Source organism: Roseobacter sp., from assembly GCF_039970775.1.
Classification (GTDB): domain Bacteria; phylum Pseudomonadota; class Alphaproteobacteria; order Rhodobacterales; family Rhodobacteraceae; genus Roseobacter.
In genome coordinates this window covers 55,320-111,645 of record NZ_JBDVLG010000041.1, presented here as the reverse complement: position 1 = coordinate 111,645, position 56,326 = coordinate 55,320, and the positions used below count along the sequence as shown (strand labels likewise).

General features: G+C 58.5%; 57 protein-coding genes (2 of these 57 only partly in view). 29 read left to right on the top strand and 28 right to left on the bottom strand.

Annotation, left to right across the window (positions count from 1 at the left end):
- Positions 1-314: the 5' portion of a response regulator gene (locus tag ABJH13_RS10030; protein ID WP_348406073.1), read on the bottom strand. 124 nt of this gene lie to the left of the window's left edge; only the first 314 of its 438 coding nucleotides appear in the window; its start codon is at positions 312-314; the stop codon falls past the left edge of the window.
- Positions 315-345: 31 nt separating this feature from the next.
- Complete coding sequence (locus ABJH13_RS10025; protein WP_348406072.1) at positions 346-2,322, bottom strand: ATP-binding protein; 1,977 nt, start codon at positions 2,320-2,322, stop codon at positions 346-348.
- Between the two features lie 411 nt (positions 2,323-2,733).
- Between ABJH13_RS10025 and ABJH13_RS10020 the strand changes: the two genes are divergently transcribed.
- The 4 genes from ABJH13_RS10020 (at position 2,734) to ABJH13_RS10005 (ending at position 6,276) form a co-directional block, all read left to right on the top strand.
- The gene (locus ABJH13_RS10020; RefSeq protein ID WP_348406071.1) at positions 2,734-2,955 is read left to right on the top strand and encodes a hypothetical protein; all 222 of its coding nucleotides are present in this window, start codon (positions 2,734-2,736) and stop codon (positions 2,953-2,955) included.
- A 265-nt stretch (positions 2,956-3,220) separates the two neighbouring features.
- Positions 3,221-3,934 carry a hypothetical protein gene (locus ABJH13_RS10015; protein ID WP_348406070.1) on the top strand — a complete coding sequence of 238 codons (714 nt, stop codon included), beginning with the start codon at positions 3,221-3,223 and terminating at the stop codon, positions 3,932-3,934.
- Positions 3,934-4,671, top strand: coding sequence for a HAMP domain-containing sensor histidine kinase (locus ABJH13_RS10010; RefSeq protein ID WP_348406069.1), 738 nt, complete (start codon positions 3,934-3,936; stop codon positions 4,669-4,671). The genes ABJH13_RS10015 and ABJH13_RS10010 overlap by 1 nt, the downstream gene beginning before the upstream one ends.
- Positions 4,672-5,421: 750 nt before the next feature.
- Positions 5,422-6,276 carry a DMT family transporter gene (locus tag ABJH13_RS10005; protein ID WP_348406068.1) on the top strand — a complete coding sequence of 285 codons (855 nt, stop codon included), beginning with the start codon at positions 5,422-5,424 and terminating at the stop codon, positions 6,274-6,276.
- Here ABJH13_RS10005 and ABJH13_RS10000 read toward each other — a convergent pair.
- On the bottom strand, positions 6,242-6,697 hold the full coding sequence (locus ABJH13_RS10000; RefSeq protein WP_348406067.1) for an NUDIX domain-containing protein: 456 nt from the start codon (positions 6,695-6,697) through the stop codon (positions 6,242-6,244). The genes ABJH13_RS10005 and ABJH13_RS10000 overlap by 35 nt on opposite strands.
- Before the next feature lie 72 nt (positions 6,698-6,769).
- Between ABJH13_RS10000 and ABJH13_RS09995 the strand changes: the two genes are divergently transcribed.
- Positions 6,770-7,561: an alpha/beta fold hydrolase gene (locus ABJH13_RS09995; protein ID WP_348406101.1), complete on the top strand. Its 792-nt coding sequence runs from the start codon at positions 6,770-6,772 to the stop codon at positions 7,559-7,561.
- Positions 7,548-8,693: an alpha-D-ribose 1-methylphosphonate 5-triphosphate diphosphatase gene (locus tag ABJH13_RS09990; RefSeq protein ID WP_348406066.1), complete on the top strand. Its 1,146-nt coding sequence runs from the start codon at positions 7,548-7,550 to the stop codon at positions 8,691-8,693. Before ABJH13_RS09995 ends, ABJH13_RS09990 begins: the two co-directional genes overlap by 14 nt.
- Here the strand turns inward: ABJH13_RS09990 and ABJH13_RS09985 are convergent.
- The 3 genes from ABJH13_RS09985 to ABJH13_RS09975 form a co-directional block, all read right to left on the bottom strand.
- Positions 8,690-9,769, bottom strand: coding sequence for a 5-(carboxyamino)imidazole ribonucleotide synthase (locus tag ABJH13_RS09985; protein ID WP_348406065.1), 1,080 nt, complete (start codon positions 9,767-9,769; stop codon positions 8,690-8,692). The genes ABJH13_RS09990 and ABJH13_RS09985 overlap by 4 nt on opposite strands.
- Positions 9,762-10,250, bottom strand: coding sequence for a 5-(carboxyamino)imidazole ribonucleotide mutase (gene purE / locus ABJH13_RS09980; protein WP_348406064.1), 489 nt, complete (start codon positions 10,248-10,250; stop codon positions 9,762-9,764). Before purE ends, ABJH13_RS09985 begins: the two co-directional genes overlap by 8 nt.
- Positions 10,251-10,333: 83 nt before the next feature.
- Positions 10,334-10,558: a DUF465 domain-containing protein gene (locus tag ABJH13_RS09975; protein ID WP_348406063.1), complete on the bottom strand. Its 225-nt coding sequence runs from the start codon at positions 10,556-10,558 to the stop codon at positions 10,334-10,336.
- Positions 10,559-10,717: 159 nt separating this feature from the next.
- On the opposite strand from ABJH13_RS09975, the gene ABJH13_RS09970 reads away from it, so the two are divergent.
- Genes ABJH13_RS09970 through ABJH13_RS09960 form a run of 3 tightly spaced genes read left to right on the top strand, consistent with a single transcriptional unit; the run spans position 10,718 to position 12,278 of the window.
- Entirely contained in the window at positions 10,718-11,131 is a 414-nt protein-coding gene (locus ABJH13_RS09970) for an Hsp20 family protein (RefSeq protein WP_348406062.1), read from the top strand.
- Positions 11,132-11,135: 4 nt separating this feature from the next.
- Positions 11,136-11,360: a DUF1150 family protein gene (locus tag ABJH13_RS09965; protein ID WP_348406061.1), complete on the top strand. Its 225-nt coding sequence runs from the start codon at positions 11,136-11,138 to the stop codon at positions 11,358-11,360.
- 36 nt (positions 11,361-11,396) lie between these two features.
- A complete protein-coding gene (locus ABJH13_RS09960; RefSeq protein WP_348406060.1) occupies positions 11,397-12,278 on the top strand; it encodes a PhzF family phenazine biosynthesis protein in 882 nt (293 codons plus the stop codon).
- Positions 12,279-12,341: 63 nt separating this feature from the next.
- Here ABJH13_RS09960 and ABJH13_RS09955 read toward each other — a convergent pair whose 3' ends face one another.
- The 3 genes from ABJH13_RS09955 to trxB form a co-directional block, all read right to left on the bottom strand.
- A complete protein-coding gene (locus tag ABJH13_RS09955; protein WP_348406059.1) occupies positions 12,342-14,054 on the bottom strand; it encodes a bifunctional sulfate adenylyltransferase/adenylylsulfate kinase in 1,713 nt (570 codons plus the stop codon).
- 152 nt (positions 14,055-14,206) lie between these two features.
- The gene (locus ABJH13_RS09950) at positions 14,207-15,526 is read right to left on the bottom strand and encodes a cytochrome P450 (protein ID WP_348406058.1); all 1,320 of its coding nucleotides are present in this window, start codon (positions 15,524-15,526) and stop codon (positions 14,207-14,209) included.
- Positions 15,527-15,683: 157 nt separating this feature from the next.
- Positions 15,684-16,628 (bottom strand): thioredoxin-disulfide reductase, encoded by a 945-nt coding sequence (gene trxB / locus ABJH13_RS09945; protein ID WP_348406057.1) that lies wholly within the window; start codon positions 16,626-16,628, stop codon positions 15,684-15,686.
- A gap of 205 nt (positions 16,629-16,833) precedes the next feature.
- Between trxB and ABJH13_RS09940 the strand changes: the two genes are divergently transcribed.
- A complete protein-coding gene (locus ABJH13_RS09940; RefSeq protein ID WP_348406056.1) occupies positions 16,834-17,328 on the top strand; it encodes an Lrp/AsnC family transcriptional regulator in 495 nt (164 codons plus the stop codon).
- A gap of 5 nt (positions 17,329-17,333) precedes the next feature.
- On the opposite strand, the gene pgeF is transcribed toward ABJH13_RS09940, so the two are convergent.
- From pgeF to lgt, 3 genes are read right to left on the bottom strand one after another with little or no spacing between them, the layout of a single operon-like run.
- Positions 17,334-18,089 carry a peptidoglycan editing factor PgeF gene (pgeF, locus tag ABJH13_RS09935; RefSeq protein ID WP_348406055.1) on the bottom strand — a complete coding sequence of 252 codons (756 nt, stop codon included), beginning with the start codon at positions 18,087-18,089 and terminating at the stop codon, positions 17,334-17,336.
- Positions 18,086-19,144, bottom strand: a complete 1,059-nt coding sequence (locus ABJH13_RS09930) for an SAM-dependent methyltransferase (protein WP_348406054.1) — start codon at positions 19,142-19,144, stop codon at positions 18,086-18,088. The genes pgeF and ABJH13_RS09930 overlap by 4 nt, the downstream gene beginning before the upstream one ends.
- A complete protein-coding gene (gene lgt / locus ABJH13_RS09925) occupies positions 19,141-20,025 on the bottom strand; it encodes a prolipoprotein diacylglyceryl transferase (protein WP_348406053.1) in 885 nt (294 codons plus the stop codon). Before lgt ends, ABJH13_RS09930 begins: the two co-directional genes overlap by 4 nt.
- A gap of 94 nt (positions 20,026-20,119) precedes the next feature.
- Between lgt and ABJH13_RS09920 the strand changes: the two genes are divergently transcribed.
- The 5 genes from ABJH13_RS09920 to ABJH13_RS09900 all read left to right on the top strand — a co-directional run bounded on the left by ABJH13_RS09920 (position 20,120) and on the right by ABJH13_RS09900 (position 23,289).
- Complete coding sequence (locus ABJH13_RS09920) at positions 20,120-20,362, top strand: accessory factor UbiK family protein (protein WP_348406052.1); 243 nt, start codon at positions 20,120-20,122, stop codon at positions 20,360-20,362.
- Between the two features lie 295 nt (positions 20,363-20,657).
- Positions 20,658-21,158: a YbjN domain-containing protein gene (locus ABJH13_RS09915; protein WP_348406051.1), complete on the top strand. Its 501-nt coding sequence runs from the start codon at positions 20,658-20,660 to the stop codon at positions 21,156-21,158.
- Positions 21,159-21,195: 37 nt separating this feature from the next.
- Complete coding sequence (gene proC, locus ABJH13_RS09910; RefSeq protein WP_348406050.1) at positions 21,196-22,011, top strand: pyrroline-5-carboxylate reductase; 816 nt, start codon at positions 21,196-21,198, stop codon at positions 22,009-22,011.
- Positions 22,004-22,342 (top strand): tRNA-binding protein, encoded by a 339-nt coding sequence (locus tag ABJH13_RS09905; RefSeq protein WP_348406049.1) that lies wholly within the window; start codon positions 22,004-22,006, stop codon positions 22,340-22,342. The genes proC and ABJH13_RS09905 overlap by 8 nt, the downstream gene beginning before the upstream one ends.
- A complete protein-coding gene (locus ABJH13_RS09900) occupies positions 22,339-23,289 on the top strand; it encodes a D-glycerate dehydrogenase (RefSeq protein WP_348406048.1) in 951 nt (316 codons plus the stop codon). The genes ABJH13_RS09905 and ABJH13_RS09900 overlap by 4 nt, the downstream gene beginning before the upstream one ends.
- 3 nt (positions 23,290-23,292) lie before the next feature.
- On the opposite strand, the gene ABJH13_RS09895 is transcribed toward ABJH13_RS09900, so the two are convergent.
- Positions 23,293-23,874, bottom strand: a complete 582-nt coding sequence (locus ABJH13_RS09895) for a thymidine kinase (RefSeq protein ID WP_348406047.1) — start codon at positions 23,872-23,874, stop codon at positions 23,293-23,295.
- A 325-nt stretch (positions 23,875-24,199) separates the two neighbouring features.
- On the opposite strand from ABJH13_RS09895, the gene ABJH13_RS09890 reads away from it, so the two are divergent.
- A complete protein-coding gene (locus tag ABJH13_RS09890; protein ID WP_348406046.1) occupies positions 24,200-24,664 on the top strand; it encodes a hypothetical protein in 465 nt (154 codons plus the stop codon).
- A 1-nt stretch (position 24,665) separates the two neighbouring features.
- Here ABJH13_RS09890 and ABJH13_RS09885 read toward each other — a convergent pair whose 3' ends face one another.
- From ABJH13_RS09885 to ABJH13_RS09875, 3 genes are all read right to left on the bottom strand, one after another.
- Complete coding sequence (locus ABJH13_RS09885; protein WP_348406045.1) at positions 24,666-25,790, bottom strand: beta-ketoacyl-ACP synthase III; 1,125 nt, start codon at positions 25,788-25,790, stop codon at positions 24,666-24,668.
- A 164-nt stretch (positions 25,791-25,954) separates the two neighbouring features.
- Entirely contained in the window at positions 25,955-29,314 is a 3,360-nt protein-coding gene (gene carB / locus ABJH13_RS09880; protein WP_348406044.1) for a carbamoyl-phosphate synthase large subunit, read from the bottom strand.
- A 108-nt stretch (positions 29,315-29,422) separates the two neighbouring features.
- Positions 29,423-30,178 (bottom strand): alpha/beta fold hydrolase, encoded by a 756-nt coding sequence (locus ABJH13_RS09875; protein ID WP_348406043.1) that lies wholly within the window; start codon positions 30,176-30,178, stop codon positions 29,423-29,425.
- A 75-nt stretch (positions 30,179-30,253) separates the two neighbouring features.
- Here ABJH13_RS09875 and ABJH13_RS09870 point away from each other — a divergent pair, with 75 nt between their 5' ends.
- On the top strand, positions 30,254-30,619 hold the full coding sequence (locus ABJH13_RS09870) for a hypothetical protein (protein ID WP_348406042.1): 366 nt from the start codon (positions 30,254-30,256) through the stop codon (positions 30,617-30,619).
- An 81-nt stretch (positions 30,620-30,700) separates the two neighbouring features.
- Here the strand turns inward: ABJH13_RS09870 and glyA are convergent, their stop codons facing one another.
- Positions 30,701-31,996, bottom strand: a complete 1,296-nt coding sequence (gene glyA, locus ABJH13_RS09865) for a serine hydroxymethyltransferase (RefSeq protein WP_348406041.1) — start codon at positions 31,994-31,996, stop codon at positions 30,701-30,703.
- Between the two features lie 220 nt (positions 31,997-32,216).
- Between glyA and ABJH13_RS09860 the strand changes: the two genes are divergently transcribed.
- The 3 genes from ABJH13_RS09860 to ABJH13_RS09850 all read left to right on the top strand — a co-directional run bounded on the left by ABJH13_RS09860 (position 32,217) and on the right by ABJH13_RS09850 (position 34,669).
- Positions 32,217-32,978 (top strand): NAD kinase, encoded by a 762-nt coding sequence (locus ABJH13_RS09860; RefSeq protein ID WP_348406040.1) that lies wholly within the window; start codon positions 32,217-32,219, stop codon positions 32,976-32,978.
- A gap of 65 nt (positions 32,979-33,043) precedes the next feature.
- Complete coding sequence (locus ABJH13_RS09855; RefSeq protein ID WP_348406039.1) at positions 33,044-34,216, top strand: Coenzyme F420 hydrogenase/dehydrogenase, beta subunit C-terminal domain; 1,173 nt, start codon at positions 33,044-33,046, stop codon at positions 34,214-34,216.
- A gap of 243 nt (positions 34,217-34,459) precedes the next feature.
- Complete coding sequence (locus ABJH13_RS09850) at positions 34,460-34,669, top strand: CsbD family protein (protein ID WP_348406038.1); 210 nt, start codon at positions 34,460-34,462, stop codon at positions 34,667-34,669.
- Between the two features lie 267 nt (positions 34,670-34,936).
- Here ABJH13_RS09850 and ABJH13_RS09845 read toward each other — a convergent pair whose 3' ends face one another.
- Positions 34,937-35,203: a hypothetical protein gene (locus ABJH13_RS09845; protein WP_348406037.1), complete on the bottom strand. Its 267-nt coding sequence runs from the start codon at positions 35,201-35,203 to the stop codon at positions 34,937-34,939.
- Positions 35,204-35,334: 131 nt separating this feature from the next.
- Positions 35,335-37,608, bottom strand: a complete 2,274-nt coding sequence (locus ABJH13_RS09840; protein ID WP_348406036.1) for an NADP-dependent malic enzyme — start codon at positions 37,606-37,608, stop codon at positions 35,335-35,337.
- Between the two features lie 176 nt (positions 37,609-37,784).
- On the opposite strand from ABJH13_RS09840, the gene ABJH13_RS09835 reads away from it, so the two are divergent.
- The 6 genes from ABJH13_RS09835 (at position 37,785) to ABJH13_RS09810 (ending at position 43,341) form a co-directional block, all read left to right on the top strand.
- Positions 37,785-38,903 (top strand): cupin domain-containing protein, encoded by a 1,119-nt coding sequence (locus ABJH13_RS09835; protein WP_348406035.1) that lies wholly within the window; start codon positions 37,785-37,787, stop codon positions 38,901-38,903.
- Positions 38,904-38,960: 57 nt separating this feature from the next.
- On the top strand, positions 38,961-39,374 hold the full coding sequence (locus ABJH13_RS09830; protein ID WP_348406100.1) for a cytidine deaminase: 414 nt from the start codon (positions 38,961-38,963) through the stop codon (positions 39,372-39,374).
- Positions 39,371-40,690: a thymidine phosphorylase gene (locus ABJH13_RS09825; protein ID WP_348406034.1), complete on the top strand. Its 1,320-nt coding sequence runs from the start codon at positions 39,371-39,373 to the stop codon at positions 40,688-40,690. The genes ABJH13_RS09830 and ABJH13_RS09825 overlap by 4 nt, the downstream gene beginning before the upstream one ends.
- A complete protein-coding gene (locus tag ABJH13_RS09820; RefSeq protein ID WP_348406033.1) occupies positions 40,690-41,892 on the top strand; it encodes a phosphopentomutase in 1,203 nt (400 codons plus the stop codon). Before ABJH13_RS09825 ends, ABJH13_RS09820 begins: the two co-directional genes overlap by 1 nt.
- A gap of 99 nt (positions 41,893-41,991) precedes the next feature.
- The gene (gene upp, locus ABJH13_RS09815) at positions 41,992-42,624 is read left to right on the top strand and encodes a uracil phosphoribosyltransferase (RefSeq protein ID WP_348406099.1); all 633 of its coding nucleotides are present in this window, start codon (positions 41,992-41,994) and stop codon (positions 42,622-42,624) included.
- 69 nt (positions 42,625-42,693) lie between these two features.
- A complete protein-coding gene (locus ABJH13_RS09810) occupies positions 42,694-43,341 on the top strand; it encodes a hypothetical protein (protein WP_348406032.1) in 648 nt (215 codons plus the stop codon).
- Here ABJH13_RS09810 and ABJH13_RS09805 read toward each other — a convergent pair.
- A complete protein-coding gene (locus ABJH13_RS09805; protein WP_348406031.1) occupies positions 43,338-44,351 on the bottom strand; it encodes a hypothetical protein in 1,014 nt (337 codons plus the stop codon). The two genes, ABJH13_RS09810 and ABJH13_RS09805, sit on opposite strands and share 4 nt — an antisense overlap.
- Before the next feature lie 87 nt (positions 44,352-44,438).
- Positions 44,439-46,070, bottom strand: coding sequence for an AMP-binding protein (locus tag ABJH13_RS09800; RefSeq protein WP_348406030.1), 1,632 nt, complete (start codon positions 46,068-46,070; stop codon positions 44,439-44,441).
- Between the two features lie 140 nt (positions 46,071-46,210).
- On the opposite strand from ABJH13_RS09800, the gene ABJH13_RS09795 reads away from it, so the two are divergent.
- Together ABJH13_RS09795 and ABJH13_RS09790 are read left to right on the top strand one after the other, a co-directional pair.
- Positions 46,211-46,867, top strand: coding sequence for a sulfotransferase family 2 domain-containing protein (locus ABJH13_RS09795; RefSeq protein WP_348406029.1), 657 nt, complete (start codon positions 46,211-46,213; stop codon positions 46,865-46,867).
- A 293-nt stretch (positions 46,868-47,160) separates the two neighbouring features.
- Entirely contained in the window at positions 47,161-47,736 is a 576-nt protein-coding gene (locus ABJH13_RS09790) for a Hint domain-containing protein (RefSeq protein WP_348406028.1), read from the top strand.
- Between the two features lie 46 nt (positions 47,737-47,782).
- Here ABJH13_RS09790 and ABJH13_RS09785 read toward each other — a convergent pair whose 3' ends face one another.
- The 7 genes from ABJH13_RS09785 to ABJH13_RS09755 all read right to left on the bottom strand — a co-directional run bounded on the left by ABJH13_RS09785 (position 47,783) and on the right by ABJH13_RS09755 (position 56,095).
- On the bottom strand, positions 47,783-49,984 hold the full coding sequence (locus ABJH13_RS09785) for a 3-hydroxyacyl-CoA dehydrogenase NAD-binding domain-containing protein (protein ID WP_348406027.1): 2,202 nt from the start codon (positions 49,982-49,984) through the stop codon (positions 47,783-47,785).
- Positions 49,959-50,930: a hypothetical protein gene (locus ABJH13_RS09780; RefSeq protein WP_348406026.1), complete on the bottom strand. Its 972-nt coding sequence runs from the start codon at positions 50,928-50,930 to the stop codon at positions 49,959-49,961. The genes ABJH13_RS09785 and ABJH13_RS09780 overlap by 26 nt, the downstream gene beginning before the upstream one ends.
- Positions 50,931-50,935: 5 nt before the next feature.
- Positions 50,936-52,147 carry an acetyl-CoA C-acetyltransferase gene (locus tag ABJH13_RS09775; protein ID WP_348406025.1) on the bottom strand — a complete coding sequence of 404 codons (1,212 nt, stop codon included), beginning with the start codon at positions 52,145-52,147 and terminating at the stop codon, positions 50,936-50,938.
- 37 nt (positions 52,148-52,184) lie between these two features.
- On the bottom strand, positions 52,185-52,823 hold the full coding sequence (locus ABJH13_RS09770) for a glutathione S-transferase family protein (protein WP_348406024.1): 639 nt from the start codon (positions 52,821-52,823) through the stop codon (positions 52,185-52,187).
- Positions 52,824-53,304: 481 nt separating this feature from the next.
- Positions 53,305-55,086, bottom strand: a complete 1,782-nt coding sequence (locus tag ABJH13_RS09765) for an acyl-CoA dehydrogenase C-terminal domain-containing protein (RefSeq protein WP_348406023.1) — start codon at positions 55,084-55,086, stop codon at positions 53,305-53,307.
- 36 nt (positions 55,087-55,122) lie between these two features.
- Entirely contained in the window at positions 55,123-55,524 is a 402-nt protein-coding gene (locus ABJH13_RS09760; protein ID WP_348406022.1) for a MerR family DNA-binding transcriptional regulator, read from the bottom strand.
- A gap of 196 nt (positions 55,525-55,720) precedes the next feature.
- A complete protein-coding gene (locus tag ABJH13_RS09755; protein WP_348406021.1) occupies positions 55,721-56,095 on the bottom strand; it encodes a MerR family DNA-binding transcriptional regulator in 375 nt (124 codons plus the stop codon).
- Between the two features lie 132 nt (positions 56,096-56,227).
- Between ABJH13_RS09755 and ABJH13_RS09750 the strand changes: the two genes are divergently transcribed.
- Positions 56,228-56,326: the 5' portion of a PaaI family thioesterase gene (locus ABJH13_RS09750; protein WP_348406020.1), read on the top strand. Its footprint extends 324 nt past the window's final position; 99 of the gene's 423 nt are visible here — the first part of the coding sequence; the start codon lies at positions 56,228-56,230; its stop codon lies off the right edge, out of view.

The window sequence follows — 56,326 nt, the reverse complement described above, 5'->3', positions numbered from 1 at the left end:
TCATGGGGCATGTCGGATGTCGTGAAGACGAAGACGACCAGTCGATGCAGACGTGGATCCGCTCTAACGGCTTCTAGAAATTCCAGGCCATTCATACGCGGCATGTTCAGGTCCAAGGTTACAATGAATGGAGGCAGTTTGCCTGCCGCTTCGTCCGCGGCCGCGCAGAGGATCTCCAACGCCTGTTGACCATCCTTCGCGACCACCGTGTTGTTCACGATTTTTAGCTTTTTTAACGCGCGTTTCATGGACATGATGCTGATCGCATCATCATCGACGAGCAGAAAGGTTGCGGCTTTGGTCGTATCTTCCATTGCGATCTCTTTCTCTGAGGTCTTGCGCGTTTCATGCTGCTTTGGTGGCGGGAAGGGGGGACGTGACTGCTATGAGTTCAGCCGGAAAATCAAAGTTAAAACACGTTCCACGCGTGATCTCAGGATCGGATTTTAGAGTAAGTGTAGATCTATATCGGTCGATTATTTTCCGAATAATTGCCAACCCCAAACCGCTGCCTTCAACTTCATCACGTGGTCGTAAGGTTTGAAAAAGCTCAAAAACCCGTTCTTGGTAGGCGAGAGGAATCCCAGGGCCGTCATCCGTTACATTCACGACCAAACGATCAGCCACGAAAGACGCCGAGATCGTAACATTTCCGGCGTGTTGATCGTGATGTTTAATCGCATTGCCAATCAGATTTATCAAAACCTGTGTGAGTGGCGTTGGATATGTTTTGACCGTGAGGTCATCCCCAACCATTCGAATAGAGAAATCCGCAGGTGGGTTTAGTAAATTCGTAACCTGATCTATCAGTTTACTGAGCGTGAGGGTGGCGAGATCTTGTTCGTCCTGCCCGGCACACGCGTAATCTAAAAGATCCGTGAGCAGACGGTCTAGTCGTTTTGTTCGGTTTTGCATCATATCCAGATATTCACGACTTTCATGCGACAGCACATTCTCTTCATCTTCGATCGTCCATTCGACGAGATCATGCACCGCGCGCAGTGGAGATCGCAGATCGTGGGCAGCAACATACGCAAACCGTTCCAGATCCACATTGGATCGTCCCAATTCTTCTGCGTTTTCTTTAAAGACATGCAGCGCGCGGGCAATGTCGCCAAGCTCGTCCTGTCCATCCACATCGATAGGATGGTCTAGGTCCCCACCGGCGATGGCGCGCACGGCCTCGTCAAGGCGGCCCATCCGGCGGTTCACCTGCTTTTCAACGATGATCGAGTTTCCGATCAACGTGCAAGTGGCGGCTAAAAAGAGACATACCATCAATATGATTGATAGCTGCCTTGTGGCTTCGTCAAGTGCCGCGGCTCTTTCGGTGACCGATGTTTGGGCGGTATTAACAATGGTCTCTATGAAAACGGAAACGTCACGCGTCATGTTAGAGCGCGTTTGTTGAAGGATTAACATCTTTTCTTGATGTGTTAGTCTTGTCACTCCAAGGGCCAGCAGTCCTTTTTCGCCGAGAATATAAGCGTTCAACTGCAACGTCAGGTCTGCAAGTTCTGTGCGTTGAGCGCTGGGGCGAAGTTGCGGCAGCAATGCCGCCACTCGCCCCAGCTTATCTTCCAAATTTGTACGCATTTGTTCAATGCTATTCTGACCGCCCGAGATTTGATCAAATAGGCTGGTGTCGATCACAGCGTCCAAATCTATGGCTAAGCTATTCAAATTTAAGGCCCCTAGGAATAAATCAGAAAACAACTGGTCAATTGATTTCGCTTCGGGGGTCGCACCTAACCGAGCATCATCCAGCAACGTGTCAATGCGTATGGTTAGATCATATCGTAGGGTTCGCAATGCATCACTGGCTTGTGAACCGGTCTCGTTTATTGTCTCTTCCAGCCGCGCAATCTTAAGGTCTGTTTCGAACAAAATCGCTTGTTGGGTGAAAAGCTGATCAATGGATGCTTCCAGTTCAGTCAACAAGCGGGCCATACGCACCGATAGACCGCTGCCGCCACTTGCTTGGGTTACGTTCAAAACGTTGTCTTTGAAACGATCTATGCGACGGCTAAGGTCCAACTTGGCGGATATTAGGTGTTCTGTATCTCCAAGATGCCCCGCATTTTGGAGCGCTAGAAATATTTCACCAAGCTCTTGTTCCACCACCCGCGTTTGGGTGAGCACTGGCAACGCATCGCGTATAAGCGCCTGATGCGTGGAGGATATTTCCCTCAACTGTGTGAAACTGGCAAAACATGCAGCGGCAGTCACCCCGCCCAAGATGAGTAAAAGCAGCCTTAGTCGCGCTACAATTCCGGAGAAAAACTTGCGGTGTACCGGCATGGAGATGTTGGTTTCATTCACGGGCCCGGCATACCATTCAAGGATTAAGTCGATCTTAAATGCGCGTGGGTAATCTCGATCCTAAACCGAGGATAGTAACCAAGATGTCAGATCGAACCTCACACCGTGATACGACCTTCACGCGCCGCCATGTGATACAATCTGGCATAGCTGCCGGGGCCGCGACGATGTTGCCACAGGCGTCTTTAGGCCAGTCTAGCAGGCCCTTGCATGAAAAAGTCGCGCAATGGGTCCGCGAAAACAGTGGGTAGACCGATCAAACGCTTGTTGTGCTTTGTCCGAATGGATCGCAACATTATCTACACCCGATTGCGGCTGCATTTACCAATATGACTGGTGTTAAAATTGCATTGCGCAGTTTTGTTTCAAAAGCGTTAACAGCCCAGATTACGTTGGAAGATATTGCAGCTGATGGTCGTTTTGACGTCGCTTTGCCACGCAACATTCGGTTTGGTTGATCTTGTGGCATCAAATGTGCTGCGCCCGCTTGATGATCTCGCAAAGATCCATGAACCGGCGGGGTTCCGCGATGGTATGATTTACAGTCTTGGCGACAGTTTTGATCGGCAAACGTATGGGTTCCAGGCGGATGGCGACGCCTATTTACTGTTTTACCGCAAAGATATGCTTTGAAATACAGATGAAGCCGGCCGTTACGCCGATACCTTTGGGAATGCGTTGGACATACCCAAAACGTGGGCCGAACTTGATCTCCAGATTGCTTGGTTCCACCGGCGTGCCGAGAATATGTGGGGGCTTTTATTCAGTGCATCCGGGTATTTGGGGTGGGGATACTGGGTGTTGTTGCATAGCTATGGGATCTGACCTTTTTCGCCAGATATGACGCGCCAGCTTGATACCCCAGAAGGGTTGGCGGTGCTTGAAGACATGATCAACGTTGGCCCCTACCTTCACCTCGGCGTTGATTCTCAGAAGTTCGTTGAATACTGGGATGCCTAAAGGCGCGACAGCGTTTATTGTGATACCGGTTGGGCTGGCGCGCAAAAATCTTATCACGCGCCGGGGTCGCCATTGCGTGATAGTCTTTGTTTCGGACCAACGCCAGGCGGTGCTATTGGCCAGGATGGAGCTATGTGGTCAATCGCGTATTCCGCCAACCGCGGCTAGGGAATCTGTTTGCGCTTTTCGCATCGAGCCCGGATCTGTCGGCCAGATCGGTCCGGCAGGCAGGTGGTTTTTTGATCCAAACCGCCCGGAGCATTACGACGACGCGACTATTCAGAAGGTGTGTTCCCAACCTTTTTTGGACGTTCGCAAGGTCAGTCTCGAAGAGGCCACTCCTGACCTCTGCCTAAAGGGTCAGTCGGAATATTTCAGGGTGCTGAACGAGGCATTGGTAGAGGCGATTCAAGGGGATGATGCGACCGCGCGCGTCTTGAAACGTGTCGCGCAGTTATGGGATATGATCACCAGCAGGTGGGGCCGTCGAGAGCAAATTCCACGCTGGCAACAATTGTGCGGGCGGTATCCCGCGGCGGTGAGGCCGTACCTGAAAGATCCAATGGATGCCCGAAGCTTTGCTTTGTTAACTGTGTCTTCAATGCTCCGCGCTATCGTAGGCTTATCACGTAGTTTCAGGAATATCATCTGATGACCGCCAACGCATTGCCCACGGGTGTGACTTCTTCCATCGAACCTGAGATGCCCCCAACCGCATCAAGTGATTTCGAAGATTTCATCTATTTAATCAGCCACGATGTCCGCAATTCGGTGCGCGCACTCATTGAGTTGCCGCAGTGGATTGTTGAAGACTTGGCTGAGGCTGGCGTGAAAATTGACGGTTCGGTTGCCGACAGTATAGACCTAATGAACCGTCATACGGGACGTTTAGACCGTATGTTGGTAGATTTATTGGCCTTTTCGCGTGTCGGGCGCATGCAAGCAGTCGTAGAGGTGAACCTCAATGAAGCGCTTGATGATGTCTTAGAAGAAATGCCGGTTCCAACCGGGTTTTCCGTCCTTAGGGATCTTGAGTGTGATACCATCACGATGGGTGAACAGGACAGTTTGACACTGCTAACAGCCTTGATTTCGAACGCAATAAAGCATCACGATGGCAACGCAGGAACCGTGGTGGTCAGGTGCAAGAAATCTGGGTCTGATGCTGTGCTGTCTGTTAGCGATGACGGGCCGGGTATCCCCGAGACATTCCATGATCGTATTTTTGCTGCGATGACCACGCTGCGACCACGTGATGAAGTTGAAGGCAGTGGTATGGGCTTGGCGATCACGCGAAAAATTGCCCAACTCTATGGCGGAGATGCACGCATCTTGAAAAACGACGCCGATGGTCGAGGTAGTCAGTTTGAGGTGCGCTTGCGCGGCTGAGATCTCATCAACATCTGAGCGTAATATCTACAAGCCGACAATGCGCGGTGTGGCATTTTGGCGTACAGCGGCGTCTCGGGTGACACTTAATCTGTGATACGTACGCCTCCACCTTTACGCCTTGCTCATACTTTTGCCGTTAATGTCGACAGGTTAATACGGGCCACCTTGGTTTTCTTAAATGTAACTTAAGGCCAAAAAGTACTTATTTTGGATTTTCCGCTTGCGGAGAGCGAACACCACAGGTCTTACGGATTTATGAAACGTCAACGACCCTGCGACCCACTAACAACGCATCGAATACAGACCCGACTTTGGGGGCCAGGGTGCCTACACATCCCGTGACCATGGAGGAGTTTAGGTGAATATTCTGACTGTCGCAATTCTAAGCCCAGCGATACCTTGTGCGCTAGGGCGTGCAACGGGCTGACACCTCGCAGTGTGTCACGACCGTACGGCAGCTCCACGAAAGATCCACAAAACAGGCGCTATCAGTTGCGATCTGAGATCGTTCAGACATTCGCATGCTCCTTCAGCGGCAAAAAGAACACAGCGTACACGTTTGTGGGCGGTGAAACCGGCACTACACCTAAGGACCCGCACAGACACCAGACTCGCAATATTTCACCGAATTTGGGCGTCGCATATGTTTGCCGTAAATCGAAAATCGTGCAGAATATCGCGGACTTTTGTGAGCCGTCCCACCGCCTGCCCCTTGGCCCGCTTCGGCGGACAGGGTATGCACGCCAAATGCAGCTTTTGATCCTCTCCGTTTTCACCATGACGGCCTTTGCCGCCAATTCAATCTTAACGCGGATGGCGGTAGATAGTGGTCATATTGATCCCACCGGCTTTGCCATACTTCGTGTTCTGGCGGGGGCCGTGGTGCTGGGTGCGATCATCGTGGCCAAAAAGAACCACCTGCAACTCTTTCATCGCCGCCGCGCAGTCGGGGCATTAAGCCTTGCGGTGTATATGGTCGGATTTTCATTGGCATATCTGACGCTTGACGCGGGTTTGGGCGCGCTTGTCATGTTTGGCGTGGTGCAGATTTTCATGTTCGCCTTTACAACGGCGACGGGCACACGGCCAACGGGCCGCCAACTGATGGGCGCGACTATCGCGTTTTCTGGCCTCACTTTGGCGCTGTGGCCGGGGGCACATAGCACGTCAGATCCAACGGGGGCCGCCCTTATGGTGGCCGCAGGGATTGGCTGGGCCATTTACACGCTTTCAGGGCGCGCAGAACCTGACCCTTTGGCGGCCACGACTGCTAACTTTATTTTATGTCTGCCCATCGTCACCGCGACGCTAATCTGGTTCAGCGCGATCGCCGATGCCACTGTGATAGGGTGGGGGCTTGCGGTGATGTGCGGCGGGGTCACGTCGGGGTGGGGCTATGCGTTGTGGTACCGGGTGTTGCCGCAATTACCGCAAAACCTTGCTCCCATCGTGCAGTTGAGCGTGCCGATCATCGCATTGTTGGGGGGCGCCGTCCTATTGGGCGAAGCGGTAAGCTTGGCCGTCGCGATTGCCGCCATTTTAGTGGTCTGCGGGATCGCTTTGGCTGTCACATCACGATCTCTTCCAAAGGATCGTAGGTAATCTGACCCTCTGGCCGAAACGCAATACCTGCAAGACTGTCGGGCTTGACCAAAAGGTCAGGCATCTCGTTTTCTTTGGCCCAAATGTGATCGGTGACGACCCGCTCGGGGTCTTGCCAGTCGGCGGCAATCTGGGTGTCGCCCTTTATCGCACAGCGAAAAAACACCTCGACCTGATGAAAACCGGTACGCGGATCGTGGAATTCATTCACCAAACAGACGGCCCCAACCGTCACATGCAGGCCGGTTTCCTCATGGATTTCGCGCGTTAAATTATCTGGTAACGACGCGCCTGGTTCAACACCGCCGCCCGGCGCACACAGCAACCGGCTTTGCCCATTTGCCCAAGCGTTGACCAACAGGATCCTATCATCATGCACGATCACGGCACGTGCGGCCAATCGAACGGGTTTTGGAGACATAACGGATCTTTTTTCCAATTTGATGCGACGTTCTTCTTTTGTGAACCCAACAATGGCACTATCTGAATGCGTATGACCAGAGCATACAAAACAGTCTTGGCATCGTTTGTGTTTGCAATCGCGGCCTCCAGTGTGGATGCGCGATGCGTGGTGCTGTTGCACGGGCTGGCGCGGACGGAGTTCTCGTTCGCCCTGATGGAAGCCGCGCTGAGCGCTGAAAACTACACGGTTGTGCGTCCGGGCTACCCTTCGACAGAGGCGCCGGTTGCGGATCTGGTTGAACAGACCTTGCCGCGCGCCGTCGCGCAATGTGGCCCGCGCGAGAGAATAGATTTTGTGACCCACTCGATGGGGGGGATTTTGCTGCGGCAATGGGTCAGCAGTTCGGCACCTGACCGGGTTGGGCGTGTTGTGATGTTGGCGCCGCCAAATCAGGGCAGCGAAGTGGTTGATGCGCTTGATGGTATCGAAGCCTTCGATTGGATCAACGGGCCTGCGGGCGCGCAGCTTGGCACCGACCCAGAAGACCTGCCGCGCCGTCTGCCGGCCGTTTCCTTTGAGCTGGGGGTGATCGCGGGAAACCAGTCGCTCAACCCTTATTTTTCGTCGCTGCTGCCGGGCCCGGACGACGGCAAAGTGTCTGTCGAAGCGACCCGCGTCGAGGGCATGAAGGACCACATCGAATTACCGGTGACGCACACGTTTATGATGAACAACCCGCGCGTGATCGCGCAAACCATGGCGTTTTTGAACACCGGTCAATTTGATCGATCAATCAGTTGGTTCGATGCGGTTTTGTCTCAATTGGGCTGCCCGGATGCCACCTGTGTGCCCGATGTAGGAGCACTCATTGGCCGACCTTAAATTTCAAGGCGCGCAGGTGTTGCAGCCACATGGGCTGGTGCAGGCCGATTTATCTATCGCAGGGGGTCAGATTGCCACGCAATGCACCGGCCCGTGCGTGCGTTTGCAGGGTTATCTGGTGTTGCCGGGGATCGTGGATGCCCATGGCGATGGGTTTGAACGGCATCTGGCACCGCGGCGCGGCGCGATGAAACAGATGGCGGAAGGGCTTGTCGCCGCCGAAGCAGAATTGGCCGCCAACGGTATCACGACCGGTGTTTTGGCTCAGTTTGTCAGTTGGGAAGGCGGGCTGCGCGGGTTGGAGTTCGCAGATCAGGTCTTCGCCGCGATCCGCGACACTGCCCCGACGTTGGTAACGGATCTGCGGGCGCAACTGCGGTTTGAAACCCATCTGTTGGATCTTTACAACCGGCTGCCTGATCTGATGTCCGACTGGCAGGCGGGGTATGTGGTGTTCAACGACCACCTACCGCATCAGCGTTTGGCCGAAGGGCGCAAGCCGCCGCGCATGGTGGGGCAGGCGCTCAAGGCCGGGCGCAACCCGGATGACCACCTTGCGATGATGCACAAACTGCACGCGCAATCTGATGCGGTGTCGGCCGCGCTAGACACCTTGTGCGCCCAGCTGAAAGCGCGCGGTATTCGGATGGGCAGCCACGATGACACCACTCATGACACGCGCACCCTGTGGCACAACAGGGGCGTGACCGTCGCGGAATTCCCCGAAACACAAGACGCCGCAGAGGCCGCGCGCGCTGCAGGTGACACGGTCATCTTGGGTGCGCCAAATGTCGTGCGCGGCGGGTCGCATAATGGCAATGTCTCTGCGCTCGATCTGATCACGATGGGGGTGTGCGATGCGCTGGCCTCTGACTATCACTACCCCAGCCCGCGCCGGGCGGCGTTGATGTTGGCGCACAGCGGCGTGGCCGATTTTGCGACCAGTTGGGGGTTGGTGTCTGAGGGGCCCGCGCGGGCGTTAGGGTTGCACGACCGGGGCGTGCTGACGCCCGGAAACCGCGCTGACATCGTGATCTTAGACGCGTTCACCCACCGTGTGGCGGCCACCATGGTGGCCGGGCGGTTTAGCTACATGTCAGGCGACATCGCCGATCGGTTCTTTCCGGCCTAGCGCGATGGCGCACCGGTGATCCGGTTGATATGCCCCATCTTGCGGCCGGGCTTGGCCTCGGCTTTGCCATAAAGATGCAGCGCGGCATTGGGTTCACGGGCCAGTTCTGGCACGCGGTCCATGTCGGCGCCGATCAGGTTTTCCATCACCACATCGGCATGACGCGCGCCATCGCCCAACGGCCAACCCGCCACCGCCCGGATGTGTTGTTCGAACTGATCAACCGCACAGCCGTTTTGGGTCCAATGGCCCGAATTATGCACACGCGGGGCGATCTCGTTGACGATCAACCCAGATTTGGTCACGAAAAGCTCGACCCCGAGAACACCAACATAATCCAATGCATTTAATATCTTGGCCGCAATCAAGATCGCATCGGTGCGGTGCGCAGGGCTCAACCGGGCGGGTACCGTTGTGCTATGCAAGATACCATCGTGGTGCACGTTTTCGCCGGGGTCAAAACAGGCCACATCGCCCTGCGCACTGCGTGCAGCAATCACCGACACCTCTTGGGTGAAGCTCACGAACCCTTCCAATATGGCGGGTTGGTCGGCCATATCGGCCCAAGCCTGATCAATGTCAGCCGCAGATGTCAGCCGCGCCTGACCTTTGCCATCATACCCAAAACGCCGGGTTTTCAAGATCGCAGGCAGGCCGATCTGATCCGTGGCAGCGGTCAAGGTTGCTATGTCGATCACATCGGCAAAAGGGGCGACAGACAACCCCAGATCTTGAAGGTAGGTTTTTTCGGTCAGGCGGTCTTGGCTGACGCGCAAGGCCTCGCGGCCGGGGCGAATAGGCACAATCGCCTCGACAACATCGAGGGCCGCGGTCGGGATGTTTTCGAATTCATAGGTAACTACATCGACACTGCGCGCAAAGCGGGTCAGGGCGTCGGTGTCTTCATAGGCCGCCGTGGTGATCTGATCGGCCACGTGACCTGCGGGTGGCTCTGCGCCGGGTTCAAAGATGTGCGTTTTCAGGCCCAGACGTGCGGCGGCAACAGACAGCATGCGGCCCAATTGCCCACCGCCCAATATCCCGATTGTGGCACCTGTTGGCAATGGATCAGTCATCAACGGGCACCTCGGGGATGGCGGCAGACAGTGCGGTGCGCCATGCATCCAACCGGGCGGCCAATGCGGGATCTTGCAGGGCCAGAATACCTGCGGCCATCAGGCCTGCGTTGGCAGCCCCTGCGGCCCCGATTGCCATGGTCGCCACGGGAAACCCACGCGGCATTTGCACGATGGAATAGAGCGAATCCACACCTGACAGCGCCTTGGTTTGCACCGGCACGCCGATCACCGGGACCCGCGTTTTGGAGGCCATCATGCCGGGCAAATGCGCGGCCCCACCGGCGCCCGCGATGATCACCTGTAGCCCCCGGTCTACCGCGCTGCGCCCGTAATCCCACAGACGGTCCGGCGTGCGATGCGCCGATACAATCCGCGTTTCATAGGGCACCTCAAGGGCGTCCAGTAATTTGGCAGCTTCGGACATGGTGGGCCAATCAGATTGGCTTCCCATAATGATCCCGACGGGGGGTGTGGTCATATTGGCGGCTCCCTCGGCCCAGCGTTTGAAACCGGCACTATAGCTAAACCGGTCCTATGGGCAATGCACTGAAAGGGCCGCGATCAGGCAATAATGTCGGGGGTCAGGCGGTCTTCGATCTGGGCGATGATATCCTTGAGCCGCAGCTTGCGCTTTTTCAGCCGCTGTAGGGTCAACTGGTCGCCCATGCCCTTTTCGCTGATCGCCTGGATCGCCTCATCCAGATCGCGGTGTTCACGTCTGAAAACGGCAAGCTCCACGCGGAGAACATCGTCCGTTTTCATCGACAGGTCTGTAGGGGCATTCATAGCTGGGTGATTCCGTGCGTCGCCTGAATGTTACCATAAGCGTTCACCAACCTTCCGCATAGCCCTTGCGTATCTTGCATCGCCTGCCCATATTTGTAGTGCAGGCCGCCGCCTTGGGGCCCGCATCAGACTGTCGCTTGACTAATAAGGACGTGTCGCATGACGAAAATGACGCTGGCTTCGTATCCCCACATGTTGGGGTTTGAACAACTTGAACGTCTTATGGAACGCACCGCGAAATCCGGGAACGAAGGGTATCCGCCCTTCAATATCGAACAAACATCTGATTTTTCTTATAGAATCACGCTGGCCGTTGCCGGATTTGCCGAAGATGACCTGTCTATCACGGTGGAAGACAGGCAGCTGGTGATCCGTGGCCGCCAGACAGACGACATCGAAGGACGCGTATTTTTGCACCGTGGCATTGCCGCGCGCCAGTTCCAACGCAGCTTTGTGTTGGCCGATGGGGTCGATGTGGGCGAAGCGATTATGGAAAACGGCCTGCTTCACGTGGATCTGAAGCGGGAAAAGCCACAAACTGTGGTGCAGAAGATTAACATCAAAAAGGGGTGAACAGATGCATGAACAATTTGAAGTAACTCCCGTCGACAGCCGCATTGTCTATGTCAAAGCGGTGGACGTGGCCGGGCTTTCAAGCGACGTGCGCGACCAGGCAGGCGACCTTGATCAGCTGTATGCGGTGCATGACAGCGAGGGCCAGCAACTGGCGCTTGTCGCGGACCGGAATTTGGCGTTTCGGTTGGCCCGACAGAATGATTATGCGCCCGTCGCGGTGCACTAACGTCTTGTGACACCAAGGCCAAAGGGAGGGGCGCACATGACCTTTGAATTTGATTGGGTCGATGCGTTTAGTGACGTCCCCTTTGGGGGCAACGGATGCGCCGTTGTGCACGGCGGTGCAGATACCCCGGACCCTGTGTGCATGGCATATGTGCGCGAAACATCCCTCGTTGAATGTACATTTACCGGTCCGTCAACGGTGGCCGACATCCGCGTGCGATATTTTCTGGCCAGTCGAGAGATCCCCTTTGCCGGGCACCCGACCGTCGCGACGGTTATGGCCATGCGCGCGCGGGGGCTCATCGCAGATGGTACACTGACACTGGAAACTGGGGCAGGGATCATCGCGGTCGAGGTGTCAGGCAATCTGGTGCATATGACGCAGATCGCGCCGGCGTTTGGGCCGCAGGTGCCCGCCGACCTCGTCGCGCAGGTCGGGGGGATATCGCCCGACCACATTATCGGCACGCCGCAGGTCGTATCGACGGGGTTGCCGTTTTGCGTGACCGTGGTGAAAGATCAGCACGTATTGCAGGGGGTGCAGCTCAATCTCGAGGCGCTCGCCGCACTTGGGACACATCTGCAACAACCCGACATCAACATGATGGAACCTTTTTGGGTTACGCAGTCCGGTGCCACGCCCGACGGCGACACCTATAGCCGCCTGTTGTTGGCCCCGCCCGGCCCACCAGAAGACGCGTTTACCGGGTCCGCAACGGGCGCGATGGCGGCGTATCTTTGGCACCATGGAATGATAGACCAGCCGGCATTCGTGGCCCATCAAGGGCACGGCATGGGCCGGCCTGGTCAGGCAAATGTCGAGGTTTTAGGCCCCCGCGATGCGATCAGCGGCGTACGGGTGTCGGGGCGCGGCGTGATTGTCATGTCAGGCCGGGTAAATCTGCCACAAACGGTATGACCGGGCGCCAACCGCCTCAAAAACGCCGCAGCCTTTGTTTGTCCGCGGCGTTTTTGATATGTATCAGGCCTTGAGGAGGCCCATGCTTTCGAGTTTGAGCAACACTTGGTGGGCGCAGGTGTCGACGTCGACGTTTTCTGTCTCCAGGCTCAACTCGGGGTTGGTGGGAACGTCGTAAGGATCTGAAATACCTGTGAATTCCTTGATCTTCCCTTCGCGCGCCAGCTTGTATAGCCCCTTGCGGTCACGGCGCTCGCATTCCTCGATGGTGGTCGCGACATGCACCTCGATGAAGGCGCCAAAGGCCTCGATGTCTTCGCGCACCGCGCGCCGGGTTGTGGCGTAGGGCGCGATGGGGGCGCAAATCGCGATGCCTCCGTTTTTGGTGATTTCAGAGGCGACATACCCGATGCGGCGGATGTTCAGATCGCGGTGTTCTTTGCTGAACCCCAATTCCGAAGACAGGTTTTTGCGCACGATATCGCCGTCCAGCAATGTCACAGGGCGGCCGCCCATTTCCATCAGTTTGACCATCAAGGCATTTGCCACGGTGGATTTGCCCGACCCCGAAAACCCGGTGAAAAATACGGTAAACCCTTGTTGGTCCCGCGGCGGGCGCGTGCGGCGCAATTCGGTGACCACATCGGGAAACGAGAACCATTCAGGGATCTCCAGACCTTCTTGCAGACGGCGACGCAACTCGGTGCCGGAAATGTTCAGGATGGTCACATCATCCTTGTCTTGGATCTCGTCCATCGGCTCGTATTGGGCGCGTTCCTGAACCCAAACCATGTGTTTGAAATCAACCATTTCGATGCCCATTTCGTCCTGATGCGCGCGGAACATATCCTGTGCATCATAGGCGCCATAGAAATCTTCGCCGGCCGAATTTTTGCCCGGGCCCGCGTGGTCACGGCCCACGATGAAATGGGTGCAGCCGTGGTTTTTGCGGATCAGCCCGTGCCAGACGGCCTCGCGGGGGCCGGCCATGCGCATCGCCAGGTTCAGCAGCGACATGGATGTGGTGGCGGCGGGGTATTTGTCGAGCACCGCCTCGTAGCAGCGCACGCGGGTGAAATGGTCAACGTCGCCGGGTTTAGTCATGCCCACGACGGGGTGGATCAGCAGGTTGGCTTCGGCCTCGCGGGCGGCGCGGAAGGTCAGTTCCTGGTGGGCACGGTGCAGCGGATTGCGGGTTTGAAACGCCACGACCTTGCGCCAACCGACCTTGCGGAAAAACGCACGCATCTCGTTTGGGGTGTCGCGACGGGCACGGAAATCATAGTGCACGGGCTGTTGAATGCCGGTGATAGGGCCGCCCAGATAGACGTTACCGGCTTGATTGTGCAGGTAATTTACAGCTGGGTGGGCGTCATCATCGGCGCCAAAGACTTTTTCGGCCTCGCGGGCTTTGTTGGGTGTCCAGCGGTCGGTGACCGTCATGGTGGCCAAAATCACGCCCTCTTGGTCGCGCAGGGCGATGTCTTGCCCAACCTCAAGACCTTCGGCAAAGGCATCGTTTACATCCAACGTGATCGGCATGGGCCACAGGGCGCCATCGGCCAAGCGCATGTTTTCGACGACACCGTCATAATCGGCCTGCGACAAGAACCCCTTGAGCGGGTTGAACCCGCCGTTCATCAGCAGCTCCAGATCGCAGATCTGGCGCGGGCTCAGATCCCAGCTGATCAAGTCACCGGCCTCTGCCTTTAGCTTCTGCGCAGACTCGTAAGATACATATAATTCAGGGATCGGAGATAGGTTGGCTTGTGTCATCACTTCACTCACTTGCAAAAAATGCGGTGCTCACCCGCGGCCGCGTTGCGCCCGCGCATAGCGTGTAAAGGATGAAACATTCAACCCAAGAGTGGGGCAGGGACGTGCATTCCTCCTATGACGACACTTCAATGCACATCCCGCAGGCGATGTTACCGGCGTGGCAACATCAAATGTAAACCACCCTTGGGTTTGGGGATCGGCATGCGTTGCCAGTCCGGCGCGGGCCCGGCCACTTGAACCCGGCGTTTGCGCAGCAGGGTGGCGACGAACAGTTTCACCTGCAGGCCCGAAAAATGCATGCCGATGCATTTATGCGCACCACCGCCAAAGGGGGTCCACGCAAATCGGTGGCTTTGATCTTCGGCGCGTTCGGGGGTGAAACGATCCGGGTCAAAGGTTGTGGGGTTGGTAAAAAGCTCGGGCGATAGCATCGTGACACCGGGGTTTAGCGCCAGCGATGTGCCTGCGGGGATGGTATAGCCTTTCCATTCGAAATCCCGCGTGGCTTGGCGCGGAATAAACGGAACCGGCGGCACTAACCGCAATGCTTCGCGAAAGACGTTGTTGGTCTGGGTCATCTTGCCCAATGCCTCTTCGTCTAGCGGCGCATCGCCAAGCGCTGCGACCTCTTGGGCCAGCCGGTCTTGCCAATCCGGGTGTGACGCCAAGGCCTCCATCATGACCGTCAGCGCCGTTGCCGTTGTGTCATGCGCGGCCATGATCAGTAGGTTGAACTGATCCAAAATCTGGTCTTCGGTCCAGCCCCGGCCTTCGTCATCGCGCGCCACACACATCTGCGAAAAGAAATCGTCGCCTGGGGTCGCGCGGCGTTCCGCGATCAGTTCGCGGAAGGTTTCACGCAGGAAATCACGACCACGCACACCGTGCCACATGGGCGTAAACGGAACCGGGTAGCGGATCAGGGCCACAGACGCGCGGATCTCGTCCTGAATGGCGCGGTTCACTTTTTGGGCCAAGGGACCATCCAGCGGCAGCCCCATGAAAACGGCACCCCCAATGCGCAGGGTCAGGGTCTTGATGGCCTTATAGAAATCAAAGGGCGTGTCGTCGGGCCAACTGTCCAGCAGATCCGACATCGCGCCGGTCATACGCAGCCGGTAATCGCGGATGGCTGATGCACGAAACGCGGCCTGCATGATGCGCCGGTTGGCGCGGTGGTGGTCAAAATCCAACGTGATCAGCCCGCCGGGATAGATGCGTTTCAACGCGTCCCACCCCCCTTCGGACGAAAACAATTGCTCCCGGTCAAGCAAGACGCGTTCTAATGCATCTGCGCCGCATAGGTTCACACGCCAAACGCCTAACATGTTGGTTTTGTAAACGGTTCCGTAGCGGTGGATGTAATCTTGTTGGGTGCCATAGCTGTCGCGCGCGATGGTCAATGTGTGACCGATGACGGGCAGGGCGGACGGGCCAGGGATATGCGCCAGGGCGGATTTGGTGGGCATGTAGGGAACCTCATGGAATGACATGTCGACGTATGACGACTTATCCGGCCCTGAGGTGTGAAGGCTGTTAACCCACCGCGCGCACGCAACACCCGCCCCGATGCGGGGGCGGGCGTGTGTGATTTTGGGGCGTCCCGATTGGGCGCGCGCGGCTTCTTTAGGTGTCGTTTTCCGCCAAAAACCGTTCGGCTTCTAGGGCGGCCATGCAGCCCATGCCGGCCGATGTCACCGCTTGGCGGTATTTGTGGTCGGTCAGGTCACCTGCCGCGAACACCCCCGGAATAGAGGTCTCGGTGCTGTCGGGTTTGGTGACAACATAGCCGCCCATATGCGTTTCAAGCACGTCTTTCACCAGTTCGTTTGACGGCGCATGACCAATGGCCACAAACACACCTTTGGCGGGGATCTCTGTGATCTCGCCGGTTTGGGTATGTTTGACGCGCACGGCCTCGACGCCCAAGGGGGCATCCGTGCCGACGACTTCGTCCAATTCATGGAACCACAGCGGTTCGATCTTGGGATTTTTGAGCAACCGATCAATCAATATTCTTTCGGCGCGCAGTTCGTCGCGGCGGTGGATCAGCGTGACCTTGGAGGCAAAGTTGGTCAAAAACAGCGCCTCTTCGACGGCCGTGTTGCCGCCGCCGATCACGACGATCTCTTGACCACGGTAGAAAAACCCATCGCAGGTGGCGCAGGCAGACACACCAAACCCCTTGAATTTTTCCTCAGACGGCAGCCCCAGCCACTTGGCCCGCGCGCCGGTCGCCAAAATGACCGCATCCGCAATATAGGTGGTGCCGCTATCGCTTTGCGCGGTGAAGGGCCTGTGCGACAGATCAAGGTCGGTGATGATGTCGCCAATGATTTCGGTGCCCATCGCCTTGGCGTGGTCTTGCATGCGCACCATCAAATCGGGGCCCTGTACTTCGGTGTCACCGGGCCAGTTTTCGACTTCGGTGGTTGTGGTCAATTGGCCGCCGGGCTCAATGCCCTGGACCAAAATAGGGTTCAGCATGGCGCGGCTGGCGTAGATGCCCGCAGTGTAGCCTGACGGCCCTGATCCAATGATCAGCACGCGTGTGTGTTTCGTTTCGGCCATAAGGGTCCCCACTTCGTTTCTAAACAGCTTCCTGCATATATAGGCTCGATGCGACTGCCGAAACCCCTATCCGCGCGCAGATTTCAGCCAACGTGAAGATGTGATTTTGCCTGAGAATTGAAATAATATTGCGCTTTGGTGAAATATTATTGCGCGCAATGTGTTGGCTGGTATAATAAGCGGAAAATTCGAGGATAAACGAGCCGTGACGCGACTAGACCCGATTGACCGAAAAATCCTAGCAGAACTTCAGGCCGACGGGCGGATGACCAACGTGGAATTGGCCAAACGCGTAGGCATTTCGGCGCCGCCCTGTTTGCGCCGGGTGCGCAGCCTCGAAGAGGCGGGCTACATCAAAGGCTATCATGCAGAGGTCGACGCGCGCGCGCTTGGCTTTGAGGTGCAGGTCTTTGCCATGGTCGGGTTGGTCAGCCAAGCCGAGGCGGATCTGAGCGCGTTTGAAAACCGCTGCCGGGCGTGGCCGTTGGTGCGCGAATGTCACATGCTGAACGGCGAGGTGGATTTTGTCCTGAAATGCGCCGCCCCCGATTTGTCGAGCTTTCAGCAGTTTCTGACCGGTGATTTGCTGACCTCGCCCAACGTTGCAAGCGTCAAGACATCGCTGGTCATTCGGGGGGCCAAGGATGATCCGGGCGTGCCGTTTGATGTGCTAGAAGACCGGCTCAGCACGTCCGCCTGACGACACTAAAGCGCGATGGCCGCGATCAACCGCCCGTAATCGGCCTCTTGTGCGTGGGTGGCCCGGCGGAACGAATAAAACCGATCTGCGTCACTATAGGTGCAATGACGGGTCCATTCGGCAACGCCCACACCCGCCGCGCGCAACCGATGCAGGCCAAACGCGGGCAGGTCAAACAACATCCTGTCATCGACGCCCGCAGCAAAAAACTGTGTATTTTCGCGGGCATTTTCCACGAAGGTTTCGAAAAATTCGGGGCCGACCTCGTAGGCGCGTTGCGAAATAGAGGGCCCGATGACCGCTACGATTGTTTCGCGGGTGGCGCCTAATGCGCACATCGCGTCCACCGTGGCCGCAAGCACCCCGTCCAGCGCGCCGCGCCAGCCCGCATGGGCCGCCCCGATCACCCCGGCGTTGGCATCGGCAAACAACACCGGCTGGCAATCGGCGCTGAGCACAGACAGGGCCAACCCCGGCGTCCGTGTGACCAAGGCGTCGGCGCGCGGTTTGGCGGCCAGTGGCGCGTCAATCGTGACCACGGTGGCCGAATGGACCTGATGCACGCCTTGCAGATGATCTGCGGCGACGGCCATGGCGTCGGCGACACGCGCGCGGTTGATCGCGACAATCTCGGTTTGGTCCGAGCTGCCTTGCCCGCAGTTCAACCCCGCAAAGACCCCCGATGATGCGCCGCCGCGTCGAGTGAAAAACCCGTGCCTCAGCGGCGATAAAACGTCTGATGTCAGAATTTCGAGTGTCATATGTCCAATCCCGGCGGGGGGGTGGCCCCGTCTGGGAACAGGGCGATTACCTTGAACAAGTTTCCCATTTCATCAGGGTGCGTCAAGCGCCGATGCGCCGCGATGTGGGTCTCAAGCGCAGAACCGCAAAGTTTCGCCGCGAGGGCTTGGGCCCGCTGCGTGATCCCGAGGCGTTCAAGGAACACACCTTGCGGGGTCATTGCGCTGGTGCGGCAGGGGGCAGCGGTGGCCAATGCCGCGAAATCCACATGGGCGGTCAGGTCTGCGGTGCCCGGATCCGCCAGCGGATCAACAGGCGCGTGGTTTTGAACGGCTTGAAAGGTGTCGCCTTTGCTGTGCCAATCACCGTAGTCGATGATCAACCCGGCACCGCCATGCCGTGCGATGCGCCACCCGATGGCGTGCATGATAGGGGCGATTGCTGGTGTCTCTTCGACCACGTCGCCGGGGGCGGTATCTGCCAGCCGCATGGCCAGCGCCGGTTGTGGCAATTCGGGCCCCCGGCCACGCACAAGTGTCCCGTCTGACAGGCCAATTTGGGTTTCGTGCCAATGGCGCGCGCCACGGGTGAATTGGCGAATGGGCAGCGCGTCGAAAAATTCGTTAGCGATGAGAAACAAGGGTTGGTCGGGCAGGTCCTCTGCGGTGCGGCAATGTCGGAGTGTATAGTCTGACAGGTGGTTTTTCTGCTGCTGGATCAATTGCGGCGCGGCCTCGATCAGGGTGATGTCGGCGGCGTCATGGAAACCGGGCACCGCCCGCGTGCTGCGTAAAATATCGGCCATTAACGTGCCGCGACCGGGGCCAAGTTCTGCCAAGGTAAACCGGTGCGGTGCGCCCTGATCCAGCCAGGCTTGCGCCAAACACAGGCCTGTCACTTCGCCAAACATTTGGCTGATCTCGGGGGCGGTGATAAAATCACCGCTGGTGCCAAAGGGCGTTGCGGTGGTGTAATACCCGTGCGTGGGGTGCAGCAGGCAGTCTGCCATGTAGTCTACCAAGGACATAGGCCCATCCTGCGCGATGCGCGCGGTAAGGATATCGCGCAGGCTCATGTGCGGCTGCGGGCGCGCATGATCAACACAAGCCCTAGCGCGATCATCGGAAGACAGAGCATTTGCCCCATGGTCAGCCCCCAGCCGTTGATGTGCCACGCAAGGCCCAAAGGGTTGCCATCGCTGATAAATTGCGCATCTGGTTGGCGCAGAAATTCAACCGCAAACCGCGCGACGCCGTAGCCCGCAAAGAACACCCCAGCCACGCGCCCTGGTGTTTTGAGCGCGCCCGACCGCCACACCAGCCAAATTAATACAGCCCCCAACAGCACCCCTTCGAGCCCCGCCTCATAAAGCTGCGAGGGGTGGCGTGCGCAGATATCTACGATGCCGGGGCAGTCTTGTGCGGCGTAGGTGGGAAAGGCCACACCCCACGGCAGGTCGGTCGGACGGCCCCAAAGCTCGGCGTTGATGAAATTGGCAATGCGCCCCAGCAACAGCCCTGGTGGCACGCCCAAGGCCATGATGTCCGCCGCGCTAAGCCGCGCGATGTCATGCCGCCACGTGAACACAAACCCCGCGACAATCACACCCAGTAGCCCGCCATGAAAGGCCATGCCGCCTTGCCATACCGCCAGAATTTCGCCGGGGTTTTGCAGATAATATTCGGGTTGGTAAAACGCCACATACCCAATGCGCCCGCCCACGATGACGCCAATAATCACCCAGGTCAGCAGGTCTTCGATTTGGGGTTTTGTCATCACCGGCGTGTCGTCGGGCCACAATCGCGGCGTCTGCACCGCGCGCACGACCAGCTGCCAGCCGATCACGATACCAACAATATAGGCCAGTGCGTACCAACGCAGCGCAAAGTCAAAACCCATGAGCGAGATGGAAAAGATCTCGGGTGAGATATCGGGGAAGGGCAAACGTGCATGCATAGTGCATCCTTTCCTGTGCAGGGTGGGGGAAGTCAACCTTGCGCGATGCGTGCATTCGCCCCATATACGTATTGTGAACAGCCGGAGGCGACCGATGCAGACGCGTAACAAAATTTTTGATGATATCTCGCAGTTGATGACCAATGCGATGGGTGTGGCGCAAGGCGCGCGGGACGAAGCCGAGACGGCGATGAAGGGCATGATGGACCGTTGGTTGGCCGATCGTGACTTTGTCACGCGCGAAGAGTTCGACGCGGTCCGTGCCATGGCCCAAAAGGCCCGTGAGGAAAACGAAGCCCTTAAGGCGCGTCTGGATGCGCTCGAATCTAAGGGCTGACAGTTTTATATTGCTGGTAGGACGGGGCGCGTGACAGCTGTTGCGCGCCTTATTTCGTTAACTATTACGCTAAAACGATGCGCCGCACCTCTTTCGATGACGATATTTTGCGGCGCGGGGCCATTCATCCACAACTTATTGAGGTTACCCACAACAAAAGGGGTTGCCACACTGGGATTCGCACACCACCATATCTAGTATAGACACGGGGGATCGCCCCGGTCTGTAGAGCAGGCACCTGATGATGGGGGCTCGGTTGGTCCCTCGCTACTGGTGCGATAAAAAGAGGTGTATCATGGCCCTTTCAGAGCAGTTTATCGAAGACGACATCCACCCCATCGACATCGTCGAACATCTGGCGGCCCATCACGAATGGGACTTTGACAGGATCTCGGACGAACAGATCGCGATGGCTGTGGAAGGCCAATGGCGCACGTATTCGGTGACACTGGCGTGGTCTGCCTATGACGAGACGCTGCGGATGATCTGCACCTTTGACATGGAACCCCCTGCGCAAAAACTGCCCGAACTCTACGAATTGGTGAACCACATCAACGACCAATGCTGGGCCGGCGCGTTTACCTTTTGGACCGAACAAAAGCTGATGGTCTACCGGTATGGGTTGGTTTTGGCGGGCGGGCACGTGGCCAGCGCTGAACAGATCGACACCATGATCGGCGCCGCCGTGATGAGCGCCGAGCGGTATTACCCGGCGATGCAATTGCTGGTCTGGGGCGACCAAACCCCCACACAAGCGCTGCAGGTCGCCATTGCAGAGGCCTACGGTCGGGCGTAAACCTACCCCCAAGACACAAGGGTTTGGGGGGATTATCATGCAAAACAGTCGCATCGCGCGCCAAGGGCTGGTTCTGTTGGGCTGCGGCAAGATGGGATCCGCCATGTTGGCGGGCTGGTTGGCCAGCGGTCTGCCTGCGACATCCGTTTGGGTGATGGACCCAAACCCATCTGACTGGCTGCGCGGGGCGGGGGTGCATCTGAACGGCACCTTGCCGGATACCCCTGCAGTTGTTTTGATCGCGGTTAAGCCGCAGATGATGGCGGATGCATTGCCGAGCTTGCAGGCCATGGGCGGGGGCGACACGGTGTTTGTCAGCGTTGCTGCCGGGGTCACGCTGGCCCGGATGCAAGATATTCTGGGGGCGGGCACTCCGATCATTCGCGCAATGCCGAACACCCCCGCAGCGATATCCAGAGGGATCACTGCGATCATCGGCAATGCCCACGCAAGCGCCCCGGCGCTGGACGAGGCAGACACGTTGCTGGCGGCGGTGGGCGATGTGGTGCGTCTGTCTGACGAGGCGCAGATTGATGCGGTCACGGGCGTCAGTGGTTCGGGCCCGGCCTATGTGTTTCATATGATCGAAACAATGGCTGCGGCAGGCGTGGCGCAAGGGTTGCCCGCAGATTTGGCCCTGCAATTGGCCAAGGCGACCGTGGCGGGGGCCGGGGCGTTGGCCCAAAGCGCCCAAGAAGACCCAAGCCAGCTGCGTGTGAATGTGACATCGCCCAATGGCACCACGCAAGCCGCACTAGAGGTCTTGATGGACGTGGACCAAGGGTTTCCTGCGCTGCTGGGTCGCGCGGTAAAGGCTGCAACAGATCGCTCACGGGAGTTGGCAAATGGATAACATCAGTTTCGACGATTTTCAGAAGGTAGACGTACGCTGCGGGACGATCCTGCGCGCCGAACCCTTCCCCGAGGCACGTAACCCTGCGATCAAAATGTGGATCGATTTTGGCCCCGAATTGGGTGAAAAAAAGACATCTGCCCAGATCACAGCCCATTATGACCCTGCCACATTGGTGGGCAAACAGGTGCTGGCGGTGGTGAATTTCCCACCCCGTCAGATCGGGCCGTTTATGTCCGAGGTGCTGGTGCTTGGGTTGCCCGATGACAGCGGCGCGATCGTGTTGATCGGCCCGGATGAAGCCGTACCACAAGGGGGGCGGATGCATTGACCCGTGTGTTTATCTCGCGGCCCTTGCCCGACAGCGTGCTGGCCGCCGCGCACGATCTGTTTGACGTCACCGTGCGCCCCGAAACCTCGCCGTTGACGGCGGATGAAATGCGCACGGCATTGCGGGACTATGACGGGGTGCTGCCAACGCTGGGGGATATGTTCTCGGCGGATATCCTTGGGGGCGCATCGTGGCGCTGCAAGATCCTCGCCAACTTTGGCGTGGGGTATAACCATATTGACGTGACCGCAGCACAGGCGGCTGGAATGACTGTAACAAACACCCCCGGTGCGGTGACAGACGCCACCGCCGACACCGCCATGACGCTGATGTTGATGAGCGCACGCCGCGCCGGCGAAGGCGAACGTCTGGTGCGCGCAGGCACGTGGGAAGGGTGGCACCCGACGCAGCTTTTGGGGATGCATCTGGGCGGCAAGACCGTCGGGATCGTCGGTATGGGCCGCATCGGGCAGGCCATCGCGCGGCGCTGTCATTTTGGGTTTGGAATGCAGGTGGCCTATCACAGCCGGTCTCCTAAAGTGTTGGATTTCCCCGCTATCCAAAAGGCCAGTTTGCTGGATCTGGCCGGGGCGTGCGATGTATTGGTGATCGCGGTGCCCGGTGGCAATGACACCCACCATCTGATCAACGCAGACGTGTTGGCCGCCATGCCCACGCATGCGCATCTGGTCAACATCGCGCGCGGCAATGTGGTCGAAGAGGCCGCGTTGATCCATGCCCTAAAAACTGGCCAAATCGGCGGGGCTGGTTTGGATGTCTATGAATTCGAACCGGCGGTGCCAGATGCGTTACGTGCGTTGGAAAACGTCGTGCTGCTGCCGCATATCGGTACGGCGGCGTTGGAAGTGCGCGAAGAAATGGGGCTGATGTCGGTGCGCAACTTGCAGGCGTTCTTTGCCGGGGACACGCCGCCTAATCTGGTGTGACGGTTACCCGTCTTCCATTGCGGCGCGCCAATGTCGACGACACAGCGAGACATAGGTTTCGTTGCCGCCGATTTGCACCTGCGCGCCATCGCGCAGGGCTTTGCCGTTTTCGTCCTGGCGCACGACCATGGTGGCCTTTTTGCCGCAATGGCAGATCGTGCGAACCTCGCGCATTTCATCGGCCAAGGCCAACAACGTTGCCGAACCGGGAAACAACTGCCCGCGAAAATCGACGCGCAGGCCAAAGCACATAATAGGCACGCCTATATCGTCGACGGCGCGGGCCAACTGCCACACCTGCGCATCGGTCAAAAACTGCGCTTCGTCGATGAAAACACAGGCGATTTTGTTGCGGGTGACCTGTTCGTGCAGGCGCGCAAATAGGTCGTCCTCTGGCGCGAAGGTATCGGCGGGCTCGCCTATGCCGATGCGCGAGGCAATGCGCCCGTCTCCGGCCCGGTGGTCAAAACCAGCCGTTAACAGATAGGGCACCATTCCGCGTTCTCGGTAGTTGTGGGCTGCCTGCAAAAGCACGGTCGATTTGCCGGCGTTCATTGTGGAGTAATGGAAGTAGAGCTTGGCCATGCGGGTTCATATGTCGGCGAAAACGCTGCCGCAAGCGCCGTTTTTTGATTTTGCTGGGCCGTATGGTCGGTGTTGAGGCTGTTGGTCAGAACAAGAGCCCGTGCGCGACTGTCAACGCAAACGTTAACCTACCGGTCCCACACCGGCAGAGCGCACGAGGACTCTGACCCAAAACCGGCACTGGGAGGGCCGGCCACTCGCTAGACTCCCGAACAAGGGAGATGCTTTTATAAATGACATTTCCCTGACATCCGATTAATGGAAATAACAAAGCAGGTTTTCAAAGAGATGAAAGCTGGATGTTTCAGGTTTGAGAAGGTCCAAGATGACGGCAATTGGTAGGTACTTAAAAAAGCACACCGAAGCTCTGGTAAAGGATGTCGGTGTCGAACAAGCGTGCGAGCTGACCGGAAAGTCCAAGGCCACATTGGGGCGCTATTATTCGGATCACGACGAACACGCAGACCGCTTTATGCCGATCGAAGCGGTGGCATTGTTGGAAAAAGCCGCGAAATATCCGCATGTGACGGGGGCATTGGCGGAATTGTCCGGGTCGTCGTTGCAGTATGATGAACGCAGGCCCAACGACGAACGGACAGGCGGGGTGAATTCCGATGTGATCGCGTTGAGCCAACGGTTTGCGATGCTGATGGCAGAGTACCAGCAGTCTATGGAAGACGGCAAAATCACCGTGAACGAGGCCAAACGGCTGCTAAAGGAAACGGGCCTTTTGCAGCAAGTCTTGATCGACATGAAGCTGCATCTTGAAAACGACCACGGGGCCCCGTGACCTAACCCTGACGTTCGACCAACACGGACCCCACTGAATATCCCGCCCCAAACGAGCAAATTAATCCTTTAGCTCCGTCTTGCAAGTCATTGGAATATTTTGAGAAGGCGATGATTGACCCGGCCGAAGATGTGTTCGCATAATCTTGTAGGATATTGGGTTGCTCTGCGGGGTCCGGGGTCCTGCCAAGCACCTTTTTGCCAATGAAATCATTCATCGTTTTATTGGCCTGATGAAGCCACAGACGTTTTAGATCAGAGGCCTGCACACAACCGTCAGCCATGTGCCGGGCGATGTGTTCCGAGACCAGTGGCAGCACCTCTTTAAAGACCTTACGGCCGTTTTGCATGAACTGCATGTCGCGTTGGTCGGCCATGCCCGTCGGCCGAGATCGGCGCAGGTACCCGTTGTTGTTGCGGATATTGTTGGAGAATTCAGTGGCGCACCGCGTTGATATCACTTTGAAATGTGCAGAATTCGCATCTTGTTCACGTTCGATCAGGGTCGCGGTCGCGACGTCCCCGAATATGAAGTGACAGTCCCGGTCACGCCACTCTAAATGGGCGGAACAGATCTCGGGATTGATGACCAACGCGCTGCGGATGCTGCCTGCGCGTATCATATCGGCGGCGGCTTGGATCCCGAAGGTCGCCGACGAACACGCCACGTTCATATCAAACGCAAAGCCACCTGTCCCCAGAAGGTTTTGGATCTCAATGGCGACCGCGGGGTAGGCCCGTTCCATATTGGATGCAGCGCAAATTACCAGATCAACATCGTGGGAAGATTTTTTTGCTTGATCAAGCGCTTGTCGTGCGGCGTTCATCCCGATTTCGGCCATAAGAGACGGTTCATCATCTGCACGTTGGCGCAACAAAGGGTGCATCACGGTTGGGTCTAAAATGCCCTGCTTGTCGATGACGTAGCGCTGCTTGATCCCGGATGCCTTTTCGATGAAGCCTTCAGAAGAATAGGCCTTGGCATCACATATCCCGGCGTCGATATCTACCGCGTTTTCAGTGTTGTAGAGATCGACGTACGCGTTAAACGCGGCAACCAGCTCGGCGTTGGTGATCACCTGAGACGGGGTGTATACGCCGGTGCCGGTGATGGCGGGAATGTGCATGGCTGTGCTCCTAGAGGTCAGGCACAGTGGGCGAAGTTGGCGACAAAGGTCAAGCCACTGGACGTAACGTCCAGTGTGTTGGTCGCGGGGGAATGCCCTGTTTCACCACTCATTAAGGCCACGCGCGACACACACCCGGTCAGGGCATCTGTCGCGCCTTGTGTTTAACCCTGCAGGGCTTTCACGCTGACGTCGCCGTCGGCCTGTGCACGGATCGCCAGCGCAGCCGCATGCGCGCCCGCAGCCGTCGTGAAATACGGGATCTTATCGTATAGCGCGATTGACCGGATGCTTTTGCTGTCTTCGACCGCTTGCGCCCCTTCGGTGGTGTTCATGACCAGATGGATGTCTTCGTCTTTCATCATGTCGGTGATGTCAGGACGCCCTTCATAGACCTTGTTGACGATGCCCGCGGTCAGCCCATGGTCGTTAAGCCATTGGGCGGTGCCACGTGTGGCAACCACGGTAAAGCCTTGATCCAGCAGGATTTGGGTGGCTTCCAGCATGTCGTTTGTTTTGTCCATGTCCTTGATCGACAAGAACGCACAGCCTGTCGCGGGCAGGATCGTCCCGGCCCCCATTTGCGCCTTGAGAAACGCGCGCGGGAAGTCGCGATCCCATCCCATGACCTCGCCTGTAGAGCGCATTTCCGGCCCCAGCAACGTATCAACACCGGGGAACCGGGCAAATGGCAACACGGCCTCTTTGACGGAAAACCACGGCATGTTCGGGTCGGCCAATGTCATGGGATCGCCCAAGGGCAGGGTGGCCGCATAGGCGGCATCGGCGTCATAGGGCGCGCGTTTTGGGAAGGTCGATAGGGGTTCGCCCGCCATAATGCGCGCGGCGATGGATGCAATCGCACTGTCGGTGGCTTTGGCCACAAACGGCACGGTCCGCGAGGCCCGTGGGTTGACCTCGATCAGGTAGATGTCGCCATCTTTGATCGCGAACTGAATGTTCATCAGACCAACCACATGCAGGGCCTTGGCTAACGCGTGGGTTTGCGTTTCGATCTGCTCGATGATGTCGCGTGACAGCGAATAGGGGGGCAGCGAACACGCACTATCGCCCGAATGCACGCCGGCCTCTTCGATGTGTTGCATGATACCCGCCACGTGCACGTCCGTGCCATCACACAGCGCGTCCACATCGAGTTCCACCGCGCCAGACAGGTAGCTATCCAGCAGCACGGGGCTGTCGCCCGACACCACAACGGCGGTGCTGATATAGCGTTCTAAGCTGGCCTGATCGCGCACGATCTCCATGGCGCGACCGCCCAAGACATAGGATGGGCGGATCACCAAGGGGAACCCGATATCTTTCGCGATCTCAATGGCTTCGGCGTCAGAATGGGCAATGCCGTTTTTCGGTTGTTTCAGGCCCAACTGCTGCACCAATTGCTGGAACCGCTCGCGATCTTCGGCCAGATCAATGGCATCGGGCGTGGTGCCAAGAATAGGGATGCCCTCGTCGGCCAAGGCCTGCGCGATTTTCAAAGGTGTCTGGCCGCCGAACTGTACGATCACACCGTGCAGGGTGCCGTTCTCTTGTTCGGTGCGCAGGATTTCCATCACATGTTCAAACGTCAGCGGCTCAAAATACAGCCGATCCGAGGTGTCATAATCGGTGCTGACGGTTTCGGGGTTGCAGTTGACCATGATGGTCTCAAAACCCGCATTCGTCAGTGCATAGCACGCGTGGCAGCAGCAATAGTCGAATTCGATCCCTTGCCCGATGCGGTTGGGACCGCCGCCCAAAATCACCACTTTCTTGCGGTCAGAGGGGCGCGATTCGCATTCGACCTCGCCAAAAACGGGCGATTCGTATGTGGAATACATGTAGGGCGTTTGGGCTTCGAATTCGGCCGCGCAGGTGTCGATGCGTTTGAACACAGCGGTGACACCTTCGGCATGGCGGGCGCGGCGCACGTCGGTTTCGGTTTGACCCGACAGTTCAGCCAGACGCGCGTCGGTAAAGCCCATCATTTTCAAATGCCGCAGCCCGGCTGCGTCGCGAGGCAAGCCGTTCATGTGAACTTCGGCCTCGGCTTGGATGATCTCGCGGATGCGCGCCAAGAACCACGGGTCAAACATGGTTGTCGCGTGGATGTCATCGTTGCTCATGCCGTGGCGCATGGCTTGCGCGATGGTGCGCAGACGGTCCGGTGTTTGTTGGCTGATCGCCTTGACGATGGCGGCGGTGTTTTGTGCGGCACCGGCGGGCAGCGCGGGGTCGATGCCGGGAATGTCGATTTCGTTGAACCCGGTCAGGCCCTCTTCCATCGACGCCAGCGCTTTTTGCAGCGATTCGTGAATGGTGCGGCCAATGGACATGGCCTCGCCCACAGATTTCATCGCGGTGGTCAGATCCGGGGTAGAACCGGGGAATTTCTCAAACGCAAACTTGGGGATTTTTGTCACGACATAGTCGATTGTCGGCTCAAAGCTGGCGGGTGTCACCTTGGTGATGTCATTGTCGAGCTCGTCGAGGGTGAAGCCCACCGCCAGTTTCGCCGCGATTTTCGCAATCGGGAACCCTGTCGCCTTGGAGGCCAACGCCGAAGACCGGCTGACACGGGGGTTCATCTCGATCACCACCATACGGCCGTCCGCCGGGTTCACGGCCCACTGCACGTTGGAGCCGCCCGTTTCGACGCCGATCTCGCGCAACACGGCGATCGAATGATTGCGCATGATCTGGTATTCTTTGTCGGTCAAGGTCAGCGCAGGGGCGACGGTGATGCTGTCGCCGGTGTGCACGCCCATTGGGTCTACGTTTTCGATGGAACACACGATGATGGCATTGTCGGCGGTGTCGCGCACCACCTCCATCTCGTACTCTTTCCAACCCAGCAAGGATTCGTCGACCAAGATCTGCCCCACCGGGCTTGCGTCCATGCCCGACCGGCAGATGGCCTCATAGTCGTCGCGGTTGTACGCAACGCCGCCACCGGTGCCGCCCATGGTAAAGGCAGGGCGGATAATCGCGGGCAGGCCGACGTCCTCAAGTGCTTCAAGTGCTACATTAACACCGGCCTGTAAGTCTTTCTTTCCCTTTGTATCTTTTGGGGCCGTAACAATCGTTGCTTTGGGGTTTTCGATGCCCAAACGGTCCATCGCCTCGCGGAACAACTTGCGGTCTTCTGCCATCTCGATGGCGTCGCGTTTGGCGCCGATCATTTCGACGTTGAACTTATCCAAAACGCCCATTTCCTCAAGCGCCAGCGAGGTGTTCAGCCCGGTTTGTCCACCCATGGTGGGCAGCAACGCATCGGGGCGTTCTTTTTCAATGATCTTGGCGACCATCTCCGGGGTGATGGGTTCGATGTAGGTGGCATCTGCCAGCCCGGGGTCCGTCATGATTGTGGCGGGGTTGGAGTTCACCAGGATGACCCGGTAGCCTTCTTCCTTCAGCGCCTTACAGGCTTGTGCGCCTGAATAGTCAAATTCGCAGGCCTGGCCAATCACGATGGGCCCAGCCCCGATGATCATGATAGATTTGATATCGGTTCTTTTTGGCATGGTGCGACCCCTGGGCAAAAGGGCACCACATGTGCCCAAATTGTCCTGCGTTATAGGCAAGCGCGGGCGGGGCGCAAGGGCCGATTGGAAGATTCGCGCCCGAGTGGGTCAGGCCGTCAAAAAGGCACGCAGCGCGGCTTCGAATTCGCGCGGTTTTTCGGCGTGCAACCAATGGCCTGCACCCGGCAGTTTGGCAAAGCGCGCTGCGGGGAATAGCGATTTGATTGTGGGGCGATATTCGGGTTGTACGAAATCAGAATTGGCACCAGATAGAAACAAAGTCGGGCCGTCAAATTTACCTGTCAGTTGTGGAAAGCCGATGATTTTGTCCATTTCGGCGGCCAAGACATCAAGGTTCAACCGCCATTTCTTTTCTGCGACATCAAGCGACTGGGTGAAAAAGCTCTGCAATGCGGGTTCGACGCCCTGTGCGGCCAGCTGTACTTCGGCGTCAGACCGGCGGGTGATCTGTTGCAAATCCACGGCGCGCATGGCCGATATGAACTGCATTTGGTCGTGTGTGTAGGCAACAGGCGCGATGTCCGCGATGATCAGCCGTTGGACCAGGTCAGGGGCCTGGACCGCCAGCGCCATCGCCGCTTTGCCCCCCATCGAATGGCCGACAACATGGACCGGCGCGCCAACGTGGGCGATCACTTGGGCTAGATCATCGGCCATCGCGGGGTAGGAATGTTCGGCGTTCCAAGGGCTGAACCCGTGGTTGCGTTGGTCCACGGTGATCACGCGGAACTGGTCGCTGAGCCGTTTTGCGATGACCCCCCAATTGCGCCCAGATCCGTAAAGACCATGCACAATCAACACGATGGGCGCATCAGGGGCCCCGAATTCGGAATAATTTAACATGGTGCCAGAGCTAGCGGATTTGCCATGTTAATGCCAGTGCCTTGCGCCGGCCAGCAATGTCCGTTTAATGGACCGATGACCGACATTGACACTCAAACTGCGCAGCTTAGCGCGATCCTGGACCGGCGCCTTGCGATCAAGGGGCCCGCGTTTGCGGATCAGATCAGGCGTGCTGTGCGGTTGCTGCCCCGGCATCTGCGCCCGCAGGCACAATTGGTGCAACAAGCGGTGGATTTGGGCGGGCAGCCGCGCGCGTTGCGACAGTTGGACGAGGCGCGGGTTGCGCGCGCGTGCGAGGAGCTATCTGTTTATTTCGAAGGGCTCGATCTGGCTCAGATGCGCCGCACCCGGATCCTGTCGGTGCTGGCCGCGATCGTGTTCAACCTGCTCGTGGTGTTCACCGCGCTTGTCGTGTTTTTGCGGGTGTATGGCTACATTTGATACGCGGCGGATGGGCAGCTGTGCCCAAACGGCGCGCACCCACCCGCAGCGTGAGGAAAGGGGGGGCGACCCCCCTCATCATTATAGGTTTGGATACATCGGGAAGCGCGCGCACATCTGCGCGACTTCGGCTTTGACTTTATCCTCGACGGCGCCGTTGCCGTCTTCGCCATTCGCCGCCAAACCATCGACCACCTCAATGATCCAATCGGCAATCTGACGGAACTCTGCTTCGCCAAACCCGCGGGTTGTCCCCGCCGGTGACCCAAGGCGAATGCCCGATGTCACCATCGGCTTTTCGGGGTCAAACGGCACACCGTTCTTGTTGCAGGTGATATGCGCACGGCCAAGCGCCTTTTCGGTTGCGTTGCCTTTGACGTCTTTGGGCCGCAGGTCAACAAGCACCACATGCGTGTCGGTGCCGTGGGTGATGGTATCAAGCCCGCCTTTGATCAACTGATCCGACAACGCCTGCGCATTGGTGACGACCTGTTGAATGTAGGATTTGAATTCGGGCTGCAACGCCTCCCCAAAAGCGACGGCTTTGGCGGCGATGACATGCATCAGGGGGCCGCCCTGAATGCCAGGGAAAATCGCAGAGTTGAATTTCTTGGCCAAGGCTTCGTCATTGGTCAGGATCATACCACCGCGCGGGCCGCGCAGGGTTTTATGTGTGGTGGTGGTGGCCACATGGGCATGCGGGAACGGCGAGGGGTGTTCGCCCGCTGCCACAATCCCTGCGAAATGCGCCATGTCCACGTGCAGGTAGGCGCCAACCATGTCGGCGATTTCGCGCATCTTTGCAAAGTCGATTTCGCGCGGGATAGCAGACCCACCAGCAATGATCATCTTGGGTTGATGCTCTTTGGCCAATGCCTCAACCTGATCGTAGTCCAGCAGGTTGTCGTCTTTGCGCACACCGTATTGTACCGCGTTGAACCATTTGCCTGATTGGTTGGGTTTTGCACCGTGCGTCAGGTGGCCGCCCGCATCCAGCGACATCCCCAGAATTGTATCACCGGGTTGCAACAGCGCCTGAAATACCCCTTGGTTTGCTTGGCTGCCCGAGTTCGGCTGCACATTTGCAAAGTCGCATGCAAAGAGTTTGCACGCCCGTTCGATCGCTAGGTTTTCGGCGATATCGACGTATTGGCACCCGCCGTAGTACCGGCGGCCCGGGTAGCCTTCGGCGTATTTGTTGGTCATCACTGACCCTTGCGCCTCAAGAACCGCCGTCGAGACGATGTTCTCGGACGCGATCAGTTCGATCTCATCACGTTGACGGCCGAGTTCTTGGGTGATGGCGCCAAAGATCTCGGGGTCGCTGTCTGCGAGCGATTGGGTGAAAAATCCGGGGGCGCGATGTGGGGCGGTCATGGGTTGTTTCCCTCTCAAAAGAGCAATGATGCGATGTTCTGTCGAAAACCCGGCTGCCGCTAAACCGATGCGAGGCGGCCGATGTTATAATCTGTGCGGTGGTCATAGGGGCTAATATCGCTGTGTGCAATCTGGCCTTATGGGCAAATCCGCGCAGTGCTGGTCAGCGGGCTGGATATGTGATTGTTTCAGATCACAAACTCTCGGATCGGAAACATAAATGCCCAATAAGATCGCCTTCACCGCCAGCCGCGCCGATATTGCGCAAACCGCGCGGGCGGCGCTGATCTCGCGATACGGCAATGTCGCCGAAGAGGACGCAGACATCATTGTGGCCCTCGGGGGCGACGGGTTCATGTTGCAAACCTTGCACGCGGCACAGCACCTGTCGGCCCCGGTGTACGGGATGAACCGGGGCACCATCGGGTTTTTGATGAACACCTATTCCGAAGGGGACCTGCCGCAACGTTTGGCCGCCGCCGAAGAGGCAGAGCTCAACCCGCTTACCATGGAAGCGACCTGCAGCGACGGGCGCGTGACCCATGCGTTGGCGATCAATGAGGTGTCTTTGCTGCGCGAGGGCCCGCAGGCTGCCAAGCTCAAGATCACGGTGGATGGGCGGTTGCGTATGGCCGAATTGGTCTGCGACGGGGCGCTGGTGTGTACGCCTGCGGGGTCGACCGCCTATAATTATTCGGCCCACGGGCCCATCCTTCCTATTGGGTCGGGGGTGCTGGCCCTCACCGCGATGAGCGCGTTCCGCCCGCGACGGTGGCGCGGTGCGTTGTTGCCCAAACAGGCGGTGGTTGAGATCGACGTGTTGGAGCCTGAAAAGCGCCCCGTCATGGCCGAGGCGGACGCCAATTCTGTAGCGGGCGTGGTGCGGGTCAAGATCCAGTCAGACCCGTCCGTGGTGCACAGGATTCTGTTTGATCCGGGGCATGGTCTTGAAGAACGGTTGATCAGCGAGCAATTCACGTGATCGAAACCCCGCACATTGGTCCCGCAGCGCCGCGTGGGCTGTGTACCGATTGCGGGGTGTCACGGATGAAAGACGCCAGAGCCTGCGGGCGGGCCTGCCAGTTCATTGCGCCAGACTACGAGACGATGGAACAGCGTGTGCATGGCGGCACCCGAGGGGGCGGAGACGAACATTTCTTTGGGCCGTTTCAGGCGATGTACCGGGCCGAAATGGCGCCACCCCAGCCCGGTGCGCAATGGACGGGCATCACCACATCCCTGGCGGCGCGGCTGCTTGAAACGGGTCAGGTGCAAGCTGTTTTGACCATGGTGCCCGATGCGGAAGACCACTGGCGGCCCAAGCCTGCATTGATCACGCAGGCGCAGGATATGGCGCAGGCCCGGGGGATGCGAATGGGGTATGCGCCGCTTTTGGCTTTGTTGGAAACCGCGCAAGACCGCGGGTTTAGCCGTCTGGCGGTGATCGGCATCCCGTGCCAGATTTATGCATTGCGCGCCCTCGAAGCGGAGCTGCACCTAGAGAGGTTGTACGTGATCGGCACGCCGTGTTCCGACAACACCACGACCGAGAATTTCCATACGTTTCTTGATCTGTTGGATGATGATCCCGCGCGCATCACCTATTTGGAGTTCCGCCCCGATTTTAAGGTAGAACTGCGATATACGGATGGGCGCACGCGGATGATCCCGTTTTTGTCGTTGCCTATATCGGATTTGCCGCGCGACTTCTTTCCCCTGACGTGTCGTACCTGCGTGGATTACGCCAACAGTTTGGCAGATATCACGGTGGGGTATATGGGGGGACAGGGCGCGCAGTGGTTGATTGTGCGCAACGCGCGCGGTGCCGAAATGTTGGACGGCTTGGGCGATGCGGTGCGTCTGACGGCGCCCACAAGCGCGGGCAGGCGGGCCTCTGCGGTGAAGGGATTTGTGGCCAATACCGCGCGTGCTGCGGGGGGCTTGCCGCTGCGCCGCATGCCGAACTGGTTGCGCCCGTTGGTCAGTTGGCTGCAACCTCGAATTGGGCCACGCGGTTTGGAATTCGCCCGCGCGCGGATAGAGATGAAAGCCGCCGAGACCATTTTGCACCTACGCCGCGAAGCACCTGCCAAGTTGAAAAATATGACCCCCAAACATGTATGGCGCATCGCGGCCCCTTATGATCTTCGGCCTACGCAGGACGAGCAACCACCCCGTCGTAACGGGCAAGCTACCGATGTGCGTGATGGATCAGACTGATTTAACTAATTGAATATATGTGTAAATAAAATTTGCAAACTGGACGCTTTCAGTTTGCAAATTGTCGTGAGCATGCCCTGACATGGGGCGCGCCCGAATCTCGATGATCGTCATCAGGTAAAAATAGGTGCCGATATTTTGATTAGGTCGGGAACCAATCTCGAAGCTTACGTGTTGAGGTGGCAAGAGCATGTGGTGACCATGTGCTTGGTTCAACGAGATCAACTGAATAAGGAGAGACCAATGAACTGGGATATCATCAAAGGAAACTGGACACAGGCTAAGGGAGCGCTTCAATCTCAATGGGGCGATCTGACCGACGATGAGCTCGAAGAAGCGCGCGGCGACCGGGCGCAGTTCTTGGGGTTGATCCAACGCCGGTACGGTCTTGCCCAAGACGAAGCCGAACGTCAGCTTGACACGGTCATCACCCGTCTTAAGTCAGCCGCGTAATTGCCTCGTCGCGTCTGATTTATAAAGGGCGGTCTTAACTGGGGCCGCCCTTTTATCGTCTGGGGACAGTTGAACCCGATCGCATGCTTGCAAGCGCTGGGCTTGAAACGGTAACGAACCAAACCTACTGCGATGATCACATTGGCACGGCATGTTGCGCTGAATTTGCCGAGTTCGACAAAACCTCTGCGCACATCAATCCACCGTTACGTGGCACTATAAGTTTACCGTCATCCAGGCGGGCGCACCGTTTGAATATCGTAACGCTTAGCGACTGAATATATCGACTTCCAACCCACGACGGGCTGCGGCTTCGCAGTCGCCCGCGCTTTGGGGGCGGCACGTAAACCGTTTGCCGTAGACCTTGACGCCAGCTGTATCAAACGGGCCGTTTTGACCCTGAATGGTGCGGGAGACCACGGGGAAATCTTCACCATCAACAGTCACCGTCCCGATCTGTCTTTCAGCCACCGAAGCGCAGGCCCCCAATGCAATGGTCGCGATAAGTGGTACAAAAATAGATCTACGGCGCATGTGCACATCTCCCATGTGGTTGGCGGTTGCGACGAAACCTCGCACTGCCTTTCCTATGACATCGGGCGCGCTGGGTCGGGTTTCAACCGTTTGCGCGCCCGACCACGGAAATGTGTCCGCCCCGTGAGCGGTTAACTATAGTGGTCCACCGGGGTGCCCGCGATGGCAGACATATTCAGCAACCCACGTGCGGTGATCGACGGCGACACGATATGCGCACGATTGCCCATGCCCATCAAAATCGGCCCCACTTCCAACCCGCCGCCCTTCATCTTGAGAATATTGCGCACCCCCGAGGCCGCATCGGCATGGGCAAAGACCAACACATTGGCGGCTCCTTCCATACGGTTGCCGGGCAGAATGCGGTCGCGCAATACCGGGTCGAGCGCGGTATCAATGTTCATTTCGCCTTCGTAACAGAAATCGTGGTTTTGCGCGTCAAGCAGGCGAATGGCGGCGCGCAAACGCCCGCCGGTGCCTTCACCTTGGTTACCGAACTGCGACTGCGAACAAAAGGCAATGCGAGGTTCTATGCCGAACCGGCGCACGTGGCGCGCGGCCCCAATGGCGATATCTGCGATCTGTTCTGGGTCGGGGTGCAGGTTCACCTGTGTGTCGGCGATAAACAGCGGGCCGTCCTCTAGGATCATCATGGACAGCGCACCAACCGCATGCAGCTCACCACGGTTCAGCACCTGATTGACGTAATTCAGATGCCAACGGAATTCACCGAAGGTGCCACAAATCATGCTGTCGGCTTCGCCACTATGGACCATTACCGCGCCAATGGCGGTGGTGTTGGTGCGCATGATGGCGCGGGCAATGTCGGGTGTGCCACCACGCCGGGCCATCAACTCGTGGTAGGTTCGCCAATAGTCGCGGTAGCGCGGGTCATTTTCGGGGTTCACCAAATCGACGTGTTCGCCCAGCTTGATGGTCAGACCGGCGCGCGCGATGCGGGCCTCCATGACCTCGGGGCGGCCGATCAGAATGGGGCGTTCTGCGGTTTCTTCCAGCATCGCTTGGGCGCAGCGCAATACGCGTTCGTCTTCGCCTTCGGCAAACACAATGCGGCGGGGCGTGGTGCGGGCCGCCTGAAACACCGGGCGCATTAACAGCGCCGATTTAAACACCGACCCATCCAGTTTTTGCCGGTAGGCCTCCAGATCCTCAATGGGCCGGGTGGCCACGCCGGTTTCCATCGCGGCCTGTGCAACAGCCGATGACACGATCCCCACAAGGCGCGGATCAAACGGTTTGGGGATCAGATAATCCGCACCAAATGTCAGCTGTTCGCCCTGATACGCGGCGGCGGCTTCGGCAGATGTGGTGGCGCGGGCCAGTTCGGCAATACCGTCGATACAGGCCAATTGCATTTCGTCATTGATGGTGGTTGCACCGACGTCCAATGCCCCGCGAAAGATAAAGGGGAAACACAGCACGTTGTTGACCTGATTGGGAAAATCAGACCGCCCGGTGGCGATGATCGCATCGGGCGCGACTTCGCGCGCCAGATCGGGCAGGATTTCGGGCGTGGGGTTGGCCAACGCAAAGATGATCGGACGTTTGGCCATTTTGCCGACCATATCCTGGGTTAGGACACCGGGCCCGGACAGTCCCAAGAACAGATCCGCGTCCCCTATCACATCATCCAGCGTGCGCAGTTCGGTCTGCTGGGCGAACGCGGCCTTGGAGGGGTTCATATCCAGTTCACGGCCCTCATAGACCAGTCCGTGGATGTCACACAGCCAGATGTTTTCGCGTTTGACGCCAAGCTTCAGCAACATGTTCAGGCAGGCGATCCCCGCGGCACCGCCCCCCGTCGAGACGATCTTGATGTTCTCAAAGGATTTGCCCGCCACATGCAGCGCGTTTTTCGCAGCAGCACCCACTACAATCGCGGTGCCGTGTTGGTCGTCGTGAAACACGGGGATGTTCATGCGCTCGCGGCAGATACGTTCAACGGTGAAACAATCGGGCGCCTTGATGTCTTCGAGGTTGATCGCGCCAAAGGTCGGCCCAAGGGCACAGACAATATCAGCCAGCTTTTCGGGGTCGGATTCGTCCACCTCGATGTCAAAACAATCGATGCCCGCGAATTTCTTGAACAAAACCGCTTTTCCTTCCATCACCGGTTTGGAGGCCAACGCGCCGATATTGCCCAACCCCAAAACCGCAGAGCCATTGGTCACCACCGCCACCAGATTGCCGCGCGACGTATAGCGTGCGGCGGTTGACGGGTCTGCCTTGATCTCAAGGCAGGCCTCGGCCACGCCGGGCGAATAGGCACGGGCCAAGTCGCGCCCGTTGGCCAATGGTTTGGTCGCGCGAATTTCCAATTTCCCCGGTTTGGGGAATTCGTGATAGTCCAATGCGGCTTGACGCAGGTTTTTTGTATCGCTCATGGTGGTGGTGCTTTCTTCCCGGAGAATGGTCCAGTCGTAAACGACTTATGCGGGTGCGCCAAGGTGCTGTTTTTGCGGGGCTCAATCTGTGGGCGCAGATCACCATGGGCTGTCCGCCGTCGCTTGCCAATCGCACGATCCCATCGCATCTTGCGCGCAGCGATGGAGAGCTAAATATGACCGACATTAAGGCCGAAGTGGTGTTGCCAACGCAAGAGTTGCGCAACGATATCCCCTTTTTCACCAAAGTATTAGGGATGCGGATGGATATGATCTATCCGGCCGATGACCCGACGGTTGCTGTGTTTTCGGGGTATGGGTTGCGGCTGCGCGTGGAAAAAGACGCGGATACCCCGCCCGGTGTCGTGCGATTGCTCAGCGAAACACCCGATACCATCGCCGACGGCCAGCGCGATTTGGTCGCGCCCAACGGCACGCGCGTGCAGATCCGCCCGCTGCATGCGCCCTTGGTGATGCCCCAAACGGTGCACAGCTTTGTGGTGCGCCGCTTGGCCGACCAAGCCCCGTGGGTCATTGGGCGGGCGGGCATGCATTACCGCGATCTGATCCCCGACCGGTTGGGTGGGTCGATCATCGCCAGCCACATTCGGATCCCCGATGGGGGCCCCGTGCCCGACATGGTGCACTACCATACCGTCGGGTTTCAGCTGATCTTTTGCTATCGGGGGTGGGTTGATCTGGTCTACGAAGACCAAGGCGAACCGTTTCGTCTGCATGCGGGCAATTGTGTGATCCAACCGCCCGAAATCCGGCACCGGGTGTTGTTTGCCTCTGACAACATAGAGGTCATCGAAATCGGCGTTCCCGCAGAACATGTCACAACGATTGACCATGATATGGATCTGCCCAACGGCCCCGCCAACCCTGACCGTCTGTTTCAGGGGCAACGTTTTGTGCACCACCAAGCCAAAGGCGCGCAGTGGGCTCCGTTTCGGGTGCCGGGCTTTCAAAGCCGCGACACCACGATTGCCGAACATACCGGCGATGTGGCCGGGGTGCATGTGGTCCGCCCGGCGCAGGGCGAAACCCCCTGGACCCAGCACAACAGCGATATTTTGTTCACCTTTGTTATGCAGGGCCAGATGGTGTTGCAGGGGGCAGGGCGCGCGCCCCATACGCTTGAAGCGGGCGATGCCTTTGTGGTGCCGCCGGGCATGTCGGTGCGCTATGCGCAGGCCTCGGATGATCTGGAACTGCTCGAAGTGTCGTTGCCGGGGGCGTTTTCCACCACGGTGGACCCAGCGCCCGCTGTCGCCGACGCAGTACCGCTATAAGCGCATGTTTACGCGCAGTTTCCCTTGCCAAATAGGTCCTGAACGGACATTTTTCACATAACAGACAAGAAAGGCGAGCAGATGTCTTTGAAAACAGCCGCGACCGCGGTGCGCGAAAACGCGCATGCGCCCTATTCCAACTTCAAGGTGGGGGCAGCCGTGCGCGGCGCATCGGGGGCCATATATGTGGGGTGCAACGTCGAAAACGTGGCCTACCCTGAAGGCACCTGCGCCGAGGCCGGTGCGATCGCGGCGATGGTGGCTGCGGGCGAACGCAAACTGACCGAAGCTTATGTGATTGCGGGGTCGCCCACACCTGTCACGCCCTGTGGCGGGTGCCGCCAAAAGCTGGCGGAATTTGCCCAAGGTGACGTGCGCGTGACCATGGCGACGACGGGTGGGGTGGAACAAGTAACAACCGTGGCTGAGTTGCTGCCAGGGGTGTTTAACGCAGGCCATATGCATCAATGAGCACGACAGATGCGCGCACGGTTTTGGCCGCAGTGCGGCATGGCGCTGCGCTTGATGCCGCACAACTGGGATGGTTCGCGCGCGGTCTGGCCGATGGCCGGGTCAGTGACGCCCAAGCGGGGGCGTTTGCTATGGCGGTGTGCGTGCATGGCTTGGGCGAACAGGGGCGCGTGAGGCTGACCCAAGCGATGCGCGACAGCGGGCGCATGTTGACGTGGGATCTGGACGGGCCCGTATTGGATAAACATTCCACCGGGGGGGTGGGCGATTGTGTCTCGCTGGTGTTGGCGCCGGCGCTGGCGGCTTGTGGCGCCTATGTGCCGATGATTTCGGGGCGCGGCCTCGGCCATACGGGCGGAACGCTCGACAAACTAGAGGCCATTGCGGGGTTGACCACGCAGGTCGACGAAACCCGCTTTCGGGAAGTTGTAGCGCAGGCGGGCTGTGCCATCGTGGGCGCCACCGCCGATATCGCCCCCGCAGACAAACGGCTTTATGCGGTGCGCGATGTGACATCAACGGTCGACAGTCTGGATCTGATCACCGCGTCTATTTTGTCGAAAAAGCTGGCGGCGGGGCTGGATGGGCTGGTGCTTGACGTCAAGACCGGCAGCGGCGCGTTTATGAAAGACACCGCATCGGCACGGGCCTTGGCGCGCGCGTTGGTTGATACGGCCAATGCGGCGGGGTGCCACACCACCGCAGTGATCAGCGACATGAGCCAACCCCTGGCCCCCAGTTTGGGAAATGCACTAGAGGTCGCCGAAGCGATGCGGGTGCTATGTGACGCAGAACCGGGCCGATTGATGGACCTATCGGTGGCTGTGGGCGGTGATTTGCTGGCGCGCGCGGGCTTGGCAGCAGACAGGCAGGCAGGGGCCGCGGCCCTCACTGCGGCCATTTGCGACGGCCGCGCGGCTGACCGGTTTGGGCGCATGGTCGCAGCCATGGGCGGGCCGGTGCAATTTGGTGACAACTGGAGGCGGCTGCTGCCCGAAGCACCGGTGATCCGTGAGGTGCGCGCGCCTGTGGCGGGCTGGGTCACGGCCATCGATGCAGAGGCATTGGGTCTGGCTGTGGTTGCCTTGGGCGGGGGGCGTGTGGTCGAAACTGACGACATCAACACCGCCGTTGGGTTGGCGCAGGTTGTGGGGTTGGGCGCGCGGGTGGACCGGGGGCAACCCTTGGCGCTGGTGCATGCCGCGCGCTCTGATGCTGCCGATTGCGCAGAGCAGGCGGTGCATGCGGCCATTTCGGTCACGCCGGATGCGCCAGAGGGGCGAACCCCAGATTTGATCATAGAAAGGGTGAGCTGATGGCGCGGGCGTTTCTTGTGGTGATGGATTCGGTTGGTGTGGGGGGGGCTCCAGATGCATCAGACTATTACAACGGCACTGTCCCCGATGAAGGCGCCAATACGGTGGCTCATATCGCGGGCGCCTGTGCACAGGGTCTTGCCACCGAAGGCCGCGTGGGGCCGTTGCGTGTGCCACATCTGGATGCGCTGGGGTTAGGGCGGGCCGTACATCTTGCCAGCGGTCAGACCGCGCCGGGCCTATGGCGCGAACCCACGGGCGTTTGGGGCGTCGCCACCGAGGTGTCCAAAGGCAAGGATACGCCATCGGGGCATTGGGAATTGGCGGGCCTTCCGGTGCCTTGGGACTGGCACCATTTCCCCGACACGACGCCATGTTTCCCCGATGACCTGATCCAAACCATCGCAGAATTTGCGGGCACCGAAGATGTCTTGGGCAATTGCCACGCATCGGGTACGCGTATCATCGAAGCCTTGGGCGCAGAGCACGTCCGCAGTGGGTGGCCCATTTGCTATACCTCGGCCGATTCTGTTTTTCAGATCGCCGCGCATGAAAGCAGCTTTGGCCTCGAAAAGCTGTTGGCGTTGTGCGAGACCATCGCCCCGCAGCTGCACAGCATGAACGTCGGGCGGGTGATCGCGCGCCCCTTTCGCGGTGACGCTATACGCGGGTTCCACCGTACCGCGAACCGGCGCGATTATGCGATGTCCCCCCCCGGACCGGTGCTGACCAATTGGGTGCATGACGCCGGGCGCAAGGTGTATGCCATTGGCAAGATAGACGATATTTTTTCGATGCAAGGCATCGACCGGGTCCGCAAAGGCCCCGACAGCGCCCTGATGGACCATCTGGAGAACCTGATAGAGACCGCCGAAGACGGCAGTCTGGTCTTTGCCAACTTCGTGGAGTTCGACAGCCTTTATGGCCACCGGCGGGATGTGTCTGGCTATGCCCGCGCGCTGGAATGGTTCGACGAGGCCATTGGCGAATTAATCGAGCGGCTGCGCCCGGATGACATCATGGTGCTGACGGCGGATCACGGCAATGACCCCACATGGATCGGCACGGACCACACCCGTGAACGGGTGCCGGTGTTGATCGCGGGGCCGGGGTTGCTTCCGCGCGGGCTGGGGCAAATGGGGTTTCGGGACGTCGCGCATATTGTGGCGGATCACCTGGGCGTCGCGGTGCCAGAAACCTGACCACTCTCTGGCCTGCCAAGACAAAAGATGCGTCGCCTGCTTGCAGCGCAACCGGTTGCGGGGCTAAAGGGTGACAGGTTTTGCAAAGAGGTGCCCCCGATGTCCGATCATGTGACAGTTGTTGATCATCCGCTGGTCCAACACAAACTTACCATCATGCGCGATACGGCCACGCCGACGGCTGTCTTTCGCCAACTTCTGCGCGAGATCAGCCAGTTGCTGGCCTATGAGGTGACGCGCGACCTGCCGATGACAACCAAAACGGTCGAAACGCCGATGCAGCCCATGCAGGCCCCGACGCTCGACGGCAAAAAACTGGCGTTGATTTCGATCTTGCGGGCCGGCAACGGGCTACTGGATGGGGTGTTGGAGCTGATCCCCTCGGCGCGTGTTGGGTTTGTGGGCCTGTACCGCGACGAAGAAACCCTGCAGCCTGTACAGTACTATTTCAAGGTGCCCGAAGCGATGGAAGATCGTCTCGTGATCGCGGTGGACCCGATGTTGGCAACGGGCAATTCATCTGTCGCTGCCGTTGATCTTTTGAAACAAGCCGGGGCCACCAATATCCGGTTCTTGTGTCTTTTGGCCGCCCCCGAAGGTGTGGCGCGGATGCAGCAGGCGCACCCCGATGTGCCGATTGTGACCGCCGCCATTGACGAAAAACTCAATGATAGCGGATATATCATACCAGGCCTGGGCGATGCGGGCGACCGGATGTTCGGCACTAAATAGCCCACCACCGGTTTTGCGCCTCTCAGGTGACGTCGGGCACTGTCGCTCTAGAAACCTGTGAGGGCAAAGATGAAGATCACACACGGTATCGCAGTGCTGGCCACTGCCGTAATATTGGGGTTTGCGGGCGCAGGCGCGCAGGCGCAATCGGGCCCGACCCCGCAAGAACAACCGCCCGCCAGTTTCACCGGGCTTCAATTTGTAGACAGCCGTGGCTGTGCGTTTATTCGGGCAGGGCAGGATGGCGCAGTGCGGTGGGTCCCGCGGGTGACCCGCGACAGACGGCAGGTATGCAATTTGCAGCCCACGGTGACGGCGGGTGTTGCGGCGCCGCGCGCGCCTGCAGCAACGGTTGCCGCGCCACAGGTTCTTGTGCTGACCCCAACGTCATCATCCCCCGCCGCACCTGCGGTTATTCGGCCCAGTGTTCCCAACCGGGCACCCGGCGCGGCCTTGCCTGCGGCGCCTGGGTTGGTAGGTACCGTGGTCACGCCACAAACGGCCGCAGCCCAAGGCGTGAGCCCGACCACCCGCGTGCTGCCCCGCCATCTCTATGAGGTCCAAAGCAAAACGCAAAGCGTGAAGGTGCCTGACGGGTACCGCAGTGTTTGGCAAGATGACCGGCTTAACCCGCGTCGCGGCGAACAGACATTGCAAGGGCACGGCCAGATGCAACAGATCTGGACCAAGACCGCCCCGCGCGAACTGGCCGACTAAGCGCGGCAGATCCCCTGAAGCCGCAACCAATCGGCGTCGCTTAACAGGGCGCTGGGGTTTTTGCCACGCATCGGGTCGGCCTCTATGAGGGGCAGGACGGTTTCGCCGGTGATATCACGAGCATAGGCGTAGGGCGTGCTGCGCAATCCGGCCACATCGAACACCGCAATCAGGGTGTCTGGCGGGGGCACTGGCCGGTCTTTGGTCAGTAAATGTTCGGCGTATCTGTCCAACACGTCGCTTTGGAGATTACCGGTGGTGAGCAATTGAAAGCTGGCCCACGTGCCGCTGACTTGTAACAAATCCTGCAACGGGTCCTGCGCGCGCGACAGGCTTTGTTCCACTATGGCAAAGCCCGCGGCCACGTCGGGTTCTTCGAAATCTTCGACCAGCGACCGGTTTAGCAAGATATGCCCGCCCGGCAAATGCAGGCTGGTGTCGATAGCGCCGGGCAAGATGTTGATCTGGTCGGTGCCCAGCCGCGCGCGAAACGTGGCCAGCGCGCGCAGACCTGCGTCGTCGCCACACACTGCGCCGGACATGCGCTCTATCCGGCGCAGCAATGCGTCGCCGATTTGGGCGCGTTTCACCTGCGGGACCACCGACAACGTGTGCCGTGTTAACGCTTGGGGCACCCAAAACAACCCCACGGCCACGACCGTCGCAATCGACAGCGCCATACCCAGCCACCGCAAACGTCCCGGTTTGGGGCGCCTGCGTTCCACCGCGCGGCGCAGCTGTTCTATGGCGTCGATCATCTGCGCCTCATCGCCGGCCAATTCCAACGTTTCACCGGGGTCGCCCTGTGGGTAGTATAACGCCGGGGTTTTGCCGGGATTGGCCCGTTGTATGGCCGCCAGCGACCAATGAGTGATCGCACGGTCGCTCATATCCGACAGGATCAAGGTGGCATCCCCAACCGATACCACAACCTCGCGGCGCTGGTCTTCAGGCGTTGCGCGCCAAAGGCCGCTTGCTTCCAGCCGGGCGTATTTCTTAAGAGCCGTCATTGCGGTGGGGTGCTGCTCGTTGCTTGGTGTTGATGGGTCATACCACCCACAGGCCAACGCGGGCAATGGGCAGGAGGCATGGGTGGTTTAGGGCATGTCGCGGGCACGGGCGCGCAACGCGAATTTCTGGATCTTGCCGGTCGAGGTTTTGGGCAACTCTTGGAACACCACGTGCTTGGGCGCCTTGAACCCCGCAAGGGCCTGGCGCGCAAAGGCGATCAACGCGTCTGCGTCGCCCTGCGCACCGGGTTTGAGTTCCACAAAGGCGCAGGGCACTTCGCCCCATGTGTCATCGGGTTTGGCCACAACGGCGGCCAATAAAACATCGTCATGCCCCATCAAGACGCCCTCGATTTCGACCGATGAGATATTTTCCCCACCCGAAATTATGATATCTTTGGCGCGGTCGGTGATCTGCATATAGCCGTCGTTATGTTGCACCGCGATGTCACCAGAACGGAAATACCCGCCTTCAAATGCCGTTGCTGTGGCCTGCGGATCCTTGTAATACCCCTTCATCACGGCGTTCCCGCGGATCATGATCTCGCCCTGTGTGGCGCCGTCTTTTGGGACCTGACGCAGGGTGTCGTCCAGTACGGTGATGTCTTCCATCATCGGAAAGGCCACGCCTTGGCGGGCCTTGATCGCGGCGCGTTCGGGGCGGTCTAGCTCATCCCAGTCAGCCCCACGCCACAGACATTCGGTGACATGGCCGTAGGTTTCGGTCAGCCCATAAACCTGCGTTACGCTAAAGCCCAAGGCCTCTATTTTGCTTAGGGTTGCGGGGGCAGGGGGCGCACCGGCGGTGAACACCTCGACCGGGTGGTCGAACCCGCGCCGCACGTCATCAGGGGCGTTGACCAACATGTTGAGCACGATAGGCGCGCCGCCTAAATGGGTCACGCCCTCGTCAGCGATGGCGTCAAAGATCGCAGGCGCCGTGATGTCGCGACAGCACACAATGGTGCCCCCCAGCAATGGCATCATCCAGGTGTGGTTCCATCCGTTGCAATGAAACAGTGGCACAATCGTCAGATACACCGGGTGCAGCACCATCCGCCAACTCACCACGGTGCCCATCGTCATCAGATAGGCACCGCGATGATGGTACACCACGCCCTTGGGCCGCCCCGTGGTGCCAGACGTATAATTCAGCGCGAGGCTTTCCCATTCGTCCTGTGGCAGGATCCACGCAAAGCCCGCATCGGCTTGGGCCAGCACATCTTCGTAGGTGTCATAGCGCCCGCTGGCGGGGTGCCCGGCCGCTGCGTCAGGCACTTCGATCAGCTGCGGCGCGGGGCCTTGCATCTGGGCAATCGCGGCTTCAACCAGCGGCAGGAATTGACTGTCGACCAACGCCAGTTTGGCCCCGCCGTGGTCGAAAATATACGCAACCGTATCGACATCCAGCCGGGTGTTGATGGTGTTCAGCACCGCACCACAGGCCGGCACGCCAAAGCTTGCCTCGACCTGCGCGGGGACATTCGGCAGCACCGTGGCCACCACATCGCCCGGCTGCACCCCGCGCGCGGCCAGCCCCGCCGCCAACCGTGTGCAGCGGTTGTGGTACTGCGCATAGCTGACCCGGTGGGCGCCATAAATCACCGCCGTGTGGTGGGCAAAGACATGCGCGGCGCGGCGCAGATGTGACAACGGGCTGAGTGGCACATAGTTGGCGGCACATTTGTCCAGCCCGGTTTCATCGCTCATCCAGCCCATTTTAGTCCGCCTCCCCTTTGCGCTTGGCAGGTCAATCGCCACGCGGTTATTACGATATTGGTTTTGCCGCGTTTGGAAAGTGTATTGTCTGACATTTGGAAAACTCTCTGGGGTAGATCCCGCATGCGGCGGTGGCGGGTATGATCATATCGGCTGGTCGGGCGTATATCTTTGTGCATATTCCCAAAACCGGGGGCACGTCGCTGGCCACCGCGCTTGAGGCGCGCGCGATGAGGGACGACATCTTGATTGGCGACACCCCAAAGGCACGCCGTCGCAAGGCGCGGCTAGCCGGGGCCGTGACCCACGGCCGCCTGTGGAAGCACGCAACCCTCGCAGATATCGACGGGTTGATTGCCCCCGAACAGATCGCACGTTGTTTTACGTTTACGGTGGTGCGCAACCCCTGGGACAGGGTCGTCAGCACGTATCATTGGCTGCGCGATCAGTCTTTTGACCACGCGGCGGTTGATATCGCCAAATCGCAGGATTTCGCGGGGTTCTTACAAACGCCCCACATCCAAGACATGCTGCACGCCACACCCGCGCGCAGTTACATGACCGATATCACTGGCAAAGAACGCTGCGATCTGTATGTGCGGTTGGAACGATTTGACCACGAGGTGGCGCCATTGGTGGCGTATCTGGGGTTTCCATTGACCATGCCGCATCTGAACAAATCCGTCCGGCCGCGCGACTATCGCGGGCTATACGACGCCACGACCCGTGATCTGGTTGGACGGTTTTGCGCCGAGGATATCGCGCGATTTGACTATAAATTTGACCTACCTAGGTAGCGCCCGGATAAGGCGAGGCCTGCATTCCATTTACAATCTATACGGCTAATATTCTGATTTATATTAGATTTCCTAAAATTCCATTTGCGTTTTAGGGGGAATTTCGATCAATATTTGTCATCTTTGACGCGCGACAAAAACGCCCGTGTTTGAAACCAGCGTTCCGTCGGGGCGTGCAAAACCAATGGACCGGGGCACAAAAGGGGATACGCATGTATGGCTGGAGCGTTAACGTAACGGCGACCTTACCTAAACCGGTGCCGCGCGGTCGAACAAAGTCACAAGGATCGGGGTTGTTAACGGGGACGCAGGTGGTGTCCCGGCAGGGGTGGCGGCCCGTCGAAACACTGGTCGTGGGCGATATGGTGCAAACCTTCGACAACGGTTTTCAGGCCGTTGCGCGGATCACAAAGCGGTGCTTGTGGGAAAACCCGGCAAATGTGGCCTCGCGCGATTGGCCTGTTGTCGTGCCGTCGGGCGTTTTAGGGAACCGGGCCGCGTTGACGGTGTTGCCCGACCAAGGCGTCTTGCTGGAACATGACGCGATCTCGGATCCGATGGGGGATTGTTTTGGCATCGTGCCGGGCGCGGCCTTGGATGGGGTGTGCGGGATGGCGCGTTGCAAACCGACCGATCCGGCAGAGGTCATTATCATAGAATTCGCCAACGAAGAGGTGATCTTTTCGGAAGGGGGGCTGATGGTGCGGTGCCCGTCTTGCGGCCGCTTTAGCCCGGCGGAGACATTGTACAATGCCATTCCGCTTGCCGATGCACGGACCCTTGTGGCGACAGCGACCAATGTCTCTGATAGCCTGTCGCGTGCGGCAAAATATGTCACCTCACCCAAATTTGGCGCGACGACACTCTAGAAATTGGGGCACAGCCCGCACGTGGTACGCGCGGGCTGTTTGATGATCACGCCGCCTTTGAGGCCGCCGCGAAGCGCCGGTAAAAGCTATGGTTTTTGCCGGCCATGTCCCGCAGTAGATCGGGGCAGGCAAACCGGTCACCAAACGCAGCTGTCAGTTGGTCGCATCTTTCGGCGGCATAAGGCGCGCCGATCATGTCGAGCCAGCTAAGCGGCCCACCAGACCACGGCGCAAAACCCCACCCCAAGATCGCACCCACATCGCCTTCGCGGATGTCCATCAACACGCCTTCTTCAAGCGCGCGCACGGCCTCGAGCGACTGCGCAAACAGCAACCGGTGTTGTACATCGATCAGGTCAGGCTGCGTGTCGGCCACGGGGTATTGCGAGGTCAATCCATCCCACAGGCCCGTGCGTTTGCCTTTGTCATCATAGGCATAGAACCCTGCCGCTGCTTTGCGCCCCAACCGGCCCTGACCTTCCATCCAGAAAATCACCGCGTCTACGGCGGCATCCGGGTAGGCGTCGCCCATGGCAGATTTTGTTGCCCGGGCGATTTTTGCGCCGAGATCAATGGACGTCTCGTCGACCAGTTGCAGTGGCCCCAATGGCATGCCCACCAAACGCGCGGCGTTTTCTATTAGCGCGGGTTCGACCCCTTCGGCCACCATGCGGATGCCTTCGTTGATGTAGGGAATAATGCAGCGGTTTGCGTAAAAGAACCGCGCATCGTTCACCACAATCGGGGTCTTGCGGATTTGGCGCACATAATCGAGCGCCTTGGCCACGGCGCGGTCGCCTGTCCCCTTGCCCTTGATGATCTCGACCAGCAGCATCTTTTCCACCGGGGAAAAGAAATGAATGCCGATGAATTGGTCGGGTCGCGTGCTGGCTTTGGCCAATTCTGTGATCGGCAGCGTCGAGGTGTTGGATGCAAAGATGCAGTCTTCGGGGATCACGGCCTCGACGCGTTCGGTCATTTCGGCCTTGACCTTTGGGTCTTCAAACACGGCTTCGATAATCAGATCGCAGTCCTTTAGCGCATCCAGATCGGTGGTCGCGGTGATCAGGCTTAGCAGTTGGTCTTTCTTTTCGGGGGTGGTCTTTTTGCGCGCGATGCCCTTGTCGGCGTAGGCGGCTGTGTAGGCGCGGCCCCGGTCTGCGGCCTCTTGGGTTTGGTCGATCAAGACGACCTCAATGCCGGCTTGGGCCGACACAAGGCTGATGCCCGCGCCCATCATGCCCGCGCCCAATACACCTAGTTTCTTGACCCGTTGATCAGGCACATCCGCCGGGCGCACGGCACCTTTTTCCAAGGCTTCTTTGTTGATGAACAGCGACCGGATCATGGCCTCGGACGACGGGTTCATCAACACCGATGTAAACCACCGCGCCTCAACCTTGAGGGCAGTGTCAAAAGGCACCATCGCGCCTTCGTAGACCGCCGACAGCAGCGCCTTGGCTGCCGGATACACGCCCTGCGTTTTGCCGTTGACCATGGCCGAAGCCCCCACAAACGTCATGAAACCCGCAGGGTGGTAGGGCGCGCCGCCGGGCATTTTATAGCCCTTTGCATCCCAGGGTTTGACCAAATCTGCGTCTTTGGCGGCCAATACCCACGCACGGGCATCGGCCATCGGATCGTCGCTGACCGCGTCAATCAAACCTGCGGCTTTGGCCTTGGCAGGGTTCACCAGCTTGCCTTCGAGCAGGAACGGCGAGGCCGCCATCGCACCCATTTTACGGACCAAACGTGTGGTGCCGCCCGCGCCGGGAAAAATACCAACCATGATCTCGGGCAGGCCGATCTTGGCCTTGGGGTTGGTGGCGGCGAAAATCCGGTGGCACGACAATGGCAGTTCCAGTCCGATCCCCAACGCGGTGCCGGGCAGCACACAGGCCACCGGTTTGCCGCCCTTTAGGGTCTTTGGGTCCATTCCGGCGCGTTCGATTTTGCGCAGCAGACGGTGCATATCCATCACGCCGTCAAACAACCCCTTGGCGGGGTCTTCACCGGCATCGGCCTTCATTTTGGCGATCAGGTTTAGATCCATCCCGCCTGCAAAGGACCCCGGTTTGCCGGATGTCAATATAATGCCGGTCACCGCGTCGTCGGCAAGGGCCGCATCAATCTGCGCCTCTAGTTGCTTAAGCCCCTCGTAAGACATGACATTCATGGATTTCCCGGGTACGTCCCAGATGATCGTCGCAATGCCGTCGGCATCAGTGGTGATTGTAAACTCGGTCATGTCGGGTCCTTTCCTGAATGGTTCGCAGGGTCACCAAAGCGTCGGAGGGTTTGGGGACGGTGCAGGGAAAACGAGTGTTTGCCAGTGAGTTGGTGACAGATTTCATGTACCAGGCAGTGCCTTCGCGTTTGAGCATCATGCGCGATTTAATCGGCCCTCGGATAACGGTATCGCCGGTGAGAAACGCGGTGGTATGATAGCCACAAATCAGATCACCCGAGATGAATTCGGCGCTTTCGGCCTGGCGCACCAACCTGCCTTGATGCAGATTTATTCGTTGTTCGCGCATCATGTCAAAGAAGGGCCGGACGTCTGCGCGGGTTGATATCGTCGTATCGGCAAATTCCGTGTGCGCGCTATGTGGAAAGAGCATGTAGCTGCAGTATGTATCAAAATCGTCGTTCATGTTGGCGACTGACAAGTTATTGATAAAGCTCTGATAAATACTAAGAGGGTCGACAGCTTGCATGCGCGCGTCACTTTCAGGCGCGGTTAACCTGTCAAACCGGACCCCATCGCGCAGCACGCGCGGGATGTGGATGGGCCAATGTGGATTGTCGAGCGAGCTTTCAAGTTCCTGCAACTTCCAGATACCGTCTTCGCGCAGCAAAACCATACGGTTCGCATAGCTTTCAACAACAGGGACCGCGTCGCGCAACCAATGGGTCACGTGATGCCCGGCGATGTAATTGTCGCTGAGAAACTCGGCATCTGTGGCCAGCCGCACCAGATTGGTGGCACCCAACCCTTTGAGAGCCTTCAAAAATATGTCACGCCCGGTTGCCAGGTCTTCGGCCGTTTCCACCACCACCTTGCTGCGCAAAGTGCGCCGCAGGTGGGGGAGCTTGGTATAGGCCAATGACGTCGCTTGATCGCCGTTCATCAGCGCGTGGGACATAACATCCAACGTTTGTTGATACAGCGCGAGGGCGTTGGTGCCGTCCATTTGGGTCAGACCCTCTCGATGATGGTTGCGGCACCCATGCCCGATGCGATGCACAATGTGGCGAGGCCGACCTCTTTGTCTGCGCGTTCCATTTCGTCCAGCAGGGTGCCGATAATCATTGCGCCCGTGGCGCCCAACGGGTGCCCCATGGCGATAGACCCGCCGTTTACGTTGACCTTTTCACTTTCAACATCAAAGGCTTGCATGAACCGCAAAACAACGGCGGCAAAGGCCTCGTTGACCTCAAACAAGTCGATGTCTTTGATGGACATCCCCGTATCGGCCAAGATTTTTTCTGTCACGGGCACCGGACCGGTCAACATAATCGTGGGGTCCGTGCCGATCTTGGCGGTGGCACGAATGCGCGCGCGGGGTTTCAGCCCATGCTTTTCGCCAAACGCCTTTGACCCGATCAACACGGCCGCAGCCCCGTCCACAATGCCACTGGAATTGCCCGCGTGGTGAATGTGGTTGATCCGCTCCAGATGGGGGTATTTCATCAGTGCGACCTTGTCGAAACCGGGCATCACCTCGCCCATCGCCTGAAACGCGGGGTTCAGCCCCCCAAGCGATTGCATGTCGGTTTGCGGGCGCATGTATTCGTCACGGTCCAAGATCAGCAGGCCGTTTTGATCGCGGATCTCAATGACCGATTTGGCAAACCGCCCGTCGTCCCAGGCCGCTTTGGCGCGGCGTTGCGATTCCACGGCAAGCTGATCGGCATCATCGCGAGTAAACCCATATTCTGTCGCGATAATATCGGCGCTGATACCCTGCGGCACAAAATATTTCTCCATCGCCAAGGTAGGGTCGACGGCAATCGCCGCGCCGTCTGACCCCATGGGAACCCGGCCCATCATTTCGACGCCGCCGGCGATATAGGCCTCGCCCGCGCCGCCTTTGACCTGATTGGCCGCCAGGTTGACGGCTTCCATGCCGGACGCGCAAAATCGGTTGATCGCAAGGCCGGGAATGCGTTCGTCCAGATCTGACGCCAGCACAGCGGACCGCGCCAGACAGCCGCCCTGTTCCATCACTTGGGTGACATTGCCCCAAATCACGTCCTCGACGGCGTGACCTTGCAGGTTGTTGCGGTCTTTGAGGGCATTCAACGTCTGCGCCGAAAGCCGCAATGATGTCACTTCATGCAGGCTGCCGTCTTTGCGGCCCTTGCCACGCGGGGTGCGCAGCGCGTCGTAGATATAAGCGTGGGTCATGTCTTTCTCCTTGTCGCGCTGCGCGCTGTCGTTTCGGTTAGGCGCGGTCGGCTGGGCTGCCGGGCATTAAATCATAAGGGGCTTTCCAGCCGGGGGTGTCCGACAGGCGGGTGAGCCATGCGTCGATATGGGGCCAGTCGGCGCGATTAAATCCAAAGGGTTCAGGGTAGTACAGATACCCGCAGCAACTGAGGTCGGCGTTGGTGATGGCGTCTCCGACCATCCAATCGCGCCCGGCGAGGTGATCATTCAAGACGGCGTAAACCGCCGCCAAACGCGCCTGATGAAAGGCGATGACCTCGGCGGGCCGTTTGTCTTCGGGCAGGAAATTCATCAAAAACCGCGTCATGCCCGCCCCGGAGCTAAGCTTGTGATTGTCCCACAACACCCAACGCAACACCTCGCGGCGTTCGGCGGGTGAATTGCCCCCAAACTTGCCTGTTTTCTCGGTGATATAGTCTTGTATCACCCCGGATTGGGTCAGGCGGATATCGCCGTCGACCATCACGGGAACCTCGCCCATGCTATTGATGTCAGAGCGATATTCGGGTGCTCTGGTCTCTCCGTTGAAGAAATCAACTTTGACAGGTGACCAGTCTACGCCAGAAAGTTCCAGCGCGAGGGCTGCTTTGTAGGCGTTGCCGCTTTCGCCAAAGCAGTAAAGTTGGATGGTCATGTCGGTATGTCCTTTGGTTTTTTGCCGAATGTTTCTGTCTTAGTATTTAAGGAACGATGAAGCGCCGCAGCAGTTGGTGTCACCACAACGTGACCCATGCGTCGTAGGGTAATAACCCTCACGACAGGTGCACGTAGAGGCCACCCACGAGGGGCGGAAGACAGTTTTGTCTTTATGTTTCAGGATGTTGCATCCTCCCAAATGCGCATCATCTGTGTATGTCTTGGACCCCAATGGTACAGTTAGCTGTGGGATCCATACCGTAAGTTCGTAGTATCGAATGTCTTTACGGGAAAAGACAATGTCCTATTGCAACCCATGCCTGTGTCGGCGCGAATACGGCACCCCATGGTGAGACCTCAAAACCGCCCCGCGCATGCTGTGGCGCGCAGAACGTCACACCTAAAATCTGGGGCCCAAAGCGCCATACACGCGGTGTTTTAACCGGCAGGTGCTGGGGGCCCCAAACGTATCTTGTTCCTTAAAACTGCGCCGCGTCCAAAGCCATGACTGTCTGAGCGCCGCTTTCAATGCGGCTAAGGTGTAGTGCTGTCGCGGGCAATTGCCGCGCCATATAGTACCGGCCAGTGTGCAGCTTTGTCTGGTAAAACGCAGGATCCGCCGCGTCGTTTTCCAACGCTGTTTTTGCGGCCTTACCCATACGTGCCCACATCAACCCAAGGCAAACGTGCCCGAATAGATGCATGAAATCATAAGACCCAGACAACGCATTATTGGGTTTTTTTAGGCCGTTTTCCATGAAATACATGCCTGCCGCCTGCAGATCTTTGCTTGCAGCCTTAAGCGGGTTCAGGAAATCGGCGTCAAATTCTGGATCCTGGCCCGCATTATCCTTGATGAAACCTTTCACAAGATCAAAGAACGCCATCACATGTTTGCCGCCGTCCTGCATGAGCTTGCGCCCCACCAGATCAAGCGCCTGCACGCCATTGGCCCCCTCATAGATCATAGCGATCCGCGCATCACGGGTGAATTGGGACATGCCCCATTCTTCGATATACCCGTGCCCGCCATAGATCTGTTGGGCCTTGACGGTCATGTCATAGCCCTGATCCGTGAGGAACCCCTTGATCACCGGGGTCATCAGCGACACCAGCCCATCGGCGGCCTGATCTTCGGCGCGGTGGGCGGCATCGATCAGCGTTGACCCCCAAAGCAGAAACGCGCGCGCGCCTTCGGCAAAGCTCTTTTGGTCCATCAACGCGCGCCGAATGTCAGGATGCACGATCAATGGGTCGGCGGGCCCGTCGGGGTTTTTGGCGCCGGTCACGTCGCGCCCTTGCAGGCGGTCCTTAGCGTAATCCAATGCGTTTTGATAGGCGACCTCAGCCTGACCAAGGCCCTGCATACCCACACCCAGACGCGCTTCGTTCATCATGGTGAACATCGCGCGCATGCCTTTGTGTTCTTCGCCCAACAGGAACCCGGTGGCCCCGTCGTAATTCATCACGCAGGTCGAATTGCCATGGATGCCCATTTTCTCTTCGATGCTGCCAACGGACACCCCATTGCGCGCGCCCAATGTGCGGTCATCGTTGACACATATCTTGGGAACAATAAACAGCGACACACCTTTGATCCCGTCAGGCGCACCGGCGATCTTTGCCAGCACAAGGTGGATGATGTTGTCGGCCATGTCATGGTCACCGGCCGAGATGAATATCTTCTGGCCGGTGATTTTGTAGCTGCCATTGGGTTGGGGGTCGGCTTTGGTGCGCATCAGGCCCAAATCGGTGCCGCAATGGGGTTCTGTCAGGTTCATCGTGCCGGTCCAGTCGCAGGCGACCATCTTGGGCAGGTAGGTGTCTTTTTGCGCGTCTGTGCCATGGGCAAGGATCGCCGAAGCCGCACCATGTGTCAGACCTTGATACATGGTGAACGCCATATTGGAGGCAGAGAACATTTCCCCCACGGCGGTTCCGATCACGATAGGCATGTTCTGCCCGCCGTAGGCTTCGGGCATGTCGAGCCCAGGCCAGCCGCCGTCTTTGACCTGCGCAAAGGCCTGCTTGAACCCTGTCGGGGTGCTGACCACGCCATCAGCCAAGGTGCAGCCTTCGGTGTCGCCCACAGCATTCAGCGGGGTCAATACGTCGGATGTCAGCTTGCCGGCTTCTTCCAGAATGGCCGATGTGAAATCGGCGTCTAGTTCATCGTATCCCGGAATGCTTTGCTCAGTCACCTTCAGGACATCATGCAGAACGAATTGCATATCTTTGGTGGGGGCTGTGTATCTTGGCATTCTGTCTCTCTCCCTAAATGCGTGATCGTCGGTGGATTATTCGGCAGCGCTGCGCGGTGTGCGCAGGGACGCCAGCATGTCTTCTCCCCATTTCAACTGATCGGTCAGTTCGGTGATGGCCTCGTTGAGCGTGTCGCGTTGGCGCACCATTTCGGCCAGACGTTCGTGCCCCATCGCGTAGGTTTGCTCCAGCTGCGTTTGTTGCTGGTCGCCCATGTCGTACAGATCCAGCAACTGGCGGATATCTTCCAGGCTGAACCCGAATTTCTTGCCCCGCAGGATCAGTTTAAGCCGCGCGCGGTCGCGTCTGGTGAACAGACGTTTTTGACCTTCGCGGGTCGGCGACAGCAGCTCTTTGCTCTCGTAAAAACGCAAGGTGCGTGGGGTTACGTCAAACGCATCGCACATCTGCCGGATAGTGAGGGTCTCATGGGTCACTGGCTTTACCTTTTTTACTATGAAACGCTGTACACATATGAACTAAATGATCAGCTACAACAAATGATGAAGTTTACGTAAGCCGAACGTCACGTCACTTTGGCGATGATCACGCGAGATGTGATTTGGCAAGGTCCAGACACGCGAAAACCTCCCGCATATAGCCGGTTACAAGGCGGTCTGTTTTGCGTGCAGGTTAGGGTGGGCTGATCTCTTGAGCGACGGAATCGCGCAGGTCTTGCAGCTCCTGCATCGCCTCATCCAACTGGCGGCGCTGTTCGGCCAGCTCCTTGAGCTGCCCGTTGGCCATATCTATCCAGGTTTTCATCTGCGCTGATGTGCCTTCGTTTTCATACATCATCAACCATTGCCGAATATCTTCCAAGGGAAAGCCAAATTTGCGGCCCCGCAAGATCAGTTTCATACGGGCGCGTTCGCGCGCGCCATAAAACCGTGTTCGCCCTTCGCGGTCGGGTTTCAGCAATTCGATGTATTCGTAATACCGCAGGGTGCGCGGCGTGACGTCAAATGCGGCACACATAGCTTTGAATGTCAGGCGTTCGTCTGCCATAAAAACCTTCTCCTCGGGCTCTAAGCTAGGCCGGGGGCTGCTCAAGCGCAACCATCGCTCTTGCTCTTGTCGGGTTTGTGAGACGATAAAGGGCCCGACCATATCCGGGGTCCCCCCGTTGGAGCCATCAACATGACCAAAAAAACCGAAATTGCCCGGCAGTTTATCGAAGCAATCCCCCACAGCAAAGCACTGGGGATGCGGTTGACCGAGATGGGCGAGGGCACAGCC

Coding starts and splice junctions, on each gene's coding strand:
- ABJH13_RS09845 (WP_348406037.1), bottom strand. CDS start 35,203: ATGCGCCGTAGATCTATTTTTGTACCACTTATCGCGACCATTGCATTG.
- ABJH13_RS09835 (WP_348406035.1), top strand. CDS start 37,785: ATGACCGACATTAAGGCCGAAGTGGTGTTGCCAACGCAAGAGTTGCGC.
- purE (WP_348406064.1), bottom strand. CDS start 10,250: ATGACCACACCCCCCGTCGGGATCATTATGGGAAGCCAATCTGATTGG.
- ABJH13_RS09950 (WP_348406058.1), bottom strand. CDS start 15,526: ATGCCCACCAAATCCGCCCTGGCGCATATCCCTGGCCCGTCCGCCCTG.
- ABJH13_RS09960 (WP_348406060.1), top strand. CDS start 11,397: ATGACCTTTGAATTTGATTGGGTCGATGCGTTTAGTGACGTCCCCTTT.
- trxB (WP_348406057.1), bottom strand. CDS start 16,628: ATGGCCGAAACGAAACACACACGCGTGCTGATCATTGGATCAGGGCCG.
- ABJH13_RS09875 (WP_348406043.1), bottom strand. CDS start 30,178: ATGTTAAATTATTCCGAATTCGGGGCCCCTGATGCGCCCATCGTGTTG.
- ABJH13_RS09920 (WP_348406052.1), top strand. CDS start 20,120: ATGCAGACGCGTAACAAAATTTTTGATGATATCTCGCAGTTGATGACC.
- ABJH13_RS09840 (WP_348406036.1), bottom strand. CDS start 37,608: ATGAGCGATACAAAAAACCTGCGTCAAGCCGCATTGGACTATCACGAA.
- ABJH13_RS10020 (WP_348406071.1), top strand. CDS start 2,734: ATGGTCGTTTTGACGTCGCTTTGCCACGCAACATTCGGTTTGGTTGAT.
- ABJH13_RS09860 (WP_348406040.1), top strand. CDS start 32,217: ATGCCCAATAAGATCGCCTTCACCGCCAGCCGCGCCGATATTGCGCAA.
- ABJH13_RS09930 (WP_348406054.1), bottom strand. CDS start 19,144: ATGAGCCTGCGCGATATCCTTACCGCGCGCATCGCGCAGGATGGGCCT.
- upp (WP_348406099.1), top strand. CDS start 41,992: ATGTCCGATCATGTGACAGTTGTTGATCATCCGCTGGTCCAACACAAA.
- ABJH13_RS09985 (WP_348406065.1), bottom strand. CDS start 9,769: ATGACTGATCCATTGCCAACAGGTGCCACAATCGGGATATTGGGCGGT.
- ABJH13_RS10000 (WP_348406067.1), bottom strand. CDS start 6,697: ATGTCTCCAAAACCCGTTCGATTGGCCGCACGTGCCGTGATCGTGCAT.
- ABJH13_RS09800 (WP_348406030.1), bottom strand. CDS start 46,070: ATGGGCTGGATGAGCGATGAAACCGGGCTGGACAAATGTGCCGCCAAC.
- ABJH13_RS10010 (WP_348406069.1), top strand. CDS start 3,934: ATGACCGCCAACGCATTGCCCACGGGTGTGACTTCTTCCATCGAACCT.
- ABJH13_RS10005 (WP_348406068.1), top strand. CDS start 5,422: ATGCAGCTTTTGATCCTCTCCGTTTTCACCATGACGGCCTTTGCCGCC.
- ABJH13_RS09785 (WP_348406027.1), bottom strand. CDS start 49,984: ATGACCGAGTTTACAATCACCACTGATGCCGACGGCATTGCGACGATC.
- glyA (WP_348406041.1), bottom strand. CDS start 31,996: ATGACCGCCCCACATCGCGCCCCCGGATTTTTCACCCAATCGCTCGCA.
- ABJH13_RS09775 (WP_348406025.1), bottom strand. CDS start 52,147: ATGACCCACGCTTATATCTACGACGCGCTGCGCACCCCGCGTGGCAAG.
- ABJH13_RS09995 (WP_348406101.1), top strand. CDS start 6,770: ATGACCAGAGCATACAAAACAGTCTTGGCATCGTTTGTGTTTGCAATC.
- ABJH13_RS09895 (WP_348406047.1), bottom strand. CDS start 23,874: ATGGCCAAGCTCTACTTCCATTACTCCACAATGAACGCCGGCAAATCG.
- pgeF (WP_348406055.1), bottom strand. CDS start 18,089: ATGACACTCGAAATTCTGACATCAGACGTTTTATCGCCGCTGAGGCAC.
- ABJH13_RS09770 (WP_348406024.1), bottom strand. CDS start 52,823: ATGACCATCCAACTTTACTGCTTTGGCGAAAGCGGCAACGCCTACAAA.
- ABJH13_RS09825 (WP_348406034.1), top strand. CDS start 39,371: ATGAGCACGACAGATGCGCGCACGGTTTTGGCCGCAGTGCGGCATGGC.
- ABJH13_RS09805 (WP_348406031.1), bottom strand. CDS start 44,351: ATGACGGCTCTTAAGAAATACGCCCGGCTGGAAGCAAGCGGCCTTTGG.
- lgt (WP_348406053.1), bottom strand. CDS start 20,025: ATGCATGCACGTTTGCCCTTCCCCGATATCTCACCCGAGATCTTTTCC.
- ABJH13_RS09755 (WP_348406021.1), bottom strand. CDS start 56,095: ATGGCAGACGAACGCCTGACATTCAAAGCTATGTGTGCCGCATTTGAC.
- ABJH13_RS09795 (WP_348406029.1), top strand. CDS start 46,211: ATGATCATATCGGCTGGTCGGGCGTATATCTTTGTGCATATTCCCAAA.
- proC (WP_348406050.1), top strand. CDS start 21,196: ATGCAAAACAGTCGCATCGCGCGCCAAGGGCTGGTTCTGTTGGGCTGC.
- ABJH13_RS09915 (WP_348406051.1), top strand. CDS start 20,658: ATGGCCCTTTCAGAGCAGTTTATCGAAGACGACATCCACCCCATCGAC.
- ABJH13_RS09780 (WP_348406026.1), bottom strand. CDS start 50,930: ATGGACGGCACCAACGCCCTCGCGCTGTATCAACAAACGTTGGATGTT.
- ABJH13_RS09765 (WP_348406023.1), bottom strand. CDS start 55,086: ATGCCAAGATACACAGCCCCCACCAAAGATATGCAATTCGTTCTGCAT.
- carB (WP_348406044.1), bottom strand. CDS start 29,314: ATGCCAAAAAGAACCGATATCAAATCTATCATGATCATCGGGGCTGGG.
- ABJH13_RS09855 (WP_348406039.1), top strand. CDS start 33,044: ATGAAAGACGCCAGAGCCTGCGGGCGGGCCTGCCAGTTCATTGCGCCA.
- ABJH13_RS09820 (WP_348406033.1), top strand. CDS start 40,690: ATGGCGCGGGCGTTTCTTGTGGTGATGGATTCGGTTGGTGTGGGGGGG.
- ABJH13_RS09885 (WP_348406045.1), bottom strand. CDS start 25,790: ATGCACATTCCCGCCATCACCGGCACCGGCGTATACACCCCGTCTCAG.
- ABJH13_RS09965 (WP_348406061.1), top strand. CDS start 11,136: ATGCATGAACAATTTGAAGTAACTCCCGTCGACAGCCGCATTGTCTAT.
- ABJH13_RS09870 (WP_348406042.1), top strand. CDS start 30,254: ATGACCGACATTGACACTCAAACTGCGCAGCTTAGCGCGATCCTGGAC.
- ABJH13_RS09905 (WP_348406049.1), top strand. CDS start 22,004: ATGGATAACATCAGTTTCGACGATTTTCAGAAGGTAGACGTACGCTGC.
- ABJH13_RS09810 (WP_348406032.1), top strand. CDS start 42,694: ATGAAGATCACACACGGTATCGCAGTGCTGGCCACTGCCGTAATATTG.
- ABJH13_RS09955 (WP_348406059.1), bottom strand. CDS start 14,054: ATGACACAAGCCAACCTATCTCCGATCCCTGAATTATATGTATCTTAC.
- ABJH13_RS09850 (WP_348406038.1), top strand. CDS start 34,460: ATGAACTGGGATATCATCAAAGGAAACTGGACACAGGCTAAGGGAGCG.
- ABJH13_RS09890 (WP_348406046.1), top strand. CDS start 24,200: ATGACGGCAATTGGTAGGTACTTAAAAAAGCACACCGAAGCTCTGGTA.
- ABJH13_RS09970 (WP_348406062.1), top strand. CDS start 10,718: ATGACGAAAATGACGCTGGCTTCGTATCCCCACATGTTGGGGTTTGAA.
- ABJH13_RS09975 (WP_348406063.1), bottom strand. CDS start 10,558: ATGAATGCCCCTACAGACCTGTCGATGAAAACGGACGATGTTCTCCGC.